This window comes from Sporosarcina sp. P37 (assembly GCF_002109365.1).
Lineage (GTDB): Bacteria > Bacillota > Bacilli > Bacillales_A > Planococcaceae > Sporosarcina.
Genome location: NZ_CP015349.1, coordinates 1,034,260 through 1,075,000, shown reverse-complemented (window position 1 = coordinate 1,075,000; position 40,741 = coordinate 1,034,260). Strand labels below are relative to the sequence as shown.

The 40,741-nt window shown below is 45.1% G+C and carries 38 protein-coding genes, 16 tRNA genes and 2 rRNA genes (1 of these 56 cut by a window edge); 37 read left to right on the top strand and 19 right to left on the bottom strand.

What is annotated here, in order from left to right; genetic code table 11:
- The 18 genes from SporoP37_RS05695 to SporoP37_RS05610 all read left to right on the top strand — a co-directional run.
- Positions 1-1,917 (top strand): 23S ribosomal RNA (locus SporoP37_RS05695) (it extends 1,012 nt beyond the left edge of the window).
- 124 nt (positions 1,918-2,041) lie between these two features.
- Positions 2,042-2,157 (top strand): 5S ribosomal RNA (gene rrf / locus SporoP37_RS05690).
- A gap of 48 nt (positions 2,158-2,205) precedes the next feature.
- A tRNA-Asn gene (locus SporoP37_RS05685) sits at positions 2,206-2,280 on the top strand.
- A gap of 5 nt (positions 2,281-2,285) precedes the next feature.
- Positions 2,286-2,377 (top strand) — tRNA-Ser (locus SporoP37_RS05680).
- 29 nt (positions 2,378-2,406) lie between these two features.
- Positions 2,407-2,481, top strand: a tRNA-Glu gene (locus tag SporoP37_RS05675).
- 41 nt (positions 2,482-2,522) lie between these two features.
- A tRNA-Val gene (locus SporoP37_RS05670) sits at positions 2,523-2,598 on the top strand.
- A 21-nt stretch (positions 2,599-2,619) separates the two neighbouring features.
- Positions 2,620-2,694 (top strand) — tRNA-Met (locus tag SporoP37_RS05665).
- 1 nt (position 2,695) lies between these two features.
- A tRNA-Asp gene (locus SporoP37_RS05660) sits at positions 2,696-2,771 on the top strand.
- Between the two features lie 47 nt (positions 2,772-2,818).
- A tRNA-Phe gene (locus SporoP37_RS05655) sits at positions 2,819-2,894 on the top strand.
- A gap of 8 nt (positions 2,895-2,902) precedes the next feature.
- Positions 2,903-2,975, top strand: a tRNA-Thr gene (locus tag SporoP37_RS05650).
- Between the two features lie 8 nt (positions 2,976-2,983).
- A tRNA-Tyr gene (locus tag SporoP37_RS05645) sits at positions 2,984-3,068 on the top strand.
- 3 nt (positions 3,069-3,071) lie between these two features.
- Positions 3,072-3,142: transfer RNA gene (locus tag SporoP37_RS05640), tRNA-Trp, on the top strand.
- Positions 3,143-3,164: 22 nt separating this feature from the next.
- A tRNA-His gene (locus SporoP37_RS05635) sits at positions 3,165-3,240 on the top strand.
- Between the two features lie 53 nt (positions 3,241-3,293).
- Positions 3,294-3,369 (top strand) — tRNA-His (locus SporoP37_RS05630).
- A 4-nt stretch (positions 3,370-3,373) separates the two neighbouring features.
- Positions 3,374-3,445, top strand: a tRNA-Gln gene (locus tag SporoP37_RS05625).
- Positions 3,446-3,453: 8 nt separating this feature from the next.
- Positions 3,454-3,528: transfer RNA gene (locus SporoP37_RS05620), tRNA-Gly, on the top strand.
- Positions 3,529-3,535: 7 nt separating this feature from the next.
- Positions 3,536-3,609, top strand: a tRNA-Cys gene (locus tag SporoP37_RS05615).
- Between the two features lie 24 nt (positions 3,610-3,633).
- Positions 3,634-3,714 (top strand) — tRNA-Leu (locus SporoP37_RS05610).
- 192 nt (positions 3,715-3,906) lie between these two features.
- Here SporoP37_RS05610 and SporoP37_RS17740 read toward each other — a convergent pair.
- Positions 3,907-4,035: a hypothetical protein gene (locus tag SporoP37_RS17740; protein ID WP_369821967.1), complete on the bottom strand. Its 129-nt coding sequence runs from the start codon at positions 4,033-4,035 to the stop codon at positions 3,907-3,909.
- Between the two features lie 733 nt (positions 4,036-4,768).
- On the opposite strand from SporoP37_RS17740, the gene SporoP37_RS05600 reads away from it, so the two are divergent.
- The 4 genes from SporoP37_RS05600 to SporoP37_RS05585 all read left to right on the top strand — a co-directional run bounded on the left by SporoP37_RS05600 (position 4,769) and on the right by SporoP37_RS05585 (position 9,296).
- Entirely contained in the window at positions 4,769-5,575 is an 807-nt protein-coding gene (locus SporoP37_RS05600) for a DUF2935 domain-containing protein (protein WP_085430479.1), read from the top strand.
- A 627-nt stretch (positions 5,576-6,202) separates the two neighbouring features.
- On the top strand, positions 6,203-7,621 hold the full coding sequence (istA, locus tag SporoP37_RS05595) for an IS21 family transposase (protein ID WP_335696860.1): 1,419 nt from the start codon (positions 6,203-6,205) through the stop codon (positions 7,619-7,621).
- Positions 7,618-8,343 carry an IS21-like element helper ATPase IstB gene (gene istB, locus SporoP37_RS05590; protein WP_085430033.1) on the top strand — a complete coding sequence of 242 codons (726 nt, stop codon included), beginning with the start codon at positions 7,618-7,620 and terminating at the stop codon, positions 8,341-8,343. Before istA ends, istB begins: the two co-directional genes overlap by 4 nt.
- A 344-nt stretch (positions 8,344-8,687) precedes the next feature.
- Entirely contained in the window at positions 8,688-9,296 is a 609-nt protein-coding gene (locus SporoP37_RS05585) for a serine/threonine protein kinase (protein ID WP_085430478.1), read from the top strand.
- Between the two features lie 91 nt (positions 9,297-9,387).
- Here SporoP37_RS05585 and SporoP37_RS05580 read toward each other — a convergent pair whose 3' ends face one another.
- The 3 genes from SporoP37_RS05580 to SporoP37_RS05570 form a co-directional block, all read right to left on the bottom strand.
- A complete protein-coding gene (locus SporoP37_RS05580) occupies positions 9,388-11,061 on the bottom strand; it encodes a ribonuclease J (RefSeq protein ID WP_085430477.1) in 1,674 nt (557 codons plus the stop codon).
- Positions 11,062-11,492: 431 nt separating this feature from the next.
- Positions 11,493-12,005 carry a hypothetical protein gene (locus SporoP37_RS05575; protein ID WP_085430476.1) on the bottom strand — a complete coding sequence of 171 codons (513 nt, stop codon included), beginning with the start codon at positions 12,003-12,005 and terminating at the stop codon, positions 11,493-11,495.
- Positions 12,002-12,709 (bottom strand): B3/B4 domain-containing protein, encoded by a 708-nt coding sequence (locus SporoP37_RS05570; RefSeq protein ID WP_085430475.1) that lies wholly within the window; start codon positions 12,707-12,709, stop codon positions 12,002-12,004. The genes SporoP37_RS05575 and SporoP37_RS05570 overlap by 4 nt, the downstream gene beginning before the upstream one ends.
- A 55-nt stretch (positions 12,710-12,764) precedes the next feature.
- Here SporoP37_RS05570 and queG point away from each other — a divergent pair, with 55 nt between their 5' ends.
- Positions 12,765-13,901, top strand: coding sequence for a tRNA epoxyqueuosine(34) reductase QueG (gene queG, locus SporoP37_RS05565; RefSeq protein WP_085431692.1), 1,137 nt, complete (start codon positions 12,765-12,767; stop codon positions 13,899-13,901).
- A gap of 14 nt (positions 13,902-13,915) precedes the next feature.
- Positions 13,916-14,392, top strand: a complete 477-nt coding sequence (gene trmL / locus SporoP37_RS05560; RefSeq protein ID WP_081242738.1) for a tRNA (uridine(34)/cytosine(34)/5-carboxymethylaminomethyluridine(34)-2'-O)-methyltransferase TrmL — start codon at positions 13,916-13,918, stop codon at positions 14,390-14,392.
- A 242-nt stretch (positions 14,393-14,634) separates the two neighbouring features.
- On the opposite strand, the gene SporoP37_RS05555 is transcribed toward trmL, so the two are convergent.
- On the bottom strand, positions 14,635-15,933 hold the full coding sequence (locus tag SporoP37_RS05555; protein ID WP_085430474.1) for an NCS2 family permease: 1,299 nt from the start codon (positions 15,931-15,933) through the stop codon (positions 14,635-14,637).
- 155 nt (positions 15,934-16,088) lie between these two features.
- Between SporoP37_RS05555 and SporoP37_RS05550 the strand changes: the two genes are divergently transcribed.
- Together SporoP37_RS05550 and SporoP37_RS05545 are read left to right on the top strand one after the other, a co-directional pair.
- Complete coding sequence (locus tag SporoP37_RS05550) at positions 16,089-16,913, top strand: aldo/keto reductase (protein WP_081242736.1); 825 nt, start codon at positions 16,089-16,091, stop codon at positions 16,911-16,913.
- A 29-nt stretch (positions 16,914-16,942) separates the two neighbouring features.
- Positions 16,943-17,875, top strand: coding sequence for a methyl-accepting chemotaxis protein (locus SporoP37_RS05545; RefSeq protein WP_085430473.1), 933 nt, complete (start codon positions 16,943-16,945; stop codon positions 17,873-17,875).
- Positions 17,876-18,163: 288 nt separating this feature from the next.
- On the opposite strand, the gene SporoP37_RS05540 is transcribed toward SporoP37_RS05545, so the two are convergent.
- The 6 genes from SporoP37_RS05540 to SporoP37_RS05520 all read right to left on the bottom strand — a co-directional run bounded on the left by SporoP37_RS05540 (position 18,164) and on the right by SporoP37_RS05520 (position 22,020).
- Positions 18,164-19,006, bottom strand: a complete 843-nt coding sequence (locus SporoP37_RS05540; RefSeq protein ID WP_085430472.1) for an RluA family pseudouridine synthase — start codon at positions 19,004-19,006, stop codon at positions 18,164-18,166.
- Positions 19,007-19,019: 13 nt separating this feature from the next.
- A complete protein-coding gene (locus tag SporoP37_RS05535) occupies positions 19,020-19,493 on the bottom strand; it encodes a thioredoxin family protein (protein ID WP_081242733.1) in 474 nt (157 codons plus the stop codon).
- Positions 19,494-19,499: 6 nt separating this feature from the next.
- Positions 19,500-19,919, bottom strand: a complete 420-nt coding sequence (locus SporoP37_RS05530) for a disulfide oxidoreductase (RefSeq protein ID WP_081242732.1) — start codon at positions 19,917-19,919, stop codon at positions 19,500-19,502.
- Positions 19,920-19,993: 74 nt separating this feature from the next.
- On the bottom strand, positions 19,994-21,331 hold the full coding sequence (locus SporoP37_RS05525) for a hemolysin family protein (protein WP_085430471.1): 1,338 nt from the start codon (positions 21,329-21,331) through the stop codon (positions 19,994-19,996).
- Between the two features lie 288 nt (positions 21,332-21,619).
- Positions 21,620-21,772, bottom strand: coding sequence for a hypothetical protein (locus tag SporoP37_RS16895; RefSeq protein ID WP_155961311.1), 153 nt, complete (start codon positions 21,770-21,772; stop codon positions 21,620-21,622).
- Between the two features lie 44 nt (positions 21,773-21,816).
- Positions 21,817-22,020 carry a YheE family protein gene (locus SporoP37_RS05520; protein WP_081242730.1) on the bottom strand — a complete coding sequence of 68 codons (204 nt, stop codon included), beginning with the start codon at positions 22,018-22,020 and terminating at the stop codon, positions 21,817-21,819.
- Positions 22,021-22,104: 84 nt separating this feature from the next.
- Here SporoP37_RS05520 and SporoP37_RS05515 point away from each other — a divergent pair, with 84 nt between their 5' ends.
- Entirely contained in the window at positions 22,105-22,497 is a 393-nt protein-coding gene (locus SporoP37_RS05515; RefSeq protein WP_081242729.1) for a ferritin-like domain-containing protein, read from the top strand.
- Between the two features lies 1 nt (position 22,498).
- On the opposite strand, the gene SporoP37_RS05510 is transcribed toward SporoP37_RS05515, so the two are convergent.
- Positions 22,499-23,278, bottom strand: coding sequence for a helical backbone metal receptor (locus tag SporoP37_RS05510; protein WP_085430470.1), 780 nt, complete (start codon positions 23,276-23,278; stop codon positions 22,499-22,501).
- Positions 23,279-23,450: 172 nt separating this feature from the next.
- Here SporoP37_RS05510 and SporoP37_RS05505 point away from each other — a divergent pair, with 172 nt between their 5' ends.
- The 4 genes from SporoP37_RS05505 to SporoP37_RS05490 all read left to right on the top strand — a co-directional run bounded on the left by SporoP37_RS05505 (position 23,451) and on the right by SporoP37_RS05490 (position 27,440).
- A complete protein-coding gene (locus tag SporoP37_RS05505; protein ID WP_085430469.1) occupies positions 23,451-24,608 on the top strand; it encodes a DUF445 domain-containing protein in 1,158 nt (385 codons plus the stop codon).
- An 11-nt stretch (positions 24,609-24,619) separates the two neighbouring features.
- On the top strand, positions 24,620-24,970 hold the full coding sequence (locus tag SporoP37_RS05500; RefSeq protein WP_081242726.1) for a YlbF/YmcA family competence regulator: 351 nt from the start codon (positions 24,620-24,622) through the stop codon (positions 24,968-24,970).
- A 61-nt stretch (positions 24,971-25,031) separates the two neighbouring features.
- Positions 25,032-26,543: a coproporphyrinogen III oxidase gene (locus SporoP37_RS05495; RefSeq protein ID WP_085430468.1), complete on the top strand. Its 1,512-nt coding sequence runs from the start codon at positions 25,032-25,034 to the stop codon at positions 26,541-26,543.
- A gap of 117 nt (positions 26,544-26,660) precedes the next feature.
- A complete protein-coding gene (locus SporoP37_RS05490) occupies positions 26,661-27,440 on the top strand; it encodes an enoyl-CoA hydratase (protein WP_085430467.1) in 780 nt (259 codons plus the stop codon).
- Positions 27,441-27,577: 137 nt separating this feature from the next.
- On the opposite strand, the gene mgsA is transcribed toward SporoP37_RS05490, so the two are convergent.
- Entirely contained in the window at positions 27,578-27,982 is a 405-nt protein-coding gene (gene mgsA, locus SporoP37_RS05485) for a methylglyoxal synthase (RefSeq protein ID WP_231293305.1), read from the bottom strand.
- Positions 27,983-28,191: 209 nt separating this feature from the next.
- A complete protein-coding gene (locus SporoP37_RS05480) occupies positions 28,192-28,377 on the bottom strand; it encodes a YhzD family protein (protein WP_081242722.1) in 186 nt (61 codons plus the stop codon).
- 200 nt (positions 28,378-28,577) lie between these two features.
- On the opposite strand from SporoP37_RS05480, the gene SporoP37_RS05475 reads away from it, so the two are divergent.
- The 5 genes from SporoP37_RS05475 (at position 28,578) to yhaM (ending at position 35,897) form a co-directional block, all read left to right on the top strand.
- Positions 28,578-29,477 (top strand): ABC transporter ATP-binding protein, encoded by a 900-nt coding sequence (locus tag SporoP37_RS05475; protein WP_081242721.1) that lies wholly within the window; start codon positions 28,578-28,580, stop codon positions 29,475-29,477.
- The gene (locus SporoP37_RS05470) at positions 29,470-30,729 is read left to right on the top strand and encodes an ABC transporter permease (protein ID WP_085430466.1); all 1,260 of its coding nucleotides are present in this window, start codon (positions 29,470-29,472) and stop codon (positions 30,727-30,729) included. Before SporoP37_RS05475 ends, SporoP37_RS05470 begins: the two co-directional genes overlap by 8 nt.
- Before the next feature lie 155 nt (positions 30,730-30,884).
- Complete coding sequence (locus tag SporoP37_RS05465) at positions 30,885-32,105, top strand: metallophosphoesterase family protein (RefSeq protein ID WP_232329814.1); 1,221 nt, start codon at positions 30,885-30,887, stop codon at positions 32,103-32,105.
- A 1-nt stretch (position 32,106) separates the two neighbouring features.
- Positions 32,107-34,962 (top strand): ATP-binding protein, encoded by a 2,856-nt coding sequence (locus tag SporoP37_RS05460; RefSeq protein ID WP_085430464.1) that lies wholly within the window; start codon positions 32,107-32,109, stop codon positions 34,960-34,962.
- On the top strand, positions 34,959-35,897 hold the full coding sequence (gene yhaM / locus SporoP37_RS05455) for a 3'-5' exoribonuclease YhaM (protein ID WP_081242717.1): 939 nt from the start codon (positions 34,959-34,961) through the stop codon (positions 35,895-35,897). Before SporoP37_RS05460 ends, yhaM begins: the two co-directional genes overlap by 4 nt.
- A 2,039-nt stretch (positions 35,898-37,936) precedes the next feature.
- Here the strand turns inward: yhaM and SporoP37_RS16890 are convergent.
- The 3 genes from SporoP37_RS16890 to SporoP37_RS05450 form a co-directional block, all read right to left on the bottom strand.
- Entirely contained in the window at positions 37,937-38,101 is a 165-nt protein-coding gene (locus SporoP37_RS16890) for a hypothetical protein (protein ID WP_155961310.1), read from the bottom strand.
- A gap of 253 nt (positions 38,102-38,354) precedes the next feature.
- Positions 38,355-38,495, bottom strand: a complete 141-nt coding sequence (locus SporoP37_RS16885; RefSeq protein WP_157118619.1) for a hypothetical protein — start codon at positions 38,493-38,495, stop codon at positions 38,355-38,357.
- A gap of 103 nt (positions 38,496-38,598) precedes the next feature.
- Entirely contained in the window at positions 38,599-39,537 is a 939-nt protein-coding gene (locus SporoP37_RS05450; RefSeq protein WP_081242715.1) for a peptidylprolyl isomerase, read from the bottom strand.
- Positions 39,538-39,697: 160 nt separating this feature from the next.
- Here SporoP37_RS05450 and SporoP37_RS05445 point away from each other — a divergent pair, with 160 nt between their 5' ends.
- Positions 39,698-39,799 carry a YjcZ family sporulation protein gene (locus tag SporoP37_RS05445; protein ID WP_081242714.1) on the top strand — a complete coding sequence of 34 codons (102 nt, stop codon included), beginning with the start codon at positions 39,698-39,700 and terminating at the stop codon, positions 39,797-39,799.
- Positions 39,800-39,841: 42 nt separating this feature from the next.
- Here SporoP37_RS05445 and SporoP37_RS05440 read toward each other — a convergent pair whose 3' ends face one another.
- On the bottom strand, positions 39,842-40,027 hold the full coding sequence (locus SporoP37_RS05440; protein ID WP_029054118.1) for a hypothetical protein: 186 nt from the start codon (positions 40,025-40,027) through the stop codon (positions 39,842-39,844).
- Positions 40,028-40,111: 84 nt separating this feature from the next.
- Positions 40,112-40,675 carry an HTH-type transcriptional regulator Hpr gene (locus SporoP37_RS05435; protein WP_081242713.1) on the bottom strand — a complete coding sequence of 188 codons (564 nt, stop codon included), beginning with the start codon at positions 40,673-40,675 and terminating at the stop codon, positions 40,112-40,114.
- Positions 40,676-40,741: the final 66 nt, after the last annotated feature.

Genomic DNA, 40,741 nt, shown 5'->3' with positions numbered 1-40,741 from the left:
TTGTCGAGAGGGAAACAGCCCAGACCACCAGCTAAGGTCCCCAAGTATCTGTTAAGTGGAAAAGGATGTGGCGTTGCCCAGACAACCAGGATGTTGGCTTAGAAGCAGCCATCATTTAAAGAGTGCGTAATAGCTCACTGGTCGAGTGGCGCTGCGCCGAAAATGTACCGGGGCTAAACAGATCACCGAAGCTGTGGATTGACCGAATGGTCAATGGTAGGAGAGCGTTCCAAGGGCGTTGAAGCTGGACCGGAAGGACTGGTGGAGCGCTTGGAAGTGAGAATGCCGGTATGAGTAGCGAAAGAAGGGTGAGAATCCCTTCCACCGAATGCCCAAGGTTTCCTGAGGAAGGCTCGTCCGCTCAGGGTTAGTCAGGACCTAAGTCGAGGCCGATAGGCGTAGACGATGGACAACAGGTTGATATTCCTGTACCACCTCCCCGCCGTTTGAGTAATGGGGGGACGCAGTAGGATAGGGTGAGCACACAGTTGGTTGTGTGTCTAAGCAGTGAGGTGGAGAACGAGGCAAATCCCGTTCTCATATAACACTAGGCTGTGATGGCAAGGAGATTTATCTCCGGAGTCCCTGATTTCACACTGCCAAGAAAAGCCTCTAGCGAGGCGGGAGGTGCCTGTACCGCAAACCGACACAGGTAGGCGAGGAGAGAATCCTAAGGTGATCGAGAGAACTCTCGTTAAGGAACTCGGCAAAATGACCCCGTAACTTCGGGAGAAGGGGTGCTCTGGTAGGGTGAATAGCCCGAGAGAGCCGCAGTGAATAGGCCCAGGCGACTGTTTAGCAAAAACACAGGTCTCTGCAAAATCGTAAGATGACGTATAGGGGCTGACGCCTGCCCGGTGCTGGAAGGTTAAGAGGAGGGGTTAGCGCAAGCGAAGCTCTGAATTGAAGCCCCAGTAAACGGCGGCCGTAACTATAACGGTCCTAAGGTAGCGAAATTCCTTGTCGGGTAAGTTCCGACCCGCACGAAAGGCGTAACGATCTGGGCACTGTCTCAACGAGAGACTCGGTGAAATTATAATATGCGTGAAGATGCGCATTACCCGCGACAGGACGGAAAGACCCCGTGGAGCTTTACTGTAGCCTGATATTGAATTCCGGTGCAGCCTGTACAGGATAGGTAGGAGCCTTGGATTCCGGAGCGCCAGCTTCGGAGGAGGCATTGGTGGGATACTACCCTGGCTGTATTGGACTTCTAACCCTTGCCCGTGATCCGGGCAGGAGACAGTGTCAGGTGGGCAGTTTGACTGGGGCGGTCGCCTCCTAAAGAGTAACGGAGGCGCTCAAAGGTTCCCTCAGAATGGTTGGACATCATTCGCAGAGTGCAAAGGCATAAGGGAGCTTGACTGCGAGACCTACAAGTCGAGCAGGGTCGAAAGACGGACTTAGTGATCCGGTGGTTCCGCATGGAAGGGCCATCGCTCAACGGATAAAAGCTACCCCGGGGATAACAGGCTTATCTCCCCCAAGAGTCCACATCGACGGGGAGGTTTGGCACCTCGATGTCGGCTCGTCGCATCCTGGGGCTGTAGTCGGTCCCAAGGGTTGGGCTGTTCGCCCATTAAAGCGGCACGCGAGCTGGGTTCAGAACGTCGTGAGACAGTTCGGTCCCTATCCGTCGCGGGCGCAGGAAATTTGAGGAGAGCTGTCCTTAGTACGAGAGGACCGGGATGGACATACCGCTGGTGTACCAGTTGTCTTGCCAAAGGCATCGCTGGGTAGCTATGTATGGACGGGATAAATGCTGAAAGCATCTAAGCATGAAGCCCCCTTCAAGATGAGATTTCCCATTACGCAAGTAAGTAAGATCCCTCAAAGATGATGAGGTGGATAGGTCTGGGGTGGAAGTACGGCGACGTATGCAGCTGACAGATACTAATCGATCGAGGACTTAACCTATTATAAAAAGAAATTACTTGAAATACCCAATGTCTTTTATTCAGTTTTGAGTGAACAAAGAGTGTTGAAAAAACACTTGACATTCCCACTCAGTTTGGTATAATAATCATGGCTTTAAAAACAGTTCAGTGACGATGGCAAAGAGGTCACACCCGTTCCCATACCGAACACGGAAGTTAAGCTCTTTAGCGCCGATGGTAGTTGGGGGTTTCCCCCTGTGAGAGTAGGACGTCGCTGGTCTGTGAATCAAGTCACTTGTGTCATACCAATAATACCATTTCATATTATTCCGCAGTAGCTCAGTGGTAGAGCAATCGGCTGTTAACCGATCGGTCGTAAGTTCGAATCTTACCTGCGGAGCCATTATTGGAGAGCTGTCCGAGTGGCCGAAGGAGCACGATTGGAAATCGTGTAGGCGGTTTGCGCTGCCTCAAGGGTTCGAATCCCTTGCTCTCCGCCAGATTCACATATACGCTCTCAACTTTATACGGCCCCTTGGTCAAGCGGTTAAGACACCGCCCTTTCACGGCGGTATCACGGGTTCGAATCCCGTAGGGGTCACCATTTTAATTAATATTTCTTAGCAGCGAAAACAATTTAACCCAGGAGGATTAGCTCAGCTGGGAGAGCACCTGCCTTACAAGCAGGGGGTCGGCGGTTCGAGCCCGTCATCCTCCACCATATGTATTTCAATAGTATTGTCGCGGGGTGGAGCAGTGGTAGCTCGTTGGGCTCATAACCCAAAGGTCGCAGGTTCAAATCCTGCCCCCGCAACCAAGGTCCCGTGGTGTAGCGGTTAACATGCCTGCCTGTCACGCAGGAGATCGCGGGTTCGATTCCCGTCGGGACCGCCATTTATTACATACGCTTTTACAAGCGTCATTGTCAAAATACCATTAGTGGCTCAGTAGCTCAGTCGGTAGAGCAAAGGACTGAAAATCCTTGTGTCGGCGGTTCGATTCCGTCCTGAGCCACCATTTAATATGCCGGTGTAGCTCAATTGGTAGAGCAACTGACTTGTAATCAGTAGGTTGAGGGTTCAAGTCCTTTCGCCGGCATCCTTCTTGGTGGGGTAGCGAAGTGGCTAAACGCGGCGGACTGTAAATCCGCTCCCTCCGGGTTCGGCGGTTCGAATCCGTCCCCCACCACCATTTAGGGGCATAGTTCAACGGTAGAATAGAGGTCTCCAAAACCTTTGGTGTGGGTTCGATTCCTACTGCCCCTGTTTCCTTAAATTAATTATTGTGGCGGGCGTGGCGAAGTGGTTAACGCATCGGATTGTGGTTCCGACATTCGGGGGTTCGATTCCCCTCGTCCGCCCCATACAACTGAAAATATTGAACATTTATTTCTTTACTATAAGTGATTATAACATGGCGGGCGTGGCGAAGTGGTTAACGCATCGGATTGTGGTTCCGACATTCGGGGGTTCGATTCCCCTCGTCCGCCCCATTAATGGGGTATAGCCAAGCGGTAAGGCAACGGACTTTGACTCCGTCACTCGTTGGTTCGAATCCAGCTACCCCAGTAGCTTTTGCGGAAGTAGTTCAGTGGTAGAATACGACCTTGCCAAGGTCGGGGTCGCGGGTTCGAATCCCGTCTTCCGCTCCACTATGTTGGCGGCATAGCCAAGCGGTAAGGCACGGGTCTGCAACACCCTTACCACCGGTTCGATTCCGGTTGCCGCCTCCATATTTTATATAGTTTTTTACACGTGCCCGAGTGGTGGAATGGCAGACACGTCGCACTCAAAATGCGATGCCGCGAGGCGTGCCGGTTCAAGTCCGGCCTCGGGTATCATCAGATCTCGTTGAAGCGAGAATAAAGCATCTGCAAATGTTGATCTATCAACATTTGCAGATGCTTTTTATTTTGGATTCTATAATATTTGTTGGGGTGTAGACTCAATTTGATTTAGAACCTATGTTGGGTCAACGTCAAATATCGGGGTGGGGGAAATTCGCGTCATCCCAAATGCCCCTTCATATATTAATATTGAATGTTTAATAAAATCTTCGCCTGAAAGAGATCGAAACGTCGGGAACCGCGCCCATTGTGTTCCATCATTTTCGTTTTATGGTTAATCTCTTCTAATAAACCGCTGGAATAAGGGAAGATGAAGCTGTTCAGTATTACCGCTTGCCAATTCCTAAATGTCTTAACCGCCTTTTAGAATGCTTAGATCTGCTTCGTTTCCGCTTCTTGATAAAACTCCTTCAGACGTTTCCCCACCACAGCCACAGCTGTCATGGTCCAGTCAAACCATTCGCAGTACGTTTCTAACAGTTCATATACCTGCCGTACATTTTTCAGTCATCCAAAACAGCGATTCAAATACCAGCGTTCTTTTATACTCCATTTAGCCGCCGGTTTAAACAGTACATGACGCATTTGCCTGCACTTTTCCCGCCATAGGCGTGCAATTCTTTCAGCACTTGCCGCCGCACCTGATCCATCGTCCAGTATATATACCGGAAATAGTTGAACCCGTAGGCGACGATGACGGGTTAGTTCAGAGCTTTTTAACAACAGTTTGGAACTGTGCAATTTTTAGAATTTCACATTCACAATTTTCCTTCCTCATCCCATTTTCATAAAAAAATCATAACATCATACACTGGGAAAGTAGAGTTGGCAGGTCACTGAAAAATTGAATGACTGTAGCCACGATTGAGGTTTGGTTCAATAAAGTGCGGTTTCTAACCAGTTACAAAAGCCATTTAGCATAACGCTTCTATCAGAGAAGGCTTTCGCATTTACAGATTTTACTCATGTCGGATGCCCGCTGCAAATAACTGGAGCAGCAGAGGATAATCTATCAGTGGTCATAAGGAACGGAGGGGGAATATTATTGAAAAGTTTTTCTGAGGAGGCTTCATTTGAACTGCGGTTTTGGCTGCAGATCTTAGGTGATCACGGACGTTTTATGCATGATTCCTTAGCGCCGGAGGAAGTAGAAAATATTAAGACAGCTAGTTACTATATCGAATTATTTGATTATCATCTTGCAACCGCAAGGCAATCTTTGGATGAACAATCCCTTATAAAATTAACTAAAGAAGCCAAGAAAGCCAGTGAAGAAATTCGGAAGTTTAAATTATTATTGATAGAACAACATTTAGTGGGAAAGATAAAAATTTCTTTATCACCAACCTTCATAAATCACATGGTGAATGAAGTCGAAGAGGCTATACGTATATTTACCTGTCTGGAAAAGGGAGAAAAGCTGCCAACTGTACATTCACTTCATCATGACTTGTTGTGGTTATTGGATGCTGCGGGACATGCGGATGCAATTGATGAAAATTTAGACAATGTAGAAAAACAACTTAAAAAGAAAAGTGAGAAATTCGCTAAAGAGTGGGAAGCCTTTTATTTAAGTGCTATTGAGATGGCTGGGTTTTTACGTACGAATGTAATGAAGTTTCCAGCATTAGATAAATTCCACAGCAACATAAATTTAGAAATGACTATATTTAAAACGTTTCTAAAAGAATTGGAGGAAATGCGAATAAACAAAGAAACGCTTGGAACCCTGTCTCCCTTAATGGCCGATCATATGGCACGCGAGGAAACATATTATCTAATGAAACTAGCCGAAACCACTGATCTGCCATCTCCAAAAGGGGATCCAACGAAACCCAGAACTAAATCATAAGCGATGTGTAAAGTGCTGTGCCATTAAATAGCTGTTGTGTTGTAATAGGAGATGGATTTATATTGCTGAAAAGCGGTTTAGCTCCATCTCTTTTACTGGTTTGCGAAATGATATATATAATAATTATTTTGTTAATCTACTGTGAAATATTGAGGGATTGAAAGTTGGAATTTTAAAGTATGGATGATACTTACTTCTTGTAATAGTAAATGTTCTGTAAGAAAGCTACCGCAATCGGACTGGCATTAAGTTCTATTCCACACTCTCTGAAGTGTAAAAGAAATGCCAGTAAATTTAATACACTGTAAGTAATATCGAAGGATTATATGTTGGAAACATGTTTTGTATGTAAACGTACCATTAAATTATGGCATCCTTATGTGTAGTAAAAACAAGAGGGATGGGAAGATCATTTCACTTTTTGAATCTATGTTTATCTATAAATGTTTAGTGCAAAATAGAAGTACATAGTTTTGAAATGAAAAAGTACATAACATTGCAACGTAAGTTTCAATAAAAAAAGGCTTGCCAGCCTCTTCAAACTTCTCTACTGTATTGGTGTCGAATCAAAACCAGTGGAGGTTGAAAGGAATGCTGACAATGCCTGAAATTAATTGTATCAAACTAATGAGAAATCAGAAATCATTATCTATCAACAAGATATCTAAAACCTTAGGAATTAATTGGAGAACTGCTAAAAAGTATGCTGATGGTGATCTATTACCTAAAGAAGCAAAGAGAAAAAGATCGGGAATGATGTATAGAGAAAAATGGGGAGAAATTGTTGGAGATTGGCTTTGGGAAGATCAGAAGCTTAAAAGAAAAGATAGAAGAACTAATAAAGGAATTTTTAAGGCCTTGCAAGAGATGGGATTCGAGGGGTCCTATCGGACTGTTTCAAACTATATTCAAGAATGGCGTGAAGGAAGAGAAGACCTGGAGGATGAAACGAAAGACAAAAGCTATGAGAGACTCATCCATCCCCCTGCTGAGGCACAATTAGATTTCGGATTGATGCAAGCTGTGCAGGATGGAAAATACCGAGATGTTCATTGTTTGGTTATGACGCTTCCTTTTAGTAACAGTGCATTTGCCATCCCATTGCCAGCAGAAAATCAAGAGTGTCTTTTACACGGTATGAAACTTATCTTCGATCAACTTGGTGGTATTCCAAGAACAATCCGTATTGATAACATGAAAACTGCAGTGGTGAAACCAAGGAATAGAAATGAAGAGGCTGCTTTTACCCAAGAATTTTTACAGTTCGCCACTCATTATGGATTTGAACCACAAGCCTGTAATCCATATTCTGGTCACGAAAAAGGAAATGTAGAAAATAAGGTGGGATATGTTCGATATAACTTTATCACTCCGGCCCCTGTTATAGAGGACTTAGACCACTTGACAAAGCTACTGCAAGAGCAACTAACGACAGATCGACAACGTATTCACTATAAGAAGCAAGTTCCGTTACAAGAGTTACTGGAGGAGGAGCATCAATATCTTTTAGCATTACCTGAAGAAGAATATCCAGTATTCAAAGAGGAGAAAACAAAAGCGAATAAGTATGGAGAAATCACGTTAGATAAAACGAAGGTGTATGTTCCAAAAGGATATAATTACAGTCAATTATCCGTAGTGAAGTACTGGGATCGCTTTAAGGTGGTGTCTCCTCACGGAGAGCCGTTATATCAAGACAACCGACCCTATATGCATAAGAATCGCGAGATTCCTTGGCAATCCATCTTGAAAGCATGGTTGAGTAAACCACGGGCAGTAAGCTATTCACGTTATTCAGCTTATTTACCTGGTCGACTCTTTGAATATCTAAACATCTCTAATCTTTCGATTCGCAAAGAGCGTATTCAATGGATTATCGGGCTTTTAGCTACGTATGAAATGAATGAAATCAATAATCAATTCTACGAACTCTTAAGTGGTCAATCGGACGAGTTAAAAGAGCCAGATGCGCATCCCTATAACATTGATTGGAGCAAGTATGATCAGCTTCAGAGTGCTCCTCAGATTGAAGGTGAGGGGAAATGACCCAAGATTTACAGACCATGTGCAAAGCATTGCGCTTAGCGCACGTGCATGATGTTTATTCAGATATCCCATTTGAAAATTCTGCTCAATTTCTTGAAGCTTTATTAAAAAAAGAGCTGCAGTTACGGGAAGAAACGAAAGCCGAGAGATTGATTAAGAAAGCAAGATTTCTGCAAAAGAAGTCCCTTTCGGCATTTCAATGGAATGAACAGATTCATTTTCCCTCTCATATTGATTCGCAAGAATTATGTACGTTAAGTTTCATCAGGCGCAAAGAGAATGTCATTCTAACCGGTGCGCCCGGTACAGGAAAGACTCACTTAGCTACGGCCATTGGTTATGATGCGTGTAAAAGAGGGCTTGAAGTACGATTTTACCGGGTTTCAGATCTAGCAGAAGCATTGGAGAAATCCTGGCAGGAGGGAAAGTCAACGCAGTTTAGAGCGCGTTTTAAAAACGTAGACCTTATCATATTGGATGAAATGGGGTACATACCATTCAATAAGGAAGGGGCAGAACTCCTCTTTCAGCTGATTTCTGACTGGTACGAACAAAAAAGTTTAATCATCACATCAAACTTGGAATTTAGTCAGTGGAATCGCGTTTTTAGCGATTCTAGATTGACTGCAGCATTAGTAGATCGGGTGATACATCATGCCCATATATTGAATTTTACGGGAGATAGTTTTAGAGTAACAAACGCTTTATCACGTCAAAAATAATACTGAAATGAAGGCTGGCAAGCTTATGTATTTTACTTTGCATTCTTCTGCACTTTTATCTTGCAAAACACAATAAAAAGCTAAAGGAAGTCGGAACAGATTGACATGTAAGTCATTTACACATATAGTAGCTATACAAAATAAAATATTCAACTTCCACTAAGGGGAGTAGCTAATACAGTAAAGTCGTCAATACGGGATATGAATCCCCGGCTTTATTGGCAACAATTGTTGTTTGCGAGACCTTACCGATTATTTGGTAAGGTCATTTTTATTTAAGACGTTATGACCGGAATTGGTTATAGCGTCTTTTTTTATTTTTTAAAGTAATTGGAGGTTGCACTTTGAATAATTATCTAGAACTTGTAAATTCAGTCATCATTAATAAGAAAAATCACTTAATCAGCTCAGATAGTTCTTTAAAGCTAGTAGGAACGGGGAGAAGTGCATTTGTTTTCAGAATTCAATCATCAAGTAAAGCAATTAAAGTGTTCTTTCCAAATTCTGCGTACATTGCTGAAGAAGAATCTGAAATATACAATTTACTTCAAGAGGTTGATTATTTTCCAACTATTTATGAAAGCGGATTGAATTATATTGTTATGGATTACATTGAAGGTCATACACTTTTTGAATGTATGACCCACGGGATTCACATTACATCTGATCATATTAAAGAAACAGACTATGCACTGTCACTGGCTTCGGAATTAGGTTTAAATCCTTCAGACATTCACTTGCGTAATATTATCATCACTCCTAATAATAAGATAAAGCTCATTGATGTTGCACGATACAGACAACAGAAAAACTGCAAGCAATGGAGAGATCTTAAAAAAGCACATCATCAATTTTACTGTAAACGTTTCTTTCTCAAAAAAATTCCTTATTCTTTTTTGAATATCGTCGCTTTTCTTTATAAAAAGGGGCTTATTCCATTTTACAGGTTATGAGAACGTATCGTGCTTAAAGAGTAGTGATGAAATAATCATTCAGCTTTATTGCGGGCAAAATGAAAAAAATAGTAGGCTTTTGATTGTCTGTTTATATTTCAATTATGAACGGAAGAATCATCGGCCTTCTTTTTGTTTGGGTGTATAACAGGTTTTCAATTGCCTTCTTCAGGTTATGTTTTAATTCATTTCGTTTATCTCCATTTGATCGTTGTGATTGGTTAACGATCGTAATAACTAGCTGATTCACTTCATTATAGAGATCCTCCGCAGCACGTTCATACACAAACCCACGGGAAATTATATGCGGATTTGATATGATTTTACAATCCATTTTGGCTAGGGTAACTACAACAATCAGCATTCCCTCTTCTGAGAGCAATTTACGATCACGCAATACAATTTTCCCGACATCTCCAATGCCCAGTCCATCCACGAAAACATTACCAGCTTGTACCCGTCTCATTTGAGTGGCAACAGAGTTGGTAATATCTACTACATCTCCATTATTAATAATGAAGATGTTCTCACTTTTCAGGCCAACCGATTCGGCTAATGTCCGGTGTTGCTGAAGCATACGATATTCACCGTGAATGGGAATGAAATAGGTTGGCTTCAACAAGGTAAGCATGAGTTTTAATTCTTCCTGGAAAGCATGTCCTGAAACATGCATACCTGATGTGCTGCCAGATCCATAGATAACTTTGGCCCCTAAATGGAATAAATTATCGATGATGTGCGACACGCTTTTTTCATTGCCAGGTATAGGGCTGGACGCAAGAATAACGGTGTCTCCAGCCACTACAGATGCTTGACGGTAGTTTGAAGTGGATAACCGGGACAATGCTGCCATAGGTTCACCTTGACTGCCTGTACAAATAATGACAACCTCATCTGGTGCCATCCGATTGATTTCATTTGCCTCTATCAAAGTGCCATCAGGTATTGTTAAATATCCTAGTTCCGCTGCGACTGATACGATATTTACCATACTTCTGCCGAGCAAAGCAACCTTTCGATTTGTTTTTACGGCAGCATTAATAATTTGCTGAACACGATAAACGTTTGATGCGAATGTAGAGATAAATATTTTTTGGTCGGCCTTTCGAAATGCATCTTCAATATGTTCGCCAACTATACGTTCAGATTGTGTGAAACCCGGGCTTTCAGCATTAGTGCTTTCGGATAATAAAAGCAGCACCCCGCGGTTACCAATTTTAGCGAGTTTATAAAAATCCGGATACCTCCCATTTATAGGTGTTAAATCAAACTTAAAGTCGCCTGTATGCACCACAGTTCCTTCTGGCGTATGAATGGCAATACCCAGACAATCTGGAATACTATGATTTACCTCAAAGAATGTCACGTTCATCGCACCGGCTTCGATATTCGAATCGGCATTAATCATTTTAAGTTCCGTTGCACGCAAAAGCCCGTGTTCTTTCAATTTCAGTGTAATTAATCCGAGCGTCAAATTAGTGGCATACACGGGAATACTTAGCTGTTTCAGTAAGTATGGAATACCGCCGATATGATCTTCATGCCCGTGAGTTACAAGCAAGGCACGGATTTTATTTTTGTTTTTTTGTAAGTATGATATATCCTGAATAATTAAATCCACGCCTAATAGGGTTTCATCCGGGAACTTGGCACCACAGTCTATGAGGATGATGTCATCTCCATATTGAAGCACATACATATTTTTACCAATTTCATTTATGCCGCCTAAAGCAAAAATGGATAACGTGCTCTCCGTTATATTCAAAATGAAAGACCTCCCATAAAGTCATTAAGTTAGATAAAGGTTATGATGCCCATCATGATGAAATTTATGTAGCATGGTACGGAACTTTTTATCACATCCAGAATTAGTAATTGTATTTCAGGTGCCAGTGCTAGAAACCATCATGAAGTGATCCCTATCTCTGTATACGTCCTAAGAGATGTAACTCTTCATTATATAAAATAGAACTATGATCAGGAAGTATGAAAATACCCGCCGCCCATCAAAAAGAGGGACAGCGGGCCATAGAGGATTCATGTGAAAGGGTGTTGCGCAGTAAGGTTCATTGCCGTGGACATGGATGGTTATTGGTCATGGGTCAATGTGTAAAGGGTGATGAGTGATTGGTTTCATCATGTAGGTTTTCACAATCGTCACTCTATGCCTCAAAAAGGAGTCTCACCTTTTTGAGGTCAGAAGTAATTGGAACCGTCAAAATCCAAAACAATGGTATAGTTTTTCATATTGATTCGATTGGAGAGCTGATGTGCCGCTTTTTCAGCTCGCTGTGCTTTTAGACGGTATTCTTCCGGATCAAATAATGCGATACGGTAGACTGTCGCGGCTTCTGCAAAGCCATATTGGATCTCTTCTTTATTTGCCAGTGAAAATGTTTTATAGAAAGAAGATTTCGCACGCAGCTGAATTGCCAGCTCGATGGCTTCGACCAGTGTTATGTGCTGGCCTTCAAATTCTACCGTATGTGTACTGTTTGCTGCGTAAATTAGAAAATCCAGTCTGCGCTGATCTTTTCTCACCTGATCCATTTCGGCTTCTACAGCTTCCAGTGTTCGTGTAACGGCTGGTCGCGCCGCACCTTTTTCAACCGTGATGAAAGCGACACGATGTGCTTCCGCTTCCAGTTCGCGAAGTTGTTTAGACAGTATGCTTTTTAATTTAATCGCTTCAGCCAATGTGATATTCATGATTCCACCTCATTTGTAATTGTGCAGGAGTGGTGTTGTTTATCTGCCAGGAAAGCGGTATAGTCACCGCCGTTAATGCTGGTAAACATTTTTCCGCATGCTTCGGTTAATTGTAAAGCTTTCTCATTGTCTAATGAAGGATGAATGAATAGCAGCTGTAAAATATTTTCTGTTTCTTCGGTTACAGCTGTCCGTATAGAGTCGACGTAGGGACTGCCGAATGGGCTGTATCCGTCGCTGAGCAGCAACAGTTTGTCAAAGGTGTTGAATTCATTGTTCAGGCCTTCATAGCCGTCATCAGCAGTTCCAATGGACAGTGTGATGTCCCCGGCTATTTTATCGGTATCATAAATGACAGCGGGGATTTCATATTGCAGTGAAAAGAATATGTTCAGATCCTCCGCACTGTGGAAAGATGGAGTATAGTGATGTTCTCTGATTTGCTGCATCAGTGATTGCAGGGCAGGAGGACGGACGGCAGGATCGGCACCAAGTGTTCTCCAGACAGCCTGCCATTCCGCGAGGCCTTGGAAATCTGTGAACTCTTTATCTAAAAGCTCAAAATAAATTTGTTCCTGAAATAATTGAAGCCGGCCTTTTAGCATCTGAGGTGATGCAGAGACGATTGTTTTGTTATAATAGATTATGCCTAATTTGAAATCAGGAATCTTCGTAAATATAGAAGGATCGACAGTAAGTTGCATCGGGATCACCTGCTTGTAATTTTACTTCATCTTATCATAAGGGAGGCGGGGAATGGTGAATGTCGCTCAGTTACAGGATGAAATACGAACGTTTGCGACGTCCATTGGTATTGACAAAATTGGTTTTACGACAGCTGCCCCGTTTGTACAGTTGAAAGATCGTCTGAAACAACAGCAGCAACTGAAATATCAATCCGGCTTTGAAGAGCCAGATGTGGAAAAACGAACAAATCCGCTTTTATTGCTGGATCAGGCCGAAAGCATTATTTCTATAGCAGTTGCCTATCCGTCAAAAATGACGGACAGTCCCCGCGGAAAAAGAGGGGAACGCCGAGGAATGTTTTGCAGAGCTTCCTGGGGTGAAGATTATCATACGGTATTGCGGGACAAACTTGCACAGCTGGAATTATTCATTCTTACCAAAGTGCCGGATGCACGTCTGCGTTCGATGGTGGATACAGGTGAGCTTGCAGACCGGGCAGTGGCGGAACGTGCGGGTATTGGATGGTCAGCGAAGAATTGTTCCATCATTACACCGGAATTCGGTTCGTATGTATATTTGGGTGAGATGATCACCAATCTGCCGTTTGCGCCTGATGAGCCAATGGAAGATCAGTGCCTGGACTGTAATTTATGCCTGGATGTATGTCCGACAGGCGCGCTTGTGCAGCCGGGACAATTAGATGCTCAGCGCTGTATTGCATTTCTGACGCAGACAAAGAAATCTGTACCCGAAGAATTTCGGCACAAGATTGGTAACCGGTTGTATGGCTGCGATACATGTCAGACCGTTTGTCCGAAAAATAAAGGGATGAATCATACCCATCAGCTGGCATTTACGCCGGAGCCTGAGCGTGTTAAGCCGCTGCTGCTGACTATGCTGACATTATCAAACCGGCAATTTAAAGAACAGTACGGTCATATGTCGGGTTCGTGGCGCGGAAAAAATCCGATTCAGCGGAATGCGCTGATTGCTCTGGCGCATTTTAAGGAGGAGGCTGCAGTGCCGGAGCTCACCAGATTACTGCGTGATGATCCAAGGCCTATGATTAGAGGTACAGCTGCTTGGGCGCTTGGACAAATTGGAACTGCAGAAGCACAGGAAGGTCTTGCAAGAAGCCTGGACAGTGAGGAAGATGAGTCTGTTCTTGCTGAAATTACGCAAGCTATGGAACAGCTGTATATTAATTGAAAGAAGGTAGTAAGATGACGATTCATGTCGCATTATTCGAACCGCAGATTCCTGCGAACACGGGAAATATTGCACGTACATGTGCCGGCACTGACACGGCACTTCATTTAATAAAGCCGCTTGGGTTTTCAACGGAGGATAAGATGCTCAAGCGTGCCGGACTTGATTACTGGGAGCATGTTCAGATAACGTATCATGAGGGAATCCAGGAGTTTTTGGATGCCTATCCGCAGGGAGAGTTTTATTTCATTACAAAATTCGGTGAGACAAGTTATGATACATTTGATTATTCGGATACGGACAAGGATATTTTCTTTGTATTTGGAAAAGAAACGTCAGGACTGCCGAATGAAATAACGGAGAAGTTTAAAGAAAGCTGTTTGCGTATACCGATGAATGACGAGCATATCCGATCGTTGAATTTGTCGAATACAGCGGCCATCCTGATTTATGAAGCGCTTCGTCAACAGAAATTTGCACATTTAACATAAAGAAAACGGGATTGGCCATAAGCCGATCCCGTTTTTTTTACTTAGTTTTTGATTCGCCTGGTTTGTTTTCGTATCCGCCTGTAAGGATTGCAGATAAGAATGCAAAACAAACAGCCATAATAAGGATTAATCTCATCTGTTTGTACCTCCTATAAAATCAGTAGTCCTTTACACAGTATACCGTAAAAATCGTGTAAATGAAATGTTCTTCGTCAGATTATGTGACAGGTTACTAACAAATCTTAATGCGGCAGGAATAACAGCTGATAAGCGAAAAGCACAGCGAAGACATAAAGAAGCAAGGGGACTTGCTTTCCTTGTCCTTTTGTAATTTTCAGCAGCGGGTACGTGATGAACCCCAATGCGATTCCCGTCGCAATACTGGAAGTGAGCGGCATCGTCAAAATTACTAGGAATGCTGGGAATGATTCATCGAATGAATCCCAGTCGATATTTTTCACTGCGCCGATCATCAGACTCCCTACTATTATTAAAGCAGGCGCCGTGATGGCAGCTACACCTGACAGTGCATTGACGACCGGACTGAAGAATGCTGCAGCAATGAACAGCACAGCGACTGTTAATGTAGTCAGTCCTGTGCGGCCGCCCACCGCTACACCAGAAGACGATTCGACATAAGCAGATGTGGGGCTTGTTCCAGCCATGGAGCCTACTGTAGCGGCCACTGAATCTGCTAAAAGGGCGTGACGTGCGCGCGGTAAGGAGTTGCCTTTCATCAATCCCGCCTGTTTAGCAACACCAATCATCGTGCCGGTTGTATCAAATAATGTCACGAGCAGAAACGACAGTACGACACCGTATAAACCGTATGAGATGACATCGCCCATTGCCTGGACAGGATTCCATACAAGGATTCCTTCCGGCAGATGAGGCATTTTCACGAAGCCTTCAAACTTCAGCTGTTTCGTGAAGAAGGCGACTGCACCTGTTGCAATCATCCCTATGAAAATTGCTCCGTAGACGTTTCTGTTCATTAAAATGATAGTGACCATCAGTCCAAACAGCGTCAGCAAGACGGAAGGTGAAGTAAGTTCACCAAGCTGCACGATATTGGACTCGTGGGGGATTACCAGACCTGACAGGCGCAGTCCGATAAATGCGATAAACAGGCCGATTCCGGCAGTAATTCCATGTTTAAGATTCTCGGGTATTTCTTCAATAAGCTTTTCCCGGAAAGATGTCATGGATAATAATACAAAGATCAAACCCGCGATAAAGACTGCAGAAAACGCGGTCAAATAATCAAGCCGGCCGTCAGATCCGATGACAACAGAGGCAAAATACGCGTTCAGCCCCATGCCGGGCGCGATTGCGATCGGGTAATTGGCGAATAAAGCCATCCATAATGTGCCTATCACAGTAGCTATAATAGTAGCTAAAAAGACTTGGTCAAAGGGGACACCGGCATCTGACAAAATGATCGGATTCACGATCACGATATAGACCATTGTCAGGAATGTAGTCATCCCAGCCAGTATTTCCGTTTTAACCGTCGTTTGATTCTTCTTTAATTGAAACACTTTATATTCTCTCCTTAGATTACGAACATATTTATGACCACAGACCATAATATTCGTTTTCTTGAAAGAAATCAACCTGTTATATCGAAAAAGTATTCGTAAATCTTATGAAGTAAGGTACAATTGCACTAAGAGTATATAAAGGAGGAATTTACATGGCGACTATTTTTGATCAAATGGTCATTCTGAGCAACGGCGTGCAGATGCCGCAGTTTGGTTTAGGCACATACAAAATGACGGAACCGGAGCAAACGATGCAGGCAGTTGAGAAAGCGGTTTCAGCAGGATACCGCGCAATTGATACGGCATCTATTTACGCAAATGAACAAGTGGTGGGTGAAGCAATCCGCAATACTGGCATTGCCCGTGAAGACTTGTTCATAACATCTAAAGTATGGAATGATGAACAAGGATACGATGAGACTTTACGCGCATTTGAACGCTCATTGACCAGACTGGATATGAACTATTTAGACTTGTATTTGACACATTGGCCAGTGACAGGAAAATATGTAGATACATATCGTGCGATTGAGAGACTGTATGATGAAAAACTAATCCGTGCTACAGGAGTTTCCAACCATCATGAATCGCATCTGCAGGAAATTTTTACGATAGCAAATATCTCTCCGATGGTGAACCAGGTGGAAATACACCCGCGCCTGACGCAGGAATCATTGCGCCAGTTCTGCAGCGAACACCAAATCGCGGTGACTTCCTGGAGCCCATTAGCGAGAGGACAGCTGCTGGAAGATGCTGTCCTTGCTGCAATTGCAGCACAGTATGACAAGACGATTGCACAAGTTATCCTGAGATGGCATATTCAAAACGGACTGATTGTTATTCCTAAATCTGTCACTCTCAGCCGTATTGAGGAAAACAGTGAAATAGCTGATTTTGAGTTAACACTTTCTGATATGGCAATGATTAATGCATTACATCGCGATGAACGTACGGGATCTGATCCTGACACATTCTGATCGATCAAATACTGGCAGGGGTGAACAAGATGGGGATATTCAGAAGACAGCCCGAGCGGCGCGCGCTGAATGAGCATATAAACATTCAGATGCCGCCTATTCAGGAGAAGAAGCCGGATCCACAGCGTTTTAAGCAGGCAGAGACAGAATTGACTGCAGCAGTGGCCCAGCATGAAAAAGTAAACGCGCAGCATCATGTTTTAGGCGAAGCTGTATCGAGCATCGAAGACAGTTTTCATATCATACAGGAACTGAGTGAGAAAACGACAGACTCATCTGCACAGCTGCAAGATAACGGCCGTTCATTGGAAGAAAAATCAATTTATATGGTGAAAGAAGCAGAACATGGAGCAGAGGACGTCCGATTAACTGCTCAGGTCATGAAAGACTTAGGTGCGCATATGGCGGAAACGGGAGAAAGCATGGCACAGTTAAGCGACCGCTCGGTAGAGATTCAGTCGATTGTCGGTGTGATTGAAAATATCGCTGCCCAAACGAATCTGCTGGCACTGAATGCTTCCATAGAGGCTGCCAGGGCAGGTGAGTATGGCAAAGGATTTTCAGTTGTTGCTCAGGAAGTACGGAAGCTGGCGGAAAGTACGTCTTCCAGCACGAAAGACATTCAGCAGCTGACAAGTTCTCTTAAGGATGAAATTCTCCAGGCGCTTGAGGAGACGAAGAAAAGTTCCAAGCTGATCGAACAGGGAGTGGCTGTCAGTTTACAGACTGCCTCTAAAATTGATCATATTCTGGAGACGGTTCAAGAAAGTCAATTGGATATATCTTCGATTGAAAAGATGATTGTGGAACAAAATGAGTTATCCGCTCTCATGCAAAAAGAGTTGCAAAAAGCCAATTCGCTATTTTCTGCAGCACATGAGCTGATCGTGGAGCATATTGAAGATGCGAAAGAAGTGGATAAGCGGCTGGAAAGCAGTATTCAGCAGTTGCTGGTGAAGTAATTATAATGGAATGTCCCGGAAGTCAACGCACTTCAGGGGCATTTTTTTTAAAAAGTGAAAGTTTAATGTGTAATTGCAGGGGATTGTGAGTGGGTATCTATTTGGGGATTGCCGTATATCTGTGCACTTTGCAGAAATTAAGACATCTGTCCGGTAATTCGGATTTACGCTGATCCTATCAGAGTCTCCTCCATCTTCCGCAGCAATTGTAATTTTAGGCGGAGAGACAAGAAAGAGCTGTCGCATGAGGTCGTAAGAGTACGGCGGCACGGACAGCTCTGTTTTGTTTTATTCAGTTTCCAGTACGGTTACTTCCGATGTGATTGGATGTGTAAATGCCACTTTGGAAGCGACCAGTTTATAGGGTCCTCTTGCGATTGTCTCACTGCCATACAGCTGATCACCGACTACGGGGTGTCCGAGGTGCGCAAAGTGAACCCGGATTTGGTGTGTGCGGCCAGTTTCTAACTGCGCCTCGACCAAAGTAGTGTCAGGTTTGCGTTCGAGCACTTTGAAGTGTGTAACAGCGGATTGGCCGGACGGAGATACTCTGCGTCTTGTGGCGTGATACCGGTCTTTTCCAATTGGCATATTGATTGTGCCGCGTGGCTTTCTAAGCTGTCCTTCTAATTCGGCAGTATAGTACCGCTCAATTTGATTCTGTTCCAGCATCCGGTCAAACATCGTTTTTGCAAGCGGGTGCTTCGCAATGAGCAGAATGCCTGCCGTATGCTGGTCGAGGCGGTGAATATGTTCTGCATAAGTGCCGCCTTTAGATTCAATATATCCCATGACCTCGTTCATCAATGTGCCGGTGCCGGGAGCGTGTTCAGGGTGAACAGAAAGCCCTGCCGGTTTGTAGACTGCGAGTACATGCTCGTCTTCCCAAAGGACACGAAGTGAATCAAATGGCTCGGGTTTGTAGGAAGAATGCACACCGTTAAAACCGAAAATCAATTCAGTTCCTTCAGGGAGCAGTTCTTTCCATTCCACCGGCTCGCCTTCTGTATTGGTTACGCTTTTATCCATGCGCATTTGGTGAACGGATTTCTTGCCGCCCTGCCACTGTTCTCTCAATAATTTTTCAATGGTCTCGCCGGGTTGCCGGGTCGTGTAATGAAAACTTGTCATCTGAATAGTCTCCTTAGTTGCTTTCAAATTCGTCAAAGAATGCTCTGATCTGGTCGTCTGGCTGTGAGCCTACTGTTCTGCCCTGCTCTTTTCCATCTTTGTAATGTACAAGAGTAGGCCATGCGGTAATATCATATTCGCTTTTTAATTCATTTTCGAATTCAAGCAAGTTGTACTGATAGACGTGCGCATCATATTCGTCTGCGATCGGCATAAGACGCGGTGTCATGTCCATACAGTGCGGACAATCTGGGCTGAAGTAATACACCGTTGTCGGTTCTCCGCTTTCGATCTGTTTAAAAATATCCTCAGGAAGCGCGACGTTCTGATAATTTTCATTGTCCAGCAAATCGATAGTGGACTGCTGCAGATTATTCTTGCCATACGGGTTGTCCGCCAGTTTTGTTTCATTGGACTTATTATTGAGGACGATGATCAAAATAAAGATTACGACAATAATTCCGCCAATAGCTAATAATTTTTTCATTGTGGTTCACTCCTTTGTATGTTTTAAGAGTACAAGACTTGCGATGAAAATAAAAGCGAATGCTACCAGTGCCAGAAAGGGAATTGTAATAAAGCCGAAATAATTGATATATGTGCCTGTACAAGAAACTCCTCCGCATTCTGGGGCACTATTTTGTAAGAGGGACAGTTTCTGAATACCGTAATGGTAGAGTGAGATGCAGCCTCCGATAAAGGAAAATGCAGCGGTTGTCCAGGCAATTGTTGTATTCTTTTGAATGAGTGCGAGCAGGCCGATCAAGACAATCGGGTACATGAAGATTCGCTGATACCAGCACATCGTACAAGGTATGTAGCCTTTGATCTCTGAAAAATAAAGGGATCCGAGCGTGGCGATGAGTGCGGCAGCCCACATGGACAAGAGCCAGTTTTCTTGTTTTTTGTTCATAAAGTATCTCCTTTCTTTACTTATAGTTCAGGCTCACGAATACATAAAAGCTTTCCCTTTGTAGGGGAAAGCTTTTATTGTGACGTATCGGCGGCTTCATTGGTTGCCGGATCAGGCGGCTGTTTTTTAGCTTCGAGGTAGAGGATATGATGTCCGTCCACTTCTTTTACAGTAAATTCATACCCTTGTTCGATAATCTTTTCACCCTGTATTGCTTCAAAACGCTGGTCCATAAACCAGCCGCCGATCGTATCGATATCCTCTTCCAAAATCTCAATGTTCAATGCATGGTTCACATTTTCAATCAGCATTTTGGCATCCAGGATGTAATGGTCTGTGCCGACTTTTTGAAGCTCCGGCAATTCGTCGAGGTCAAACTCGTCCCGAATTTCGCCAACGATTTCTTCCAATATATCTTCTATAGTAACGAGGCCGGATGTTCCGCCATACTCGTCGAGAAGAACCGCCATATGTATACGTTCACGCTGAATTTGCAAAAGCAAATCTCCGATAGGAACGGTTTCGATGACCCGAATAATTGGCTGCATATAATTTACGACTGACTTGCTGCCGTTTGTAGGATCTTTAATATAAGCAGTCAATAAATTTTTCATGTTGATCAATCCGATGACATGGTCTTTATCGCCGTCGATAATCGGATAGCGTGTGTATTGCTCAACATCCATCAGTTCAAATACTTCAGATAATGTCATTTCTTTATCTACAGTCATCATTTCCGTTCGAGGCAGCATGATTTCTTTAGCGACACGATCATCAAATTCGAAAATCCGGTTCACGTATTTATACTCTGCCTGGTTGATTTCACCGCTGCGCAAACTGTCGGATAAGATGATTCGCAATTCTTCTTCGGTATGACCTACTTCTAATTCGGAAATGGATTTGAAGCCTAGCAATCGTGTAACGAGTCGTGCTGATCCGTTCATTCCTTTAATGATCGGGTACATCAGCCGGTAAAATAGATTCAGGGGCACCGCAAGTGACAAGGACAATTCCTCCGCCTTATGCAATGCGATGGTTTTTGGAGCTAATTCTCCCACCACGACATGCAAATAGGTAACAATCGCTAAAGCGACGGTGAATGAAAGAATGGTTTCGACATTGGCATCCAGCGTAAGTGTTTCAAAAACCGGTTCCAGCATCATGCGCACTGTCGGTTCCCCGAGCATACCGAGACCAAGAGCCGAAATCGTAATTCCTAGCTGACAAGCTGATAAATATTCATCTAAATTATCGGCAATTTTTTTAGAAAGAACCGCACGTTTATTTCCTTCATCGATCAGCTGATCGAGACGCGATGAGCGGACTTTCACGATTGCAAATTCACACGCAACAAAAAAAGCGGTGATAGCGATCAAGGCAGCAAATGCTGCCAAGCGTATGGCAATATCCAAATAATAGCTTCGCGCTTAACCCGGATGAGGGAAAAGAACAAAGCGTACACCTCCTGTAAAGTAAAGTTAGTTATCTCTTATAATAATTTATATAGGCAGAAAATACAATTCCATTCACTTATACAATAGAAAAAATATTTTTACGATTAACAAGATATGGTGCTGACAAAATACGTAGTTGTATCGCTGACCGGCGTTTGAAGGCGCCGCGAGGATATGAAGGAAAATAAAAACTGAGGACAAATTCCCTTTTTGCGGAATTTGTCTTCAGTTTCAGTCAGTATTTCTTTACTCACCGTAGCGCGGCTGTGTTTCTTTAAAGGCGTTTTGCTCATTTGGGACACGGCTTTTGTCTTCGAAAACATTTTCGGTTTTCTGGTTTTGTATTTTCATTCGTTCTTTCTCCAGCTGCTGCTTGCCTTTAGATTGTTCTTTACCCATAACAGCACCTCCTCTACTAAGAGGATGGTCAGTTAAGGCACGTATCATTCATAGACGTGGAAAGTCATAAGATCATGGACCATTCCGAGCACTTGATCTTCATCGGGCGGTGTGCCGTTTGTCCAATTTACTGTGCCGTCTTTATGGTAGTCACCGGTGTATTGTTTATTTTTATAATAAAACGAAATCGTCCAGCCCGGCAAATCAGTGTCTGCGAACATTTTTTTATAACTGAAATGTTGTAGCATAGTGTTCTCTCCTTTACTTGGTAAGTAGTGATATCCTGTCCGTTCATTTCATAAACTGGCCAAAAGGAACGAAAGGATGAGTGTGTGTTTGTTACTCAACTGCGCAATGCGATCGAGGAAGAGTATAAATCATATTTTTATTATAAGTCCATGTATCAGCTGACGGATGATCTGCTGTGGCGGGAATTCATCCGCCATGCATACGAAGATGAAAAAAGTCACTATGAAATGTTCCAGCAGCTGCATTATATGATGACTGGAACATTTGTGCCAAATCCGAAAAAGCCGGCTCCTTGCACCAATTTAAAAGAATCAGCAAAAAATGCGCTGGTCTATGAATTGGAAGCGGTGGAGCAATATAAAGAAATGTTCCTGACTATTCCGTTTGAAGCGGCGTATGACCCGCTATTCATCGCATTACATGATGAGATGGAGCATGCAATCCGGATGTCTACTATATTTAATGGAACGAAGTAAATCAGACATCAAAAGGAAACTCTTTAAAGTATTTTGCTCCTTCGAGCATCCGTACGCCATACCAGAACATTTCACCGTCGATCAGCTGAATGGCTGAATCAGGAAGCATCTTTTGAAATTCTGCCTGCTGTTTTTCTTTAAACGGATAGGGCTCTGACGACAGTAATACTAAATCCAGATTCGCATCTTTAAATTGTTCTTCCGTTAAGGCAGGGTAGCGGTCAGCTGATTCAGCAAAAGGCGTGATGAACCCCATTTCCTGCAGTAACGAGTTGATGTATGTATCTTTACCTGCGGCCATATAGGGCTTTTTCCAAATGACGTAGGCGACCCGTGCAGCTGGAAGAGCCGGAAGTTCCGAGAAAGCCTGTTTAATATCCGAACAAAGCGAACGTGCCTGCTCTTCCCGATCTGTCAGGATGCCCATGTCGGTAATCATCCGGTACGCTTCATCAATCTTTTGAACTTCTGCTACATACACCGGATAAAAAGCGGAAAGTTCTTCAACCATTTCTTGTGTGTTTTCTTCTTTTTCCATAATAATCAGATCTGGTTTTGTTGCATGGATCTTTTCCAGCTGCAAATCTTTTGTTCCGGCTACAGCGGGAACAGTTTTTGCCTGTTCCGGATAAATACAATAGCGCGTACGGCCGACAATTTCTTCTTCAAGCCCGATGCCAAACAGTGTTTCAGTAATACCCGGACATAATGTAACAATTCGTTTTGGCGGAAAGTTGTACACAACCGTTCTTCCTAAGTGATCAGTAATTTCTTTTTTCAATGAAATGAAAGCCTCCTTATATCATGTCGTCTAACCTGGCAATCGTGTGAGCAACACCTACTTGCAACGTACCTGAACAGCTGTCAAATGTAAAGTCAAAAATCCCGGCCCCTAATTCCTTTTCATTCAGCAGGTTTTTGTTATAATTGGAACGAAGACCAAGTGGAATTAGGTGAAGCGATTGAAAATAGTACTGACTATTTTGTTCATGGCGTTTATTGGCGCATTAATCGGCGGGGTGACAAATCATCTGGCGATTAAGATGCTTTTCAGGCCACATGAAGCAAAGTATATCGGAAAGACCCGATTGCCGTTTACACCCGGATTGATACCGAAACGCCGAAATGAATTGGCGACACAGCTTGGCAGGACAGTAACAAATTATCTCCTGACGCCTGATCTGTTCCGGAAGAAAATGCTGACGCCCGGAATGCAACAGCGGGTGGAGAAGTTTATTCAGGGCAAAATGGATCAATACGTCCTGCAATCCGATAAAACATTGAATGACTGGCTCGGCCTTGCGGGTGCGGATAAACTTCCTGAGCAAGTGGAAGAAAAGTTGCTGACATTAATTGATATTCAGCTACACGATATGAAGTCCAAAGTGACGGCGGGCACAGTCGAAGAGGTTATCCCGCTTCGATGGCAGCAGCAAGTTGAAGATAGAATTCCTTTGGCCGCTGATTTTATTCTGCAGCGCGCCGGCCAATTTATCGATTCCGCAGAAGGAAGGCAAACCTTCCAAAAGCTGATAGATGATTTCCTGAACTCCAAAGGAACATTCGGCGGTATGCTGAATATGTTATTTGGAGAATCAGATTCACTTGTCGGCAAAGTACAGCGGGAGGCACTGCGCTTTGTGGATGCTCCCGGAACAAAGGAGTTACTGAATCAGCTGATCTATAAAGAATGGCGCAATATTCAGCAGAAGCCGATGGAGCAGTTGACGTCCGGTTTCGACTTTGATAGTGTGTTTGAATCAGTGAAAAACTACGCACTGAATCAATTGGCAATAAGAGACCGGCTGGATTATAGTCTTGTGCAATATTGGCCGCAGGGGTCTACGTGGACTGCAGCCAATGTCACGCCGAAGATTGTCAGCTTTTTATTCGCACAGGCGGAAGCGCAGCTGGAAGAATCATTAAAGAAACTGAAGCTCGATGAAATGGTGAAAGAGCAGGTAGATACGTTCCCTGTGGCGGTTTTAGAAGATCTGGTGCTCGGTATTTCACGCAGAGAGTTTAAGATGATTACGGTTTTGGGCGCTTTACTTGGCGGCGTAATCGGAATCGTGCAAGGAATTATCGCACTTACACTAAATGGATTGTAGGAGGAGATTGTATGACAGTAAATATTTATGATGATATGAATAAGTTGGAATCCACGTTACGCAAGACAGATCAGTATATCGCGGTGAAAAAAGCGATGGAAGATGTGAAGTCAGATGAAGAAGCACGCGTGCTATTCGAAAGTTTCCGTGAAATTCAGATGAATTTGCAGCAAAAGCAAATGGCGGGTGAAGAGATTGCAGGCGAAGAGCTTGAGCATGCGCAGAAAACAGCACAACTGGCGCAGGAAAACCCGACGATCATGGCGATGCTTACAGCTGAAATGAAGTTGAGTGAATTAATTGAGGAAGTTAACCGTGTCGTGCTGAAGCCTGTACAAGATTTATACGAAAGTTTTAACTGATAGATTCATCGAAACCGGCCATGGCCGGTTTTTTTGAACAGATGGAGAGTAGGAGAGAACGATGCAGCAATTATATATTAACCAGCCATTCCCGCAAGATTGGATCCGCATGTTCACACATTTGGCCAATTTATTTTTCGAACAATCTAAAATCGTCACGGACAAGCCAGAAGAAACTGCCATCTCCGTGCAGTTTTCTGAACAATATGATGAAACGCCGAATATATCCGCGGAATTGCGATGGAACGGGCAACACGTTACATCCCTTTTTTCTGAAGATGTGAAGGAAACAAAAGAACGCGAGCAGCTCCGCCAGCGAAAGAGAATGTATTCCCATGTCTTGCTTGATGCACTGGAACAGGCAACCGGAATGGACCAGGAGTGGGGAATATTGACAGGTATCCGTCCGACGAAGCTGTATCATATGTATCGCCAGGACGGGTACAGCGTTGACGAAGCAAAGCTGTTACTCCAGAAGCGCCATCGCGTTTCGGAGCGCAAAAGTGAATTAATTGCGGAAATTGCAGATGTTCAGCTTACTGCACTTCCCGATTTGTATTCATTAAAAGAAGAAGTGAGTATTTATATCGGAATTCCGTTCTGTCCGACAAAATGTGCGTACTGTACTTTCCCTGCATATGCAATTCATCGTAAAAATGGACGGGTGGAGACATTTCTCGACGGTTTGCATGAGGAAATGCGTGCGATCGGCAAATGGCTGCAGGAACATAATATTCGCATCACGACTATCTATTTTGGCGGCGGCACACCTACGTCAATCGAAGCGGATGAAATGGATGCGCTGTATCAAACGATGACGGATTCATTCCCTTATATGGAGCAGGTGCGTGAAGTGACAGTCGAAGCCGGACGTCCTGATACGATTACCATTCCGAAACTGGAAGTGCTGAAAAAATGGGGCATCGACCGTATCAGCGTGAATCCGCAGTCCTATACGGATGAAACGCTAAAGGCAATTGGCCGTCATCATTCAGTGCAGGAGACCATTGACAAGTATTGGCTGTCCCGCGAACAGGGGATGCGTAATATCAATATGGACCTGATCATCGGACTGCCGAATGAAGGTCTGGCTGAATTTGAACATTCACTTGCCGAAACAGAAAAGATGCAGCCCGAATCTCTGACGATTCACACATTATCGTTCAAGCGTGCTTCTGAAATGACACGCAACAAAGACAAGTATCAAGTGGCTGATCGTGAAACGGTAGGGAAGATGATGAAGCGCGGTGAAGAATGGGCGCATGATAATGGCTATATTCCATATTATCTCTACCGCCAGAAAAACATTTTAGGGAATCTCGAGAATGTCGGCTATTCAAAGCCAGGCGAAGAAAGTCTCTATAATATTTTAATTATGGAAGAAGCGCAGACGATTATCGGACTTGGCTGCGGTGCTTCGAGTAAGTTTATGGAGCCGGCGACAGGCAAGCTGACACAGTTCCACAACCCAAAGGAACCGGCTGCGTATATAATGGGATTTGAAGAAGCGATTGACCGCAAAATCGCTTTCCTGGAAGAAATATTTCCGGCCGTTCAAACAAGTAACGAATGAGTAATAACCCGGTCATGGAGGTGGCTGGGTTTTTTTACGAGAAAGTTATGCAAATCCTCAGGTAATTGTGTATAATGTAATGAATGAATAACCATTCATAAAAAGGGGGAGTTACTTATGACAAAAAAGATTGAGCTGGCTATCGAAGGAAGACTGGCAACGGTGACGTTTAACGAGCCGGACGCAATGAATGCAATGGACGGGGTCATGATGAAAGAATTAGCTGATATCGTAGAACAGCTAAAGGATAATTCAGCGGTACAAGTCGTGCTGTTTAGAGGAGCAGGCCGCGCGTTTTCTGCCGGCGGTAACGTTAAAGCAATGCTGGATCCGAATGGTCCGATGAAAATGGAAGACGTTATGGTCGACTTGTCGCGGCTGGCACTGGCTATGTACAGTATGCCGCAAATTACGATTGCTTCTGTGCACGGAGCGGCAGCGGGACTGGGATGCAGCATCGCGATTGCCTGCGACGTGGTGATCGCGGAAGAATCCAGTAAGATTGCAATGAATTTCATCGGCATTGGACTGGTTCCAGACGGTGGCGGACATTTCTTCCTGAAAGAACGTGTGGGCACGGCTAAAGCGAAACAACTTATCTGGTCCGGAAAAGTATTGGACGGAAAAACTGCGATGCAAATTGGTCTGGTCGACGAACTGGCAGCGGACGGAGAAGCGTGGAACACAGCACAGCAGCGCGCGCAGCTCATCTTGCATTCGCCAACCGCGTCCATGGCAGCATCGAAGAAAATTCTCCACGCAGCGGGAATTGCAGAACTTGAGCAGATAGTAAAACTTGAAAGCGAAGCGCAGACAGCCATGCGCAAAACAGCTGACCACCGCGAAGGCGTGCAGGCTTTTGTGGAGAAAAGAAAACCGAATTTTACTGGTCAATAATAAAAAAGACACGCAATACACCGCGTGTCCTTTTCAGTGAAATTATTGTTATTCTGGATGCCGGGTCCTTGCGGCGCGTACAGCAGAAGAAAAGATACGCGTACCGGTCCATATCTATTACCGTCATTCACCAGGAATTATTGATATTTAGCGGCTGTTTCTCTCCACGAGAAATAGCCTTTTTCTACGGCACGCAGCAGTAACTCAGCTGAAGCCAGATTAGTGGCCAGCGGAATGCCGTATACATCACATAATCGAAGTAAAGCACTCACATCCGGTTCATGCGGCTGTGCAGTCAGCGGATCCCGGAAGAACAAAATCAGATCCAGCTTACCTGTCGCAATCATCGCACCAATTTGCTGATCCCCGCCAAGCGGTCCTGACATAAGGCGCGTAATGGAAAGATCGGTTTCTTCCATGATGCGTAATCCCGTTGTGCCCGTTGCGTAAAGAGAATGTTTTGCAAAAATTTGCTCGTAAGCAATTGTGAAATTGACTAATTCAGCCTTTTTTTCATCATGTGCAATTAAAGCGATGTTCAAACGAGTCACTTCCTTCTACGATTTCTTGACGACCATAGCGTATCACAAATTAAGTGAAAAATCTTGTTATTTTTTTGCAGCTGTTAAAAGCATGGCGGCCGGCTTATCAGTGAATTGAATAAAGAACATCCCCCGATGATCTGATAAATCATCAAGGGATGCCGGGTATTGTCATAGTATTTTATTAGTATATTCGAAGGCGGAATGATTCACGAATGGAATAATAATAGCTTTCCAAGAGGGGAAGCAAGGCGATGCGTTTTCTCGAGAAGATCTTTTTCCGTCAGCAGCTGATTGCCCTGCTCTTTTGCCGCGTCATCCGATTCAGCAGTAAAAGTCTCCTCAGTAATTAAAGAACCGTCTTTTTCATAGGCAGTGAGTTTATAAGTTTTCATTCTATCTCCTCCATTGTGTTTTAATTCAGTATACTATGAATCATCCGCAATGAATAGCAATTCATTGTATTTCACAGATACATACCCTTTGTTCTTTTATGCTTCCGTTATAATAAAATAGGGAATAGTTAAAAATATGAAACATATCTTCAATTGAATCGTAGAACGAGATAGAGAGATTAGTAAAGGAGATGAACTGCATGGCATTACAGCTGGAACAAGTCACCAAGCGTTTCGGGGACTTTACCGCAGTGGATCAGCTGTCACTGACGGTGGAAGAAGGAACGATGTATGGCTTTTTAGGAGCAAACGGCGCCGGAAAAACAACGACATTCCGAATGATTTTGGGCTTATTAACTGCCACGGAAGGCAATATTTCTTGGAATGGCCGCACGATTTCCTATGAGACGAGTCCGATGATCGGTTACTTGCCTGAAGAACGCGGGCTTTACCCAAAAATGAAAGTGCTCGATCAACTATTATTCCTTGGCCAGTTACGCGGCATGAAAAAGGCAGCTGCAAAGAGCGCGGCGCTTCATTGGCTGGAACGATTTGAGGTGCCGCATTATACGAATAAAAAAGTAGAGGAGCTGTCCAAAGGAAATCAGCAGAAAATTCAAGTCATCGCGGCATTGCTTCATAATCCAAAACTGCTCATTCTGGATGAACCGTTTTCCGGGCTGGATCCAGTGAACGTAGAGATGCTCAAGAAAGCAATAGTTGATTTCCGCAATAGCGGAGCCACGATATTATTTTCCAGTCACCGCATGGATCACGTGGAGGAATTATGCGAACAACTGAGCATTATTCATCATGGACAGCAATTGGTCAGTGGCAAGCTGCGTGATGTTAAACGGTCATTTGGCAAACAAAATGTCAGAATCCGCGCAGATTTCCCGCTGACAGAGCTGGCAGCGACAGAAGGCGTCACGGCTGCCCATCATTCATTGGAAGGCGCGGTCTTTCAAGTGGAAGACGAGCAGATTGCGCATCAATTGTTGCAGGCGGCACTGCAAAAAGGACCGGTTCGGCACTTCGAAATAGAAGAACCATCTTTGCAAGATATATTCATTGCGAAAGTAGGGGAAGAGCATGCGTGAATTTTGGATTATTTTTAAGCAAAGTTTTTTGACTAAAGCTAAAACGAAATCATTTTTTATTACAACGCTTATTATGGTGGCAGGAATTTTCCTTTTTGCCAATTTGCCCAGCCTTATTGACAAAGCAAGTGAGCTGTTTGGAAATTCGGAAGATGATAAAGTGCTGGTAGTGGATGAGAGCGGTCTGTTGTTCGACCGGCTGCACAATCAGCTTCAGCAGCATGAACAAGGGATTTCACTCGAGCTTACAGATGAATCAAAAGAGCAGCTTCAGCAGCAAGTGAAGGACGAGAAAATCGCGGCCTTTATGGAATTGGATTTGAATGCTGAACAAACGATTGAAGCGACTTATACAACAGCAAGTATGGTGGATCAGTTCCTTCCATCGGCGCTGCAGGATGCATTACAAAACATTCAGACCGAAGTGAAGGCGGAGCAATTATCTTTATCTGGTGAACAAGTATCTACGTTATTTGCGCCGATTCAATTTGAAAAACAAAATATCTCGGATACTGCAAAATCAGAGGATGAGCTGAATCAGGCACGTGTTCTCGTGTATGTTTTGATGTTCGTCATCTATTTTGCAGTCATCATTTATTCATCCATGATTGCAACAGAAGTGGCGACAGAGAAATCATCAAGGGTCATGGAAATTTTGATTTCAAGTGTATCTCCTGTTAAGCATATGTTTGCAAAAGTACTCGGAATCGGCTCGCTCGGCATTGTGCAAATTCTGATTTACGCAGCAGCGGGGTTCCTTGCCTATACATCGTCTTCTTCCGGAGAACAAAATGAACTGTCGGCATTCTTCAGTCTCGAAAATCTGGAAGTAAGCACACTGATCTATGCCGTGATTTTCTTCCTGCTAGGCTATTTCCTGTATGCCACACTTGCGGCGCTGCTCGGCTCGCTCGTCAGCCGGACAGAAGACGTACAGCAAATGATTATGCCGATGTCACTGCTCGTAGTAGCGGCATTTATCATTGCGGCGACAGGGCTTGGAAATCCGGAAATGGGTTATTTGAAGGTTACATCATTCATCCCGTTTTTTGCACCATTGGTCATGTTCCTGCGTGTCGGCATGCTTGATCTGCCGCTTTGGGAACCTATATTGTCTATTGGGATTATGATTGTAACGATTTTTATCCTAGGCTGGTTCGGAGCGAAGGTATACCGTGGCGGGGTACTGATGTATGGCCCGTCTCGTTCTTTAAAAGACTTGAAAAAAGCTATCCAGCTCGGAAAAGAATAACATGGGAAGCCTGCTGTCATAAATTTATGATGGCGGGTTTTTCTTTTTATCTCCATAAATGCACGGCACTTCTGCATCAGCCAAAAATGTAATTTGTTTACTATGCAATCTTTCCAGCAATGGAAGGACTATGGTAAAATAGAGAACGAGTATTCGTGGAAGAGGTGCAACCAATGAAACCGATCCGTTTTTTACATACAGCTGACCTGCACTTGGACAGCCCTTTTAAAGGCATGGCATCAGCAGGGCCCGCTGAATTGGCAAGACTGCAGCAGTCAACTTTTGCCGCATTCGACCGTTTTATTGCCTATGCTGTTAAAGAACAGCCTGATTTTATCGTCATCGTCGGCGATTTATATGATGGAGAAGATCGCAGCCTGCGTGCGCAGATCCGTTTTCAACAGGGCATGCAGCAATTGCAAAACGCAGGTATACCTGTTTTTATCTCCTACGGCAATCATGACCATCTGGCAGGCAAGTGGACAAGAGTTTCTTTGCCTGAAAATGTAGCTGTTTTTTCGGCAGATGTAGAACAAAAACAGCTGAATGTCCGGGGAGATCACATCTATCTGCACGGCTTCAGCTACCCGCAGCGCCATGCCAAAGATCCGATGATCATGCACTATCCGGAAGCAACGGACGGAATCCATATCGGACTGCTTCACGGCAGCGTGGCAGGGGATGCGGAGCATGCGGTGTATGCTCCGTTTACTGTCAGTGAACTGTTGGATAGGAACTATCACTACTGGGCGCTCGGTCATATCCACAAACGTCAGGTACTGTCAGAGGACCCGCCCATTGTCTATCCCGGCAATATTCAGGGACGACATCGAAATGAACAGGGGCTGAAAGGTTTTTACGACGTTTCATTGACACATCATACAGCTTCGCTGAAATTCGTCGGTACGTCAGACATCGTCTTCACTTCATTGACGGTATCCTGCGAAGGGATTGAATATGCAGATGACTGGATTTCAGCCTGCCAGGATGCAATTGATCATCTGACGGCGGATACAGGAAATATCGTCGTGGAATTACTAATGGAGAATACGGAAGGACTTGCTGAAGATCTGGCAGCTACGGAATCAGAGTGGCTTGATATTTTGCGGGAGCAGTATGAAGGAATGGAGCCGTTTGTCTGGATTTCATCCATTAAGTGGCCGTCTGCCCGCCAGTCGGATCGCTCCGGCACATTGCTTGATCCGGTTGAACAAACGCTGTTTTCTTGGCAGGCGGACGACTGGAAAGAGCTGGTGAAAGAGGTGTACGGCCATAAAGCAGGTCGTTACCTCGAAGCGCTGACCGCGGAAGATATCCGAAGGTGGAAGCAGCAGGCCGCAGAGTTATTAGAAAACGAAATGCTGAAGGAGGGCTAGTATGAAAATTCGAAAAATCCTGCTGTATGGATTCGGGCAGCATGAAAACTTGGAAATTGACCTGCAGCCCGGCATGAACCTTTTGTACGGACCGAATGAAGCAGGTAAAACGACAATCCAGCAAGCCATCCTTCACATTTTATTCGGGTTTCCTCAAAAGAATCAGCAGGAGCTGCGCTATGAGCCAAAAACCGGCGGGAAGTACGGCGGCTGTCTGTATGTTGAGGATCATGAATTTGGCAATTGGATGATCGAGCGCATACGCGGAAAGTCTTCCGGAGATGTCAGTATCCGTTTTGATGACGGACGCACTGCGCCGGAAGAAGAGCTGAAACGTCTGCTGAGGGGATATGACCGGCAGGCATTTGAATCGATTTACTCATTCTCGCTGTTTCAATTGCAAGGTCTCGAGAAAATGGATGAAAATGAATTGAGCCGCACATTACTGGCATCAGGCACAACCGGACTCGACACGCTGTGGAAAGTCGAGAAAAAGATGGAGAAAGAAATGGGAGGTCTTTTCAAGAAGACAGGTAAAATTCCGCCTATGAACCAAAAGCTGACTGAAATTCGTGAGCTCGAACAGGCCATGCAAAAAGAACAGCAGAAACTTTCAACATATGAACCGCTGACTGTCCGTAAGCAAGAATTGGATCAGCAAATAGCTGCATTACGTATTGAAGAACAGCGTTTGTACAGGCAGTCGGAGGAACAGCGTATCGCGATGCAAGTCGTTCCGCTGCAGCAGCAGCGCAGTCAGCTGGCGGAACAACTTTCTCACCTGACTGTTGAATTCCCCGCAGCCGGTATACGCCGCTATGAAGAATTGGCGAGTAAACAATCAGAGCTGGAATTAACAATCACCCGTCTGCAGAAAAAAACAGAAGATCTGCAATCTGGCTTCATCGGACTGCGGCCTGAAAATGAAAGACAGCAACTGGAACGGTGGGCAGCACAGGAAGCGGAGTGGCACAGGCTGCGTAATGACCGGCTTTCAGCTGAACAAGAAATTCGGCTGCTTGAAAAGAAACAGCAGCAGCTGACGAATCGCCTGGGTCTCAGCGACGAGCAGCAGCGGGCAATAGAGCACATGGATGTATCAGTTCAACGGGAACATCAGCTGGAGCCGGTGCTTGAAGAACAAAGACAGACAGACCAGCAGGTAAAAGCAGTTCAGCGCCTGCTGGCGGAAGCGGAAAGTGAACGTCAGCAGGCCGAGCAGCGAAAAGAACGTTTGAAAAGTCTTCAATTAAGTGAAGAAGAGCGGAAAAAACTTGCGGCCTGGCCAACACTTCAGCGTCAGCTGGCAGAGGCAAAATTCATCGTATCTTCAAACAGCAGACAGAACACAGGCAAGCAGATGCCGTTCGTCATTCTGCTCATCGGACTGGCAATTACAGCATATAGTGTGTTGCAGCAGCAATGGCTGTTTGCGCTCCTTGGATTAGTCAGTGCGGCAGCCGGTATCTGGCTGTTGAAAAAACAGCCGGATTCAGCAGCGGATCAGCAAGCTTTCATTCGGGATCATGAAGCATTGGCGGCCGAACTTGAAAAATTGGCTGAACGGGATGATTTGCATCGAAGGGATCAGCGTCAGTTAGATACAGAAATTGAGAGGCTGGACCATAAATTACAAAAGTATGCATCGGAAATGGAACAGCTTTATGATCAGAAGCAACAGACAGTGTTGAAGATGAAGGAACTGCTGCAAGATGCACCGTTTGATCCGACTTATAATATTCAGGAAAGCTTCCGCCTGTTGCGTGAATTCCAGGATACTGCAGATGACCAGCGCACGTGGCGGCAGCGTCTGCACACAACGGCTGAACATATTCAATCATTGCTGCATGAGGCGGAAAAATTACTGGGGCCCGTGCCGGAAGAAGGTTTGTACGAGCGGCTGCGTCAGGAACTGCAGCGCCAGAACAGTCTTCAGGAAAAACATCAAACACGGGATCAGAACATGATAGAAATCCATGATCAGCTGCAGGAAGCAAAAGCTGTGCTGGGATCTGTGACAGCTGAAATTCAGGAGCTGTTTGATGCAGCGGGCGTGTCAGAGAAAGAAGCGTTCTTCACGGCTTATCAGCAAGATCAGGAAGCCCAGTTACTGAAAAGGCAGCTGAAAGAAGTCGAAGCCCAGCTGTCCTTATATGCGAAAGAGCCGGCAGCGGATGAATGGACGATACCGGAACTTGAGCGCAAGCGCAGTGAAACGGCAACTCGTCTGCAGGCGATCCGCAAAGAAGTGACGGCCCTAGTAGACGAGCAAGTCAAAGTAGAACATGAACTGTCACAAATGGGCGCAAGTCAAACATACAGCGAACTTCAGCAGTTATTTGAAGTTAGAAAAGCAGAGCTGCAGGAAATGAGTGCCCAGTGGGTCATCCGAAAAGCGGTCAGGGAATCGATCCGTCAGACGATGAGCGAGTGGAAAGAACATCAATTGCCGGCCGTTCTGAAGCAGGCGAATGAATGGTTCAAGCGTTTGACGGCTGACCGCTACGCGACGCTCGGCCTGACAGCTGCGGGATATTTCCAGGCAGTGACGGCTGAAGGACAATCCTATGCGATCAATGAACTGAGTCAGGCAACGAAAGAGCAGGCTTACCTGTCACTGCGTCTTGCATTGGCCTATGAACTATCGGAGCAGGCCCCGTTTCCGATTATCATGGATGACCCGTTCGTTCACTTTGATAATGAAAGACTTTCAAGTATGATAGAAATATTGAACGAGTTACAGCCATCTCATCAATTTCTGTACTTCACCTGCCATCAGGAGATGAAGTCGAAGTGGTCAACTGAGCCCCACGTGATCGAGATCGGACCAAAAGTAAAAGGAGAGATTCATGGATGAAAAAACTTATGGAACACCAAGTCGGCGAATCTGTTGACATGTATTTATTAATTAAGCAGGCAACAAAAGGTGTCACGCAGCAGGGGAGTCCGTTCATGACATTGATTCTCCAGGATAAAAGCGGGGATCTTGAAGCGAAACTTTGGGATACAGGTGAAGAGCAGGCGCAAATGTACCAAGGCGCAACGATTGTAAAAGTAGGCGGGGAAGTTCATGAATACCGCGGCAAGAACCAATTGCGCATTAAAGCGATCCGTCCGGTCAAAGAAGATGAAGGCGTATCCATCGCAGATTTAGTCCCGTCTGCTGAAAAGAGCAAGGAAGTGCTGCTCGATGAACTGATGCAGTTTTTCTTTGAGATGAAAAACCCGCAAATTCAGCGCATAACGCGCCATTTGCTGAAAAAACATCAGCAGAAATTCGTGCTCTATCCGGCGGCAACAAGAAACCACCACGACTATGTGTCCGGTTTGCTTGATCATGTGGTGTCGATGCTGAAACTTGGCAAGGCGATTGCGGAGCTGTATCCGACGTTGAATAAGGATTTACTGTATGCCGGAATCATCTTGCATGATATCGGGAAGGTCATTGAGCTGTCAGGCCCAGTCGGCACGCAGTACACGATCGAAGGAAATCTGCTCGGCCATATTACGATTATGGTCAATGAAATTGCTAAGGCCGCAGAGGAGCTGGAGATTGAGGGCGAGGAGTTGATGCTGCTTCAGCATATGGTGCTGTCTCACCACGGGAAAGAGGAGTGGGGAAGTCCGAAGCGTCCGATGCTGAAGGAGGCGGAGATTCTTCATTATATCGATAATATAGATGCGAAGATGAATATGCTGAACCGTGTAATGTCGAAGACTGCGCCGGGTGAGTTCTCGGAGCGTGTCTTCCCGCTGGATAACCGTTCGTTTTATAAGCCTACGTTTGAATAAGCTGTCGGGTGTGTTGGGGCGTTGCTCGATTGGTTGTTGGGGATTGAAGTTAGGGAGTGTCCGCTTTTTGGACCCGCGCCGGCACGTGGGGGATTGCCTTTCGTCATGAGCCAGCTGGCGATAGTGCGCGCCAGTTGTCTTATGACTTCGGCCGACCCCGCAGTTGTGCCTGCGCTGCTGAGCGGAAGCGATCCAGGTTGCTGTTTAAAAAGGGAAGAAGTGCAGTGACTGGTAGACGACTGGCGTATGCTTTGGCAAATGACGTGTCATGTTCTGCTTCCTCCTAACTAAACGGAAGCGCCTTACAAGCGGTAGGCGTAGCGATGAGACTGACAGGCGCACTTCCTGTCTGGCTCATTGCGGAAGCCAGCCGCCAGCGCCGCAGTGAGTTCAATGCTGTTCAGGCTCTGGTGTTGGGATCGTTGCTCGACTAGTTGTCGGGGATTGGAGTTAGGGAGTGTCCGCTGTTAGGACCCGCGCCGGCACGTGGGGGATTGCCTTTCGTCATGAGCCAGCTGGCGATAGAGCGCGCCAGTTGTCTCATGACTTCGGCCGACCCCGCAGTTGTGCCTGCGCTGCTGAGTGGAGGCAATCCGGGTTGCTTTTTTAATGAAGATGAAGACCAGTGACTGGTAGACGACTAGCGTATGCTTTGGCAAATGAAGTGTCATATTCTGCTTCCCCTAACTAAACGGAGGCGCCTACCGCCAGCGCCGCAGTGAGTTCAATGCCGTTCTGGTTCTAGTGTTAGGGTCGTTGCTCGACTCATTGTCGGGTGATGTAGTTAGCAACAGTCCACTCTTAGGACCCGCGCCGGCACGTGGGGGATTGCCTTTCGTCATGAGCCAGCTGGCGATAGTGCGCGCCAGTTGTCTTATGACTTCGGCCGACCCCGCAGTTGTGCCTGCGCTGCTGAGCGGAAGCGATCCAGGTTGCTGTTTAAAAAGGGAAGAAGTGCAGTGACTGGTAGACGACTGGCGTATACTTTGGCAAAAGACGTGTCATGTTCTGCTTCCCCCTAACTAAACGAAGGCGCCTTACAAGCGGTAGGCGTAGCGATGAGACTGACAGGCGTATTTCCTGTCTGGCTCATTGCGTAGCCATCCGCAAGCGCCGCAATGAGTTCAATGCTGTTTAGGCTCTGGTGTTGGGGTCGTTGCTCGACTAGTTATCGGGGATTGGAGTTAGGGAGTGTCCGCTGTTAGGACCCGCGCAGGCACGTGGGGGATTGCCTTTCGTCATGAGCCAGCTGGCGAAGAGCGCGCCAGTTGTCTCATGACTTCGGCCGACCCCGCAGTTGTGCCTGCGCTGCTGAGCGGAAGCGATCCAGGTTGCTGTTTAAAAAGGGAAGAAGTGCAGTGACTGGTAGACGACTGGCGTATGCTTTGGCAAATGACGTGTCATGTTCTGCTTCCTCCTAACTAAACGGAAGCGCCTTACAAGCGGTAGGCGTAGCGATGAGACTGACAGGCGCACTTCCTGTCTGGCTCATTGCGGAAGCCAGCCGCCAGCGCCGCAGTGAGTTCAATGCTGTTCAGGCTCTGGTGTTGGGATCGTTGCTCGACTAGTTGTCGGGGATTGGAGTTAGGGAGTGTCCGCTGTTAGGACCCGCGCCGGCACGTGGGGGATTGCCTTTCGTCATGAGCCAGCTGGCGATAGAGCGCGCCAGTTGTCTCATGACTTCGGCCGACCCCGCAGTTGTGCCTGCGCTGCTGAGCGGAGGCAATCCGGGTTGCTTTTTTAATGAAGATGAAGACCAGTGACTGGTAGACGACTAGCGTATGCTTTGGCAAATGAAGTGTCATATTCTGCTTCCTCCTAACTAAACGGAGGCGCCTTACAAGCGGTAGGCGTAGCGATGAGACTGACAGGCGCACTTCCTGTCTGGCTCATTGCGGAAGCCATCCGCCAGCGCCGCAGTGACTTCAATGCCGTTTTGTCACTGGTTTTGGTGTCGTAGCTCGACTCGTTGTCGGGGATTGAAGTTAGTAAGTGTCAGCTTTTAGGACCCGCGCCGGCACGTGGGGGATTGCCTTTCGTCATGAGCCAGCTGGCGAAGAGCGTGCCAGTTGTCTCATGACTTCGGCCGACCCCGCAGTTGTGCCTCCGCTACTGCGGGGAGGCAATCCAGGTTGTTGTTTAAAAGAGAAGAAATGCTGTGACTCGTTGCCGACTGGTGTATGCTTTGGCAAATGAAGTGTCATGTTCTGAATCCTCCTAACTGAACGAAGGCGCCTTACAAGCGGTAGGCGTAGCAATGAGACAGCCAGGCGCACTTCCTGTCTGGCTCATTGCGGAAGCCATCCGCCAGCGCCGCAGTGAGTTCAATGGAGTTTTACTTCTCTAATCGCAAAGACGTCAACTCATGTGATCCAGTCATGATGCAAAAAACAGAAAGAGGTCTGCATGATGCCTGCACGTCATATTTCCAAAACCAGTAGCTAAAGTGACATCCCCCTAACTAAACGGAGGCGCCTTCCAAGCGGTCGGCGAAGTGATGAGACCGCCAGGCGATCTTCCTGTCTGGCTCATTGCGCAGCCATCCGCCAGCGCCGCAGTGACTGCAATGCCGTTTCTCTTCTCCCGTTCCAAAGCCATCCACCCGTGTGAACCAGTTACGCTGCAGAACAGCAGAGCGCTAGTTTCATAACGACAAAAAAGGTCTGTCTCTGGAAATTACCAGGACAGACCTTTTGAATGATTACTTACCTTCTTCTTCTACTTTCACATCGTCAGCCGGAGCGTCTTCAGCTGGAGCATCTTCTTCAGCAGGTTTTTCGTCCATCTTGAACAGATCAAGCGCAGATTTCAAATCTTCGTCTTTGATCTTTACGTCAGCGTCTTTGACAAGCTTAGAAACTTTAGCCAATAGCTCGTTTTCATCAGCTTTTTCCATCAGTAGCTCGTGACGGATTTCTTCTTTCTTTTCATCTGTGATTTTCTCATCATCTGTTTTACGCTTTTCTTTTACTTCGATGATGTGGAAACCGTTGTCAGATTGAACCGGTTCACTGATTGTGCCCGGCTCCAGGTCGTATGCAGCGTTCCAGAACTCAGGAACCATTACACCGTATCCGAACCAGTCAAGGTCTCCGCCTTCGTCTTTAGAACCCGGGTCTGTGGAGTATTCTTTTGCTACTTTCGCAAAGTCTTCTCCTTTATCCAGCTTTCCTTTTACTTCTTTAGCAGTTTCTTCGTCTTCAACCAAAATGTGACGGGCGTTGATTTCTGATTGAGATTCTTCCAGACGTTTGTTCAACTCTTCATCAGAAACTTCCACGCCATCAGTCAATGCAGCTTCCTGCAATTTATTCAAACGAATCATTTTCTTGAAGCTCTCAGGCGTTTGACCTTGTTGAGCCAAGAAAGCTTCGAAGTTTTCGCCGAGCTGTTCTTTGTTCTTATCGAACTCTGCATCTACTTGTTTATCATCTACATCGTATTTGTCGTCAAGTACTTTTTCTAAGATGATCATTTGCAGAGCCTGTTCACCAACAGAAGCTTTCATCTCCTGATAGAACTCATCCTTCGTCACGTCTCCTGCTTTTGACGTCATAACTTTTTCATCGCCGCCGCCAGAACAAGCGGATAGTACTGCAACCGAAGCTGCAAGTGTAAATGCTGCCATCTTCTTTTTCATGTAATTAACTCCCCTACTCTACATATTAAGTCTGAATATTGTTCAAGTAAACACTATATCATATAACGAATGAAAAATAAAAAGGTTCCATGTTTCCGAAGAGTGCCCAACCGCTTTTTTCTGTATTCGCATAGGATACAGTGTGAAAGGGGGTGCCTTTATGAGCGGCTACACTCAAGGTGGGTCAGGTTCATCCGGCTTTGCTCTAATTGTTGTCTTGTTCATTCTATTGATCATTGTCGGTGCAGCATACCTGTACTAAAAAAAAGCCCGTCCTCCAGTAATGGGGCGGGCATACATAGTGTCAGGCACTGAAGAATACTTCTACATATAAGGATAAAATGAGGATGGTAATCAGAATGTTTACAGTCCGGTAAATTTTCGGCTGCTTTTCTTCCGGAATCTCTCTAGATTGGCAAAGAGCAAATGTCATTTTATTAATTTGATATAAGTAGAACAATGAAAAAAGAATGGTGATCGCTATAACCATTTTAGACCTCCTCTTTCTGCTTCTGTACTATCATAGCAGAATTTGCGGGCAAAAGGAAAAAAGCAAACTGCGAATGACTCACATTTATGTCTCTACTTCAGTCTTTTGCAGGTAATCATTCGAGTCTTCGTAGGTTCTTTCAATATTTTTGAACCCGCGCTCGAAAATATCCATGAAATCATCGCCGTAAATATTTCGTAAAACAGACATGACTTCAAGGAATTCAGGGAATTTTCCATAAATATCGCGGAGCGGGAGAGAGCCCTGAAGAATGCTGTATTCTTCGTTATGGTAATTCGCATTCATTTCAATTAGCAGCTCTTTCCCCTCATCCGTAACCGTCACGTAGGTGTTGCGCCGGTCATCGTCTTTCTTGGAGAAGTATAATAATTTTCGCTGTTCCAGTTTTTTTGAGAAATTGAAAGCCGTCGAAACATGCATGACGCCAAATTTAGCGATGTCTGAAATCGTGGCGCCTTCCAGGTGGTAGGCAATCCATAAAATATGATGTTCATTAATATTCAGTTCATAAGGTTTTATCCATTGCTGCCAATCTTTTTCCACGGCTTTCCATAATGCTTTCGACATTTGGGCGACACGCTGGTTAAAGATCATCGCATCTTTACGTGAAATGTTTTGCTCTGCCATCTTGGCACCTGCTTTCTTTCAATCTTTTTATTTATTATACCAAAAAAGCAACAAATAAAAAAGACG

Coding starts and splice junctions, on each gene's coding strand:
- istA (WP_335696860.1), top strand. CDS start 6,203: ATGAGAAATCAGAAATCATTATCTATCAACAAGATATCTAAAACCTTA.
- istB (WP_085430033.1), top strand. CDS start 7,618: ATGACCCAAGATTTACAGACCATGTGCAAAGCATTGCGCTTAGCGCAC.
- SporoP37_RS05575 (WP_085430476.1), bottom strand. CDS start 12,005: ATGAATATCACATTGGCTGAAGCGATTAAATTAAAAAGCATACTGTCT.
- SporoP37_RS05570 (WP_085430475.1), bottom strand. CDS start 12,709: ATGCAACTTACTGTCGATCCTTCTATATTTACGAAGATTCCTGATTTC.
- trmL (WP_081242738.1), top strand. CDS start 13,916: ATGACGATTCATGTCGCATTATTCGAACCGCAGATTCCTGCGAACACG.
- SporoP37_RS05550 (WP_081242736.1), top strand. CDS start 16,089: ATGGCGACTATTTTTGATCAAATGGTCATTCTGAGCAACGGCGTGCAG.
- SporoP37_RS05545 (WP_085430473.1), top strand. CDS start 16,943: ATGGGGATATTCAGAAGACAGCCCGAGCGGCGCGCGCTGAATGAGCAT.
- SporoP37_RS05540 (WP_085430472.1), bottom strand. CDS start 19,006: ATGACAAGTTTTCATTACACGACCCGGCAACCCGGCGAGACCATTGAA.
- SporoP37_RS05535 (WP_081242733.1), bottom strand. CDS start 19,493: ATGAAAAAATTATTAGCTATTGGCGGAATTATTGTCGTAATCTTTATT.
- SporoP37_RS05530 (WP_081242732.1), bottom strand. CDS start 19,919: ATGAACAAAAAACAAGAAAACTGGCTCTTGTCCATGTGGGCTGCCGCA.
- SporoP37_RS16895 (WP_155961311.1), bottom strand. CDS start 21,772: ATGGGTAAAGAACAATCTAAAGGCAAGCAGCAGCTGGAGAAAGAACGA.
- SporoP37_RS05520 (WP_081242730.1), bottom strand. CDS start 22,020: ATGCTACAACATTTCAGTTATAAAAAAATGTTCGCAGACACTGATTTG.
- SporoP37_RS05500 (WP_081242726.1), top strand. CDS start 24,620: ATGACAGTAAATATTTATGATGATATGAATAAGTTGGAATCCACGTTA.
- SporoP37_RS05495 (WP_085430468.1), top strand. CDS start 25,032: ATGCAGCAATTATATATTAACCAGCCATTCCCGCAAGATTGGATCCGC.
- SporoP37_RS05490 (WP_085430467.1), top strand. CDS start 26,661: ATGACAAAAAAGATTGAGCTGGCTATCGAAGGAAGACTGGCAACGGTG.
- SporoP37_RS05480 (WP_081242722.1), bottom strand. CDS start 28,377: ATGAAAACTTATAAACTCACTGCCTATGAAAAAGACGGTTCTTTAATT.
- SporoP37_RS05475 (WP_081242721.1), top strand. CDS start 28,578: ATGGCATTACAGCTGGAACAAGTCACCAAGCGTTTCGGGGACTTTACC.
- SporoP37_RS05470 (WP_085430466.1), top strand. CDS start 29,470: ATGCGTGAATTTTGGATTATTTTTAAGCAAAGTTTTTTGACTAAAGCT.
- SporoP37_RS05460 (WP_085430464.1), top strand. CDS start 32,107: ATGAAAATTCGAAAAATCCTGCTGTATGGATTCGGGCAGCATGAAAAC.
- yhaM (WP_081242717.1), top strand. CDS start 34,959: ATGAAAAAACTTATGGAACACCAAGTCGGCGAATCTGTTGACATGTAT.
- SporoP37_RS16890 (WP_155961310.1), bottom strand. CDS start 38,101: ATGACACTTCATTTGCCAAAGCATACACCAGTCGGCAACGAGTCACAG.
- SporoP37_RS16885 (WP_157118619.1), bottom strand. CDS start 38,495: ATGGCTTTGGAACGGGAGAAGAGAAACGGCATTGCAGTCACTGCGGCG.
- SporoP37_RS05450 (WP_081242715.1), bottom strand. CDS start 39,537: ATGAAAAAGAAGATGGCAGCATTTACACTTGCAGCTTCGGTTGCAGTA.
- SporoP37_RS05445 (WP_081242714.1), top strand. CDS start 39,698: ATGAGCGGCTACACTCAAGGTGGGTCAGGTTCATCCGGCTTTGCTCTA.
- SporoP37_RS05440 (WP_029054118.1), bottom strand. CDS start 40,027: ATGGTTATAGCGATCACCATTCTTTTTTCATTGTTCTACTTATATCAA.
- SporoP37_RS05435 (WP_081242713.1), bottom strand. CDS start 40,675: ATGGCAGAGCAAAACATTTCACGTAAAGATGCGATGATCTTTAACCAG.